This is a genomic window from Streptomyces sp. NPDC001599 (assembly GCF_042893535.1).
GTDB lineage: Bacteria > Actinomycetota > Actinomycetes > Streptomycetales > Streptomycetaceae > Streptomyces.
Genome location: NZ_JBIAVA010000017.1, coordinates 1 through 55,596 on the forward strand (window position 1 = coordinate 1; position 55,596 = coordinate 55,596).

49 protein-coding genes (1 of these 49 only partly in view) are annotated in these 55,596 nt (G+C 73.0%); 22 read left to right on the forward strand and 27 right to left on the reverse strand.

Annotated elements, in window-relative coordinates:
* Positions 1–380: 380 nt before the first annotated feature.
* Together ACFYZ3_RS31810 and ACFYZ3_RS31815 are read left to right on the forward strand one after the other, a co-directional pair.
* Entirely contained in the window at positions 381–1,364 is a 984-nt protein-coding gene (locus tag ACFYZ3_RS31810; RefSeq protein ID WP_388524939.1) for a fibronectin type III domain-containing protein, read from the forward strand.
* Positions 1,365–1,535: 171 nt separating this feature from the next.
* Complete coding sequence (locus ACFYZ3_RS31815) at positions 1,536–2,093, forward strand: hypothetical protein (RefSeq protein WP_388524941.1); 558 nt, start codon at positions 1,536–1,538, stop codon at positions 2,091–2,093.
* A gap of 21 nt (positions 2,094–2,114) precedes the next feature.
* Here ACFYZ3_RS31815 and ACFYZ3_RS31820 read toward each other — a convergent pair whose 3' ends face one another.
* The 4 genes from ACFYZ3_RS31820 to ACFYZ3_RS31835 form a co-directional block, all read right to left on the reverse strand.
* A complete protein-coding gene (locus ACFYZ3_RS31820; protein ID WP_361014442.1) occupies positions 2,115–2,666 on the reverse strand; it encodes a PadR family transcriptional regulator in 552 nt (183 codons plus the stop codon).
* A gap of 65 nt (positions 2,667–2,731) precedes the next feature.
* Positions 2,732–4,747 (reverse strand): FAD-dependent oxidoreductase, encoded by a 2,016-nt coding sequence (locus ACFYZ3_RS31825; RefSeq protein WP_388524944.1) that lies wholly within the window; start codon positions 4,745–4,747, stop codon positions 2,732–2,734.
* A 110-nt stretch (positions 4,748–4,857) separates the two neighbouring features.
* Complete coding sequence (locus tag ACFYZ3_RS31830; protein ID WP_358740038.1) at positions 4,858–5,229, reverse strand: hypothetical protein; 372 nt, start codon at positions 5,227–5,229, stop codon at positions 4,858–4,860.
* Positions 5,230–5,333: 104 nt separating this feature from the next.
* On the reverse strand, positions 5,334–6,236 hold the full coding sequence (locus ACFYZ3_RS31835) for a hypothetical protein (RefSeq protein ID WP_388524947.1): 903 nt from the start codon (positions 6,234–6,236) through the stop codon (positions 5,334–5,336).
* Between the two features lie 256 nt (positions 6,237–6,492).
* Here ACFYZ3_RS31835 and ACFYZ3_RS31840 point away from each other — a divergent pair, with 256 nt between their 5' ends.
* Positions 6,493–8,601 carry a SpoIIE family protein phosphatase gene (locus ACFYZ3_RS31840; protein ID WP_388524949.1) on the forward strand — a complete coding sequence of 703 codons (2,109 nt, stop codon included), beginning with the start codon at positions 6,493–6,495 and terminating at the stop codon, positions 8,599–8,601.
* Here the strand turns inward: ACFYZ3_RS31840 and ACFYZ3_RS31845 are convergent.
* Complete coding sequence (locus ACFYZ3_RS31845) at positions 8,591–9,433, reverse strand: putative protein N(5)-glutamine methyltransferase (protein WP_388524952.1); 843 nt, start codon at positions 9,431–9,433, stop codon at positions 8,591–8,593. The genes ACFYZ3_RS31840 and ACFYZ3_RS31845 overlap by 11 nt on opposite strands.
* Before the next feature lie 262 nt (positions 9,434–9,695).
* On the opposite strand from ACFYZ3_RS31845, the gene ACFYZ3_RS31850 reads away from it, so the two are divergent.
* From ACFYZ3_RS31850 to ACFYZ3_RS31875, 6 genes are all read left to right on the forward strand, one after another.
* Positions 9,696–10,232, forward strand: coding sequence for a MarR family winged helix-turn-helix transcriptional regulator (locus ACFYZ3_RS31850; protein WP_388524955.1), 537 nt, complete (start codon positions 9,696–9,698; stop codon positions 10,230–10,232).
* A 49-nt stretch (positions 10,233–10,281) separates the two neighbouring features.
* Positions 10,282–10,887: a sulfite oxidase-like oxidoreductase gene (locus ACFYZ3_RS31855; protein WP_388524957.1), complete on the forward strand. Its 606-nt coding sequence runs from the start codon at positions 10,282–10,284 to the stop codon at positions 10,885–10,887.
* Entirely contained in the window at positions 10,880–11,662 is a 783-nt protein-coding gene (locus tag ACFYZ3_RS31860) for a ferredoxin reductase (protein ID WP_388524960.1), read from the forward strand. Before ACFYZ3_RS31855 ends, ACFYZ3_RS31860 begins: the two co-directional genes overlap by 8 nt.
* Positions 11,663–11,813: 151 nt before the next feature.
* Positions 11,814–12,398 (forward strand): hypothetical protein, encoded by a 585-nt coding sequence (locus tag ACFYZ3_RS31865; RefSeq protein ID WP_388524962.1) that lies wholly within the window; start codon positions 11,814–11,816, stop codon positions 12,396–12,398.
* A gap of 118 nt (positions 12,399–12,516) precedes the next feature.
* The gene (locus tag ACFYZ3_RS31870) at positions 12,517–13,485 is read left to right on the forward strand and encodes an acetylxylan esterase (RefSeq protein ID WP_388524965.1); all 969 of its coding nucleotides are present in this window, start codon (positions 12,517–12,519) and stop codon (positions 13,483–13,485) included.
* A gap of 124 nt (positions 13,486–13,609) precedes the next feature.
* A complete protein-coding gene (locus tag ACFYZ3_RS31875) occupies positions 13,610–14,383 on the forward strand; it encodes a winged helix-turn-helix domain-containing protein (protein WP_361014417.1) in 774 nt (257 codons plus the stop codon).
* Positions 14,384–14,392: 9 nt separating this feature from the next.
* Here ACFYZ3_RS31875 and ACFYZ3_RS31880 read toward each other — a convergent pair whose 3' ends face one another.
* The gene (locus ACFYZ3_RS31880) at positions 14,393–15,118 is read right to left on the reverse strand and encodes a methyltransferase domain-containing protein (protein ID WP_388524968.1); all 726 of its coding nucleotides are present in this window, start codon (positions 15,116–15,118) and stop codon (positions 14,393–14,395) included.
* A gap of 4 nt (positions 15,119–15,122) precedes the next feature.
* Positions 15,123–15,710, reverse strand: coding sequence for a PadR family transcriptional regulator (locus tag ACFYZ3_RS31885; RefSeq protein ID WP_388524970.1), 588 nt, complete (start codon positions 15,708–15,710; stop codon positions 15,123–15,125).
* Between the two features lie 80 nt (positions 15,711–15,790).
* On the opposite strand from ACFYZ3_RS31885, the gene ACFYZ3_RS31890 reads away from it, so the two are divergent.
* The 3 genes from ACFYZ3_RS31890 to ACFYZ3_RS31900 all read left to right on the forward strand — a co-directional run bounded on the left by ACFYZ3_RS31890 (position 15,791) and on the right by ACFYZ3_RS31900 (position 19,008).
* The gene (locus ACFYZ3_RS31890; RefSeq protein ID WP_388524973.1) at positions 15,791–16,201 is read left to right on the forward strand and encodes a nuclear transport factor 2 family protein; all 411 of its coding nucleotides are present in this window, start codon (positions 15,791–15,793) and stop codon (positions 16,199–16,201) included.
* Positions 16,202–16,567: 366 nt separating this feature from the next.
* A complete protein-coding gene (gene rho, locus ACFYZ3_RS31895; protein ID WP_388524975.1) occupies positions 16,568–17,707 on the forward strand; it encodes a transcription termination factor Rho in 1,140 nt (379 codons plus the stop codon).
* Positions 17,708–17,832: 125 nt separating this feature from the next.
* Positions 17,833–19,008 (forward strand): D-alanyl-D-alanine carboxypeptidase family protein, encoded by a 1,176-nt coding sequence (locus tag ACFYZ3_RS31900; protein WP_388524977.1) that lies wholly within the window; start codon positions 17,833–17,835, stop codon positions 19,006–19,008.
* Positions 19,009–19,026: 18 nt separating this feature from the next.
* Here the strand turns inward: ACFYZ3_RS31900 and ACFYZ3_RS31905 are convergent, their stop codons facing one another.
* The gene (locus tag ACFYZ3_RS31905) at positions 19,027–19,959 is read right to left on the reverse strand and encodes a glutaminase (protein WP_388524980.1); all 933 of its coding nucleotides are present in this window, start codon (positions 19,957–19,959) and stop codon (positions 19,027–19,029) included.
* A gap of 134 nt (positions 19,960–20,093) precedes the next feature.
* On the opposite strand from ACFYZ3_RS31905, the gene ACFYZ3_RS31910 reads away from it, so the two are divergent.
* Entirely contained in the window at positions 20,094–21,152 is a 1,059-nt protein-coding gene (locus ACFYZ3_RS31910; RefSeq protein WP_388524983.1) for a fatty acid desaturase family protein, read from the forward strand.
* A gap of 22 nt (positions 21,153–21,174) precedes the next feature.
* On the opposite strand, the gene ACFYZ3_RS31915 is transcribed toward ACFYZ3_RS31910, so the two are convergent.
* The 5 genes from ACFYZ3_RS31915 to ACFYZ3_RS31935 form a co-directional block, all read right to left on the reverse strand.
* Entirely contained in the window at positions 21,175–22,011 is an 837-nt protein-coding gene (locus tag ACFYZ3_RS31915; protein WP_388524985.1) for an undecaprenyl-diphosphate phosphatase, read from the reverse strand.
* A gap of 39 nt (positions 22,012–22,050) precedes the next feature.
* A complete protein-coding gene (gene crcB, locus ACFYZ3_RS31920) occupies positions 22,051–22,425 on the reverse strand; it encodes a fluoride efflux transporter CrcB (protein WP_388524988.1) in 375 nt (124 codons plus the stop codon).
* A complete protein-coding gene (locus ACFYZ3_RS31925; protein WP_087811000.1) occupies positions 22,422–22,766 on the reverse strand; it encodes a DUF190 domain-containing protein in 345 nt (114 codons plus the stop codon). Before ACFYZ3_RS31925 ends, crcB (ACFYZ3_RS31920) begins: the two co-directional genes overlap by 4 nt.
* On the reverse strand, positions 22,763–23,227 hold the full coding sequence (gene crcB / locus ACFYZ3_RS31930) for a fluoride efflux transporter CrcB (protein ID WP_388524991.1): 465 nt from the start codon (positions 23,225–23,227) through the stop codon (positions 22,763–22,765). Before crcB (ACFYZ3_RS31930) ends, ACFYZ3_RS31925 begins: the two co-directional genes overlap by 4 nt.
* 204 nt (positions 23,228–23,431) lie before the next feature.
* Entirely contained in the window at positions 23,432–23,719 is a 288-nt protein-coding gene (locus ACFYZ3_RS31935) for an ArsR family transcriptional regulator (protein WP_388524993.1), read from the reverse strand.
* A gap of 129 nt (positions 23,720–23,848) precedes the next feature.
* Here ACFYZ3_RS31935 and ACFYZ3_RS31940 point away from each other — a divergent pair, with 129 nt between their 5' ends.
* On the forward strand, positions 23,849–24,256 hold the full coding sequence (locus ACFYZ3_RS31940; protein WP_388524996.1) for a MarR family winged helix-turn-helix transcriptional regulator: 408 nt from the start codon (positions 23,849–23,851) through the stop codon (positions 24,254–24,256).
* 33 nt (positions 24,257–24,289) lie between these two features.
* On the opposite strand, the gene ACFYZ3_RS31945 is transcribed toward ACFYZ3_RS31940, so the two are convergent.
* Positions 24,290–24,709 carry an SseB family protein gene (locus ACFYZ3_RS31945; protein ID WP_388524999.1) on the reverse strand — a complete coding sequence of 140 codons (420 nt, stop codon included), beginning with the start codon at positions 24,707–24,709 and terminating at the stop codon, positions 24,290–24,292.
* 211 nt (positions 24,710–24,920) lie between these two features.
* On the opposite strand from ACFYZ3_RS31945, the gene ACFYZ3_RS31950 reads away from it, so the two are divergent.
* Positions 24,921–26,375, forward strand: a complete 1,455-nt coding sequence (locus tag ACFYZ3_RS31950; protein ID WP_388525002.1) for a glyceraldehyde-3-phosphate dehydrogenase — start codon at positions 24,921–24,923, stop codon at positions 26,373–26,375.
* On the opposite strand, the gene ACFYZ3_RS31955 is transcribed toward ACFYZ3_RS31950, so the two are convergent.
* The 6 genes from ACFYZ3_RS31955 to ACFYZ3_RS31980 all read right to left on the reverse strand — a co-directional run bounded on the left by ACFYZ3_RS31955 (position 26,376) and on the right by ACFYZ3_RS31980 (position 32,634).
* Positions 26,376–27,104 (reverse strand): N-acetylmannosamine-6-phosphate 2-epimerase, encoded by a 729-nt coding sequence (locus ACFYZ3_RS31955; RefSeq protein ID WP_388525004.1) that lies wholly within the window; start codon positions 27,102–27,104, stop codon positions 26,376–26,378.
* Complete coding sequence (locus ACFYZ3_RS31960) at positions 27,101–28,048, reverse strand: ROK family protein (RefSeq protein WP_388525007.1); 948 nt, start codon at positions 28,046–28,048, stop codon at positions 27,101–27,103. The genes ACFYZ3_RS31955 and ACFYZ3_RS31960 overlap by 4 nt, the downstream gene beginning before the upstream one ends.
* Positions 28,045–29,004 (reverse strand): dihydrodipicolinate synthase family protein, encoded by a 960-nt coding sequence (locus tag ACFYZ3_RS31965; RefSeq protein WP_388525009.1) that lies wholly within the window; start codon positions 29,002–29,004, stop codon positions 28,045–28,047. The genes ACFYZ3_RS31960 and ACFYZ3_RS31965 overlap by 4 nt, the downstream gene beginning before the upstream one ends.
* Before the next feature lie 88 nt (positions 29,005–29,092).
* On the reverse strand, positions 29,093–30,580 hold the full coding sequence (locus tag ACFYZ3_RS31970) for an exo-alpha-sialidase (protein ID WP_388525012.1): 1,488 nt from the start codon (positions 30,578–30,580) through the stop codon (positions 29,093–29,095).
* Positions 30,581–30,605: 25 nt separating this feature from the next.
* Positions 30,606–31,628 (reverse strand): acetylxylan esterase, encoded by a 1,023-nt coding sequence (locus ACFYZ3_RS31975; protein ID WP_388525015.1) that lies wholly within the window; start codon positions 31,626–31,628, stop codon positions 30,606–30,608.
* 253 nt (positions 31,629–31,881) lie between these two features.
* On the reverse strand, positions 31,882–32,634 hold the full coding sequence (locus ACFYZ3_RS31980; protein WP_388525018.1) for a FadR/GntR family transcriptional regulator: 753 nt from the start codon (positions 32,632–32,634) through the stop codon (positions 31,882–31,884).
* A 185-nt stretch (positions 32,635–32,819) separates the two neighbouring features.
* Between ACFYZ3_RS31980 and ACFYZ3_RS31985 the strand changes: the two genes are divergently transcribed.
* From ACFYZ3_RS31985 to ACFYZ3_RS32005, 5 genes are all read left to right on the forward strand, one after another.
* Positions 32,820–34,373 carry an ABC transporter substrate-binding protein gene (locus ACFYZ3_RS31985; RefSeq protein WP_388525021.1) on the forward strand — a complete coding sequence of 518 codons (1,554 nt, stop codon included), beginning with the start codon at positions 32,820–32,822 and terminating at the stop codon, positions 34,371–34,373.
* Positions 34,374–34,449: 76 nt separating this feature from the next.
* A complete protein-coding gene (locus ACFYZ3_RS31990; RefSeq protein WP_388525024.1) occupies positions 34,450–35,400 on the forward strand; it encodes an ABC transporter permease in 951 nt (316 codons plus the stop codon).
* Positions 35,400–37,394: a dipeptide/oligopeptide/nickel ABC transporter permease/ATP-binding protein gene (locus tag ACFYZ3_RS31995; protein ID WP_388525027.1), complete on the forward strand. Its 1,995-nt coding sequence runs from the start codon at positions 35,400–35,402 to the stop codon at positions 37,392–37,394. The genes ACFYZ3_RS31990 and ACFYZ3_RS31995 overlap by 1 nt, the downstream gene beginning before the upstream one ends.
* Positions 37,391–38,410 (forward strand): oligopeptide/dipeptide ABC transporter ATP-binding protein, encoded by a 1,020-nt coding sequence (locus ACFYZ3_RS32000; protein WP_388525030.1) that lies wholly within the window; start codon positions 37,391–37,393, stop codon positions 38,408–38,410. Before ACFYZ3_RS31995 ends, ACFYZ3_RS32000 begins: the two co-directional genes overlap by 4 nt.
* Before the next feature lie 96 nt (positions 38,411–38,506).
* Positions 38,507–40,789 carry a hypothetical protein gene (locus ACFYZ3_RS32005; protein WP_388525033.1) on the forward strand — a complete coding sequence of 761 codons (2,283 nt, stop codon included), beginning with the start codon at positions 38,507–38,509 and terminating at the stop codon, positions 40,787–40,789.
* 36 nt (positions 40,790–40,825) lie between these two features.
* Here ACFYZ3_RS32005 and ACFYZ3_RS32010 read toward each other — a convergent pair whose 3' ends face one another.
* The 4 genes from ACFYZ3_RS32010 to ACFYZ3_RS32025 all read right to left on the reverse strand — a co-directional run bounded on the left by ACFYZ3_RS32010 (position 40,826) and on the right by ACFYZ3_RS32025 (position 48,948).
* A complete protein-coding gene (locus ACFYZ3_RS32010; RefSeq protein WP_388525036.1) occupies positions 40,826–44,221 on the reverse strand; it encodes a CARDB domain-containing protein in 3,396 nt (1,131 codons plus the stop codon).
* A gap of 393 nt (positions 44,222–44,614) precedes the next feature.
* Positions 44,615–46,060: an argininosuccinate synthase gene (gene argG / locus ACFYZ3_RS32015; RefSeq protein WP_388525040.1), complete on the reverse strand. Its 1,446-nt coding sequence runs from the start codon at positions 46,058–46,060 to the stop codon at positions 44,615–44,617.
* A 58-nt stretch (positions 46,061–46,118) separates the two neighbouring features.
* Positions 46,119–47,558: an NAD-dependent succinate-semialdehyde dehydrogenase gene (locus tag ACFYZ3_RS32020; protein WP_388525043.1), complete on the reverse strand. Its 1,440-nt coding sequence runs from the start codon at positions 47,556–47,558 to the stop codon at positions 46,119–46,121.
* 127 nt (positions 47,559–47,685) lie between these two features.
* Positions 47,686–48,948, reverse strand: coding sequence for an aspartate aminotransferase family protein (locus ACFYZ3_RS32025; RefSeq protein WP_388525046.1), 1,263 nt, complete (start codon positions 48,946–48,948; stop codon positions 47,686–47,688).
* Positions 48,949–49,099: 151 nt separating this feature from the next.
* Between ACFYZ3_RS32025 and ACFYZ3_RS32030 the strand changes: the two genes are divergently transcribed.
* Complete coding sequence (locus ACFYZ3_RS32030) at positions 49,100–50,764, forward strand: PucR family transcriptional regulator (RefSeq protein ID WP_388525049.1); 1,665 nt, start codon at positions 49,100–49,102, stop codon at positions 50,762–50,764.
* A gap of 64 nt (positions 50,765–50,828) precedes the next feature.
* The gene (locus ACFYZ3_RS32035) at positions 50,829–51,401 is read left to right on the forward strand and encodes a dihydrofolate reductase family protein (RefSeq protein ID WP_388525052.1); all 573 of its coding nucleotides are present in this window, start codon (positions 50,829–50,831) and stop codon (positions 51,399–51,401) included.
* A 53-nt stretch (positions 51,402–51,454) separates the two neighbouring features.
* Here ACFYZ3_RS32035 and ACFYZ3_RS32040 read toward each other — a convergent pair whose 3' ends face one another.
* The 3 genes in view from ACFYZ3_RS32040 to ACFYZ3_RS32050 are tightly spaced (each overlapping or abutting the next) and all read right to left on the reverse strand, a layout consistent with a single transcriptional unit that may run on beyond the window.
* Positions 51,455–53,848 (reverse strand): beta-glucosidase, encoded by a 2,394-nt coding sequence (locus ACFYZ3_RS32040; RefSeq protein WP_388525055.1) that lies wholly within the window; start codon positions 53,846–53,848, stop codon positions 51,455–51,457.
* Complete coding sequence (locus ACFYZ3_RS32045; RefSeq protein ID WP_109028809.1) at positions 53,845–54,663, reverse strand: carbohydrate ABC transporter permease; 819 nt, start codon at positions 54,661–54,663, stop codon at positions 53,845–53,847. Before ACFYZ3_RS32045 ends, ACFYZ3_RS32040 begins: the two co-directional genes overlap by 4 nt.
* On the reverse strand, positions 54,660–55,596 hold the 3' portion of the coding sequence (locus ACFYZ3_RS32050; protein ID WP_388525059.1) for a carbohydrate ABC transporter permease. The gene runs 20 nt beyond the window's last position; only the last 937 of its 957 coding nucleotides appear in the window; its start codon lies beyond the right edge, outside the window; the stop codon is at positions 54,660–54,662. Before ACFYZ3_RS32050 ends, ACFYZ3_RS32045 begins: the two co-directional genes overlap by 4 nt.

Here is a 55,596-nt window from a genome sequence, read left to right on the forward strand (position 1 = left end):
GGCCGGCACCCGGGCCCTAACGGGCCCCCCAACCCCGGGCGCGACCCCTTTTTGCCGGCCCGGGGGGCCCCCGCCCGCGGGGCGCCGGGGGGGGGGGGGGGGGGGGGGGCCGGGGGGGGGGCGGGCCGGGCCTGTTCCGGCTCCGGCCCGCCCGGCCGCCCGCGCCGGCGCGGGATGGCGACGACAGCGGTCCGCGCGCCATCGGCCCGAACTTACCCGGAAACGCCGGGAGTTCGGCCGTGAGGTGACTCAGCATACGTAACCCTCCCGAGTGACCGTTGCCCGCGGCCCTCTTGATGTGACCGCGTCACGGGCGTCATATTGGTCCGGACCTTTACAGTCCATCGCCGTCCAACCGGCGCCGCAGCGGAGGCAGAGCCGTGCGCGAGGTTCCCGTTCCCCCTCTCCCGCGCCGGTGCGCCCTGCTCTGCGGGACGCTCCTCCTGCTCACCTCCTGCGGCTGGGGCCCGGGCGGGGACGGCGACGGCGGCGGGCTGCCCGCGATACCCACGGGCGTCACGGCCGAGGCCGGCAGCGCGACGACCGTGCACGTGATGTGGAACGCGGTCGACGGCGTGCGGACCTACGAGGTGTATCGGGGCGGCACGCTGGTGAAGGAGGTGCCGGCGGCCGAGCGGATGGTGGACGTCACCCGGCTGCGCCCCTCGACGGCGTACGTCTTCACCGTGCGGGCGCGGGACGCCGACGGGCGGCTCGGTCCACGCAGCCGGGAGGTGCGGGCGACCACTCCCGCCGCGGTGGCCGACGACTCCGCGCCGACGCGCCCGGGAGACGTCCACGGCCGGGCGGCGGGCAGCCGGGCGGTGCAGCTCACCTGGTCGGCGGCGAAGGACGACCGCGGTGTGGTGTCGTACGACGTCTACCAGGGCGACACGAAGGTGCACAGCGTCGGCGGCAACCAGACGGCGGCCGTGGTGACCGGACTGCGGGCGGGCACTCGCTACGCGTTCACCGTGCGGGCCCGGGACGCCGCCGACAACGTCTCCCCCGCGGGCGCCGCCGTCCGGATCACCACCCCGGGCACCGACGACGGACACGCCACCGCGCCCACCGACCTGCGCGTCGCCTCCCACCTGGCCGACGGGGCCTACTACCTGGACCTCTCCTGGGTCCCGCCGCGCACGGAGACACCGGTGACCGAGTACCAGATCCACCTGGACGGCCGTGCGGCGACCTCGCTGGTCTACGGCGCCGACGCACCGCGCGACCGCGCCGAGTACAGCTTCTACGCCGGACGCGAGGCCGGGGTCGTGCACCGGGTGCGGATCCGGGCCAGGCTGGCCGACGGAACCTGGGGCGGCTTCTCGGCGGAACGGAAGGTGGCGTTGGGGGCCGGCGGCTGACGTGCCGCCCGGCCGGCCGGGGCCCGGCTCGGGGAGGGCGTCACCTGGGCGGTCGCGCTCCGCATGCGGGCACGGCCGGCGGCCTGTTGGCTGCCAGCGGGGGCACGGGCGTTTCCGATCCCGGCGGCGCAAGGGATGTACCGCCGACCGTGCCGCCGGAGGGCAGTCCACATGCGCATCTCATCGCCGCTTCTCCGCTCCGGCGCCACCGTGGCGGCCGCCGCCGTGCTGCCCGTCGCCCTGGCCGCCGGGCCGGCCCCGGCGGGACCGGGGATCTCCGTGAGCACCACCGGGACCACGGTGTCGGTCACGACCACGGCCTGCGCCCAGCTCAACGGCAGCTGGGGCACCGCCTCGCTGCTCACCAGCAGCCAGCGGGACTTCGCCCAGGGGCGTCAGGTGGCGCTGTCCGGCAGCGGTTCGGGTCAGTCCGCGGCCTGGTCGGGAATCTCGCCGGGCACGTACACGGTGATCGTCATGTGCTCCAACAACAGCACCGCGGGCACCCAGACGGTCATCGTCTCCTCCGCCCCCTCTCCCTCCCCCTCGCCCAGCCGCTCGGCCGCTCCCAGCCCGTCCGCCTCGCCCGGCGGCGTCATGGGCGGTCTCGGCGGTGCCGTCCAGCAGTACGGCACGGCCACCCTGGTGGCGGGCGGCGCGCTGGTGGGGACCGGCGTCATCGCCGCGGCCTGGTTCCTGCGCCGCCGCTCGAAGCCGTACCGGTTCTGAGCGGGGCACCCGCAAAGGGTGTCAGGCCGGTTCGTCACCGGGCAGCTCGGCGAACTCGGCCAGCGCGTGTCCGAGCCACTGGGTCCAGAACGTCTCCAGGTCGATGCCGGCCCGCAGCACCAGGTGCCGCAGCCGGTCCTCGGTGCTGTCCCGGCCGGGCGGGAAGTCGCGCCGCTCGATCTCCTCGTACTCGGCCAACTGCCGCTCGTGCAGCTCCAGATGACGTCGCAGGTCCGCCTCGACACCGGCGGTGCCGACCACGGCGGCGGCGCGCAGCCGCAGCAGCATGGTGTCCCGCAGGGGCTTGGGATCCTGCGGGGCAGCGGTCCAGCGGGACAGTTCGGCCCGGCCGGCGGGCAGGACCTCGTAGGACTTCTTCTGGCCGCGGGCCGGCTGCTGGCCGGGCAGCGCACGGATCAGGCCCTGTGCCTCCAGTTTTCCCAGCTCGCGGTAGATCTGCTGGTGCGTCGCCGACCAGAAGTAGCCGATCGACCTGTCGAACCGGCGGGTCAGCTCCAGCCCGGACGACGGCTTTTCGACCAGGGCGGTGAGGATCGCGTGCGGGAGTGACATGGCCTCATCCTAGGGACGGCCCGTCCTCCGCCCGCGCCCCTCCCGTCCTCCGCACCCACCCTCTTCTAGAGCGCCGCCGCCAGCTCGGTGCCCTGTTTGACGGCGCGCTTGGCGTCCAGTTCGGCGGCCACGTCGGCGCCGCCGATGAGGTGCGCGCGGTGTCCGGCGGCGACCAGGTCGTCGTACAGGCCCCGGCTCGGCTCCTGCCCGGTGCACAGCACGACGGTGTCGACCTCCAGCACGGTGGACTCGTCGCCGACGGTGATGTGCAGTCCGGCGTCGTCGATCCGGTCGTAGCGCGCGCCCGGGACCATGGTGACGCCGCGGTGCTTCAGTTCGGTGCGGTGGATCCAGCCGGTGGTCTTGCCGAGCCCGGCGCCGACCTTGGTGGTCTTGCGCTGGAGCAGGTGGACGGTGCGCGGCGGCGCGGAGCGCTCGGGCGCGGCGAGGCCACCGGGGGCGCGGTAGCCGGTGTCGACGCCCCAGAGGCGGAAGTACGTCTCGGGGTCCTCGTGCGCCTTGTCGCCGCCGTCGGTGAGGTACTCGGCGACGTCGAAGCCGATGCCGCCCGCGCCGAGGATCGCGACGCGTTCGCCGACGGGGGCGCCGTCGCGCAGGACGTCGAGGTAGCCGACGACGGACGGGTGGTCGACGCCGGGGATGTCGGGCGTGCGGGGGGTGACGCCGGTGGCGACGACGACCTCGTCGTGACCGGTGAGGTCGTCGACGCCGACGCGGGTGTTCAGGCGCACGTCGACGCCGTGCGCCGCGAGCTGCGTGCGGAAGTAGCGCAGCGTCTCGTCGAACTCCTGCTTGCCGGGGACCTTGCGGGCGACGTTGAGCTGTCCGCCGATCTCGCTCGCGGCGTCGAACAGGGTGACCTCGTGGCCGCGTTCGGCGGCGCTCACCGCGCAGGCGAGGCCGGCCGGTCCGGCGCCGACGACCGCGACGCGCTTGCGGCGCCGGGTCGGGGACAGGACCAGCTCGGTCTCGTGGCAGGCGCGCGGGTTGACCAGACAGGAGGTGATCTTGCCGCTGAAGGTGTGGTCCAGGCAGGCCTGGTTGCAGCCGATGCAGGTGTTGATGGCCTCGGGGCGGCCGGCCGCGGCCTTGGCGACGAAGTCGGGGTCGGCGAGCATCGGGCGGGCCATCGAGACCATGTCGGCGGTGCCCTCGGCGAGCAGGGCCTCGGCGACCTCGGGGGTGTTGATGCGGTTGGTGGTGACGAGCGGGACGGACACCTCGCCCATGAGGCGCTTGGTCACCCAGGTGTAGGCGCCGCGGGGCACGGAGGTGGCGATGGTGGGGATGCGGGCCTCGTGCCAGCCGATGCCGGTGTTGATGAGGGTGGCCCCGGCGGCTTCCACGGCCTTGGCGAGGGTGATCACCTCGTCGAGGGTGGAGCCGCCGGGCACCAGGTCGAGCATCGACAGGCGGTAGACGACGATGAAGTCCTCGCCGACCGCCTCGCGCACCCGGCGGACGATCTCGACGGGGAAGCGCGTGCGGTTCTCGTACGAGCCGCCCCAGCGGTCGGTGCGGTGGTTGGTCCGCGCGGCGATGAACTCGTTGATCAGGTAGCCCTCGGAGCCCATGATCTCGACGCCGTCGTACCCGGCCTCGCGGGCGAGGCGGGCGGTGCGGACGTAGTCGTCGATCGTGCGCTCGACCTCGGCGTCGGTCAGCTCGCGCGGGACGTGCGGGCTGATCGGGGCCTGGAGGGCGCTCGGGGCGACCAGGTCCGCGTGGTAGGCGTAGCGGCCGAAGTGCAGGATCTGGAGGGCGATGCGGCCGCCCTCGCGGTGCACGGCGTCGGTGACGACACGGTGCTGCTCCGCCTCCGCCTCGCAGGTGAGCTTGGCGCCGCCCTCGTACGGGCGGCCCTCGTCGTTGGGGGCGATGCCGCCGGTGACGATCAGGCCCACTCCCCCGCGGGCCCGGGCGGCGTAGAAGGCGGCCATGCGCTCGAACCCGCGCTCGGCCTCTTCCAGGCCGACGTGCATGGAGCCCATCAGGACCCGGTTGGGGAGCGTGGTGAAGCCTAGGTCGAGCGGGCTCAGCAGGTGCGGGTAACGGCTCATCGGGCCCTCCGTGCGCGGTGTGGTGCCTCTGTTGTAGAGGACCGCCACGCCTTTGTGCAACTAGTTGCATAAGGACGCGGCGTACGCCACACCGACGCCGGCGGACTCCGTCAGCGGCTCTCGAGCCGTACGTGCAGTTCCCGCTCCTGGTCCCCGGAGGCCTGGCTCAGGTCGTGCACGGTGAACAGGGAGTCCAGGGTGGTGCGCAACCTCTCGATCGCCCAATAGCCGCCCTGCGCGTCGGCCTCCACGGACGCCCCGAGCCGAGCGGGGTCGCACTCGCCCGGCTGCTCGTCGGCCACGTCGAAGGTGCCGAGCCACACGGTCGGGCGCACCTCGTCGTACTCCCGGGTCACGTCGCCCGCGTGCCGGTCGGAGGAGAAGCACGCGCACAGGGTGTCGAACACGGTCCGGGCGTCCTCCTTGCTGCATCCGCTCAGCTCCACCGAGACGGACTCCGGATGCAGTCGCTCACCGTCCATCGTGATCGCTCCCTCTCGTGGTCGTGACCGAAACCGCTCTCGCCGATACCACCAGAAAAGCACCACCGGCGGCCCGGCGCGAAGGGGCCGGAGCCGGACCGCGGTCAGCCCCGGGTGAACCGGTACGTCTTGCTGTCCGTGAGCACACAGAAGCCCGGCGACACGACGATCACGCGCAGGGTGCCGCTACGCCGGTCGTAGTCGATGCCCTCCGCCTCGAAGCCGCCCGAGCAGGCGCTGCGCAGGGGCAGCTGCCGCAGCGCGGTGACGTGTCCGGTGACGTCGGCGGTGCCGTTCGGTGCCGCCGACAGGTCGATCCGCAGCAGCGGTTTGGTGATGCCGAAGAGCGTGCCCTCCGGGTCGTCGGAGGAGCACAGCAGCGTGGTGGCGTCCAGGAAGTCGCAGCCCTGGACGTCGCGCACGGCGTGGTCCAGGTGGACGGTGGCCGCCTGCGGGAGGTTCGCCGAGGGCGAGGTGGCGGGGTTGACTCCCGGGTTCGGGAAGACCAGCAGCCGGTTCATGGTGCCCCACTCGCCCGCCAGCATCCACTGGCCGTCGGGCGAGACGGCGGACCACGAGTTGTTCAGCGCCTCGCCGGGGCTCAGCGTGTGCACGTACTCCGACCAGCTCCCGTCCGGTGCCTGTACGCGGAACATCTTCGTGTTCCCGTCGTCGCGCTGGTACGGCTCGACGTAGTGGCCGTCGTAGGAGGCGTCGGGGTCGCCGACGTGGTTCCAGCCGCGGGTGCTGAGGCCGAGCGGGATGGTGCCTATGCCGGTGTAGCGGTTGGGGCTGCCGGCCGGGACCTCGACCGAGGCCAGGCCCTGGCTCTCGGTCAGCGGGTCGGCTCGGTCGGAGCCCACCTCGGTCCAGGTGTCCGCGGTCCGGGCACCTGCGGCGGGGGCCGGGGCGTCCGCCTGTGCCGGACCCGCGAGGCCGACGGCGAGAGCGAGGACGGCGAGTCCGGTCAGGGCGGTGTGACAACGTTGCCTGGCACGCAGGGGCATGGGGGCTCCTCGGTGGGGGTGGCCGGGCGGCACGGGCGGGCGGGCGGCACTCGGCGCACAGTCTGGACCGTCCGTAGAGTCATGTACAGACCAACTCCGGACGCGCTTCGTGCGGCGGTCCCCGGCCTGCGGGGAGATGCTGGAAGGAGACGGCGGAGCCCCGGCGGCACCGGCCCTTCACGCGGCGGAACGCGGTAGAACAGGGGGGTCGGCAGCGAAGGGCGTGCCGCGTCGGACGGTGAAGGCGGGGCGTGGGATGGGTGCAGCGGGGTCTGCGGGGTTCGAGGGCGAGCCGTCGCCGCGCGGACCCGTGCGGCCCAGTGGACTGCTCGACCTGCTGAACGTGGCCTCGATCGTGCTGGACGCCGAGGGCCGGATCGTCCTGTGGAGCCCGCAGGCCGAGGAGCTGTTCGGCTGGTCCGCACCGGAGGCGCTGGGGCGGTACGCCGCCCGCATCATGGTCGACGAACGCCATCTGGACCTGGTCGTCAAGCTGTTCGGGGACGTCATGAGGACGGGCCGGAGCTGGGCGGGCGCCTTCCCCGTCCGGCACAAGGACGGCAGCACCCGGCTGGTCGAGTTCCGCAACATGCGGCTGCTCGACGACCGCGGGGACGTCTACGCCCTGGGACTCGCGGCCGACCAGTCGATGGTCCGCCGGCTGGAGCGGGACGTGGCCCTGTCCACGAGGGTGATCATGCAGTCCCCGATCGGGCTGGCCGTCCTGGACACCGACCTGCGGTACGTCTCGGTCAACCCGGCGCTGGAACAGCTCAACGGCATCCCCGCCGAGGAGCACCTCGGCCGGACGGTCCGTGAGCTGCTGCCGCAGGTGGACGCCGACCCGCTGGAGGCGGCGGCGCGCGGGGTGCTGGAGACCGGGCGTCCGGTGGTCGACCTGCCCGCGACCGGGCGGACGCCCGCCGACCCGGACGAGGAGCACGCCTGGTCGGTGTCGCTGTACCGGCTGGAGGACGCCCTGGGCGCCGTGCTGGGGGTGGCGGTCTCGATCGTCGACGTGACCGAGCAGTACCGGACGGCCGCCGAGGCCGAGGGCGCGCGGCGCCGGCTCGCCGCCGTGGCGGACGCCTCCGCCCGGATCGGCACCACGCTGCGGCTGGACCGCACCGCGTACGAGCTGGCCGACGTGGCGGTGCCCGGCCTCGCGGACGTCGCCGCCGTGGACCTGCTGGACGCCGTCGTGGAGGGCCGGCGCAGCACCCTGGGCCCGGCCGAACCCGCGGTGATCAGGGCGCTGGCCGTGCGCGCGGACGACGGGGCCCGGGACGCCCTGCGGGCCGCCGACCCGCCCGGCGGCGTCGCCCGGTACGGACCGGACCGCCTGGTCACCGAGTGCGTGCGCACCGGCCGCCCGGTGCTGGTGGCCCGGGTGACGCGGGAGGACCTGGGACGCATCGCCCGCTCGCCGGAGGCGGCCGGGTTGCTGCGCGGGGCGGGCGTCCACTCGTACCTGGCCGTGCCGCTGATCGCGCGGGGCGAGGTGCTCGGCGCCCTGGACCTGAAGCGGATCTCCAACCCGCTGCCGTTCGACGAGGACGACCTGCTGCTGGCCCGGGAGCTGGCCGCGCGGGCGGCGCTGCAGATCGACAACGCCCGCTGGTACCAGAACGCCCGCGACACCGCCCTCACCCTCCAGCGCAGCCTGCTGCCCAGCCATCCGCCGGTGACGGGCGGTCTCGAGGTCGCCTCCCGGTACCAGCCGGCCGGGGGCACCAGCGAGGTCGGCGGCGACTGGTTCGACGTGATCGAGCTGGCGGGCGGCAGGACCGCGCTCGTGGTGGGCGACGTGATGGGCAGCGGTATCGCGGCGGCGGCCTCCATGGGGCGGCTGCGCACCGCGACGAACACCCTGGCCGCCCTCGAACTGGACCCCGCGCAACTGCTCGGGCACCTGGAGCGGACCACGGCGGGCCTGGACCAGGCCATCGCCACCTGCCTGTACGCCGTCCACGACCCGCACCTGCGGCGGTGCCTGATCGCCAACGCCGGGCATCTGCCCCCGGTCCGCCTGCGGGCCGGCCGGCCGCCCGAGCTGCTCGACCTGCCCACCGGGGTGCCGCTCGGAGTGGGCGGCGTCGCCTTCTCCACCACCGAGGTCGGACTGGAGCCGGGCGACCGGCTGGTGTTCTACACCGACGGCCTGGTCGAGACGCGCAGGCATCCGCTGGACGAGCGGCTGGACGCGCTCCTCGCCCTGCTGGACGGCCCGGACCGCCCGCTGGAGGAGGTCTGCGACCTGCTGCTGCGCACCCTGCACGAGCCGGAGAACTCCGACGACGTGGCCCTGCTGATCGCCCGGGCCACACCGCCGGCGCAGCGCGGCGGCGGGACGCTCAGTCCCTGACGCCGATCACCACATGGGCGTACAGCTCCTCGCAGAGCGCGAGGCGGGTCGTCAGACCGGCCCGGGTGAAGGCTTCGACGGCGTCGGGTGCCTGGCGTTCGCTCGTCTCGACCAGCAGGCAGCCGCCCGGGGCCAGCCAGCCGGGTGCCGCGGCCGCGACCCTGCGCAGCACGTCGAGGCCGTCGGTGCCGCCGTCGAGGGCGACCAGCGGTTCGTGGTCGCGGGCCTCGGCGGGCAGCAGGGCGACCTCGCCGGTGGGCACGTAGGGCACGTTGGCCGCGAGGATGTCCACCCGGCCGCGCAGGGCGTCGGGCAGCGCGTCGAACAGGTCACCGGTGTACACCCGGCCGCCCGCGTCCGCGAGGTTGCCGCGGGCGCAGCGCACGGCGGCCGGGTCGACGTCGGCGGCATGCACCTCGGGCCGGTCCAGGGCGGCCGCCAGTGCCGCTCCGACGGCCCCGGACCCGCAGCACAGGTCCACGACGACGTTCGCGTGCGGTGCGTGGGCCAGGGCCTCGGAGACCAGGAACTCGGTCCGGCGGCGGGGCACGAAGACACCGGGGGCGACCGCGATGCGCAGGCCGCGGAACTCGGCCCAGCCCAGGACGAGTTCCAGGGGCAGGCCGCCGACGCGGCGGTCGACCAGGGCGGTGAGTTCGGCGGCGGTGCGGGCGGCGGTCAGGATGAGCGCGGCCTCGTCCTCGGCGAAGACGCAGCCGGCGGCGCGCAGCGCGGCCACGACGGCCTCGGGCGACGGGAGGGACGCCGAGAAGGGGGCGCGGAGGGCGGAGGAGGACACCGGGGTGGGCGAAGCGGGGAAAGTGGGAGGCATGGAAGCCGAGAGCCTTTCGGGAACCGAAGGGCGCTCTCGCGGTCACTCGTCTCCGGTGACCGCACTGCCGTGAGGTGAGAGCACCCGGGCCGACACAGCGGTAATGGGTCTCACCTCCCAGTCGTCCGACGGCCGGGGCGGTCCGCGGCCGACGGACACACTACCCCAATGATCAGACCCCGGGGACCTCCCGCACGTGGTTGACTCCCGGGATCTCCTCGTCAAAGTTGTACTGTGCAACCTGCAACGCGGAGGAGGAGTGGTGACGGCTGCCGAGACACCGGACGAGACGACCGTCGTTCCCGGCGGATGCCCCGCGGACGCGGCCGTGGAGACCATCCAGCGCGAGATGACGGTCTTCGCCCGCCGGGCCCGCGCCTCGGCGGGCCGCATGCACCCGGAGCTGTCGCTGGTGTCGTACACGCTGCTCGGGCACCTGGAGGAGCGGGACGGCCGCCGGGCCACGGACCTGGCCGCCCACTACGCCCTGGACAAGTCCACCGTCAGCCGCCAGGTGTCCGCGCTGGAGCGCGCCGGACTGATCGAGCGGCGCGTCGACCCGGACGACCACCGCGTCCAGGTTCTGCATCTGACCGAGTCCGGACGGCAGGTCCTGGACCGGGTCACCGAGCGGCGGCGGGCCGCCTTCCGGGAGCGGCTCGCCGACTGGCCCGAGGAGGAGCTGCTCCGCTTCGCCGCGTACCTGGAGCGGTACAACGCGTGGCCGGACGGGGCCCCGGGCCGGGAGCGGGACCGGGCCGCGGCTCCGGACACGTACGGTTGGACGAGTACGCACTGATCACCCGGCCGCGGGCAGCCCGCCCCGACGGCCCGAAAGGCCCCACCGCATGAACACCACCCGAGGCTTCACCGGGCGTCCGCGCGCCGCCCGGCCGGGGCTGCCGCCCGGCCAGTACGACGCGGGCGACGACTGGCCCGTGCTGTCCGCCGAGGTCACGCCCGAGATCGCGCCCGCCGACTGGACCTTCCGCGTGGGCGGTCTGGTGGCCGAGCCCCGCAGCTGGGACCTGGCCGGGGCGCGCCGGCTGCCGGCCTCCGGGTACGCGGGCGACATCCACTGCGTCACCGGCTGGTCGAAGTTCGGGGTGCGGTTCGGGGGCGTGTCGCTGGACGCCTTCCTGGACGCGGCGGGTCCGCTGCCCTCGGCCACGCACGCCGTCGCCCACGCGCACACCGGCTACACCGCGAACCTGCCGCTCGCGGACCTGACCGGCGGACAGGCCTGGATCGTGTGGGAGTACGACGGGCAGCCGCTCGCCCCCGAGCACGGCGGTCCGGCGCGGCTGGTGGTCCCGCACCTGTACTTCTGGAAGAGCGTGAAGTGGATCGCGGGGCTCGAGCTGCTCGACCACGACGAGCCGGGCTTCTGGGAGCAGAACGGCTACCACGCCCGCGGCAATCCCTGGGAGGAGCAGCGGTACTCCGGTGACTGAGACGGCCACGCACACGACGGGCGCGGGGGCCTTCACTCCTCCGACGCGGTTCGCCGTGCCCGGGCGCATCGAGGTGAACGGCCGGGTGGCCGGGACGTGGCAGACGGCCACGCTCACCGAGATCCGCCGCGAGACGCCCCGCGCGTCGACCTTCCGCCTCGCCGTGCCCGGCTGGGCGGGCCACCTGCCCGGCCAGCACCTGATGCTGCGGCTCACCGCCGCGGACGGCTACCGGGCCCAGCGCCACTACTCGCTGGCGTCCGCCCCGGACGAGTCCGGCCACGTCGAGCTGACCCTCGACCGGGTGCCCGACGGGGAGGTGTCCGGCTGGTTCCACACGGTGGCGCGGCCCGGCGACGAGATCGAGGTGCGCGGTCCGCTCAGCGGCTTCTTCGCCTGGCCGGGCGACCGGCCCGCCCTGCTGCTCGGCGCCGGGTCCGGCGTAGTTCCGCTGATGTCGATGGTGCGGCACCACCGGGCGCGGGGGCTCACCGTGCCGCTGCGGCTCCTCGCGTCCGCGCGCGGCCCCGAGGAGCTGATCTACGCCCGTGAGTTCGGTGCGGAGACGACGCCCGTGTTCACCCGCACGGCACCGGCCGGGACGCCCGTGGGCCGGCTGACGTCCGCGCATGTGGCGCCGCTCCTCGCCGAGCCGCCCGCCGGCGGCTGGGAGGCCTACGTGTGCGGGTCGAACGCGTTCGCGGAGCACGCGTCGCGGCTGCTGGTGGCGGCCGGACAGCCGGTGGACCGGATCCGGATCGAACGCTTCGGCTGATCCCGCCCGGTTCGTGAGCGAGGCCCGCAGGACTGGGTACCAGTCCAGTGCGGGCACTCGCACACAGGGCGCGACACGAAGGCGCGGCGGCCCCCGCGCTCGACGGCCGTCCGTCCGCTCCTCCGGTCGCGGTGATCGCGGGGAGGTCGACATGCGAATCCGGGTACGCGGCCGGCGCCGGCGGCCCAATCCACTGCGGCGCAGGTCGGACGTCGTCGAGGCGTGGACCAAGGTGGTCGTCGCCCTGCTGCTGTTCGTGGCCGCGCCGGCGCTCGGTGCCGCCACCGCGTGGTGGGGCTACGGGCAGGCGCAGGCGATCGTCGCGGAACAGCGGGCCGAACGGCACCACGTCCGGGCCACGGTGGTGGACCGCACCCCGAGCGCCCTGTCGACGGGACAGCTCGGCGGACAGCACTCCTACCGTGCCACCGTCCACTGGAAGGCACCGGACGGCACGGAGAAGAGCACCACGGCGCGGGTGCCGGCCGACACCCGGCACGGTGACACCGTCGACGTGTGGCTGGATGCCCACGGCCAGAGCGTGCCCCCGCCGTCGGACGGTGCCGAGATCTGGCAGCACAGCGCCACCATCGGCTCGTTCACCACCATCGGGACGGTGCTCACGGTGCTCCTCGCGCACCGCGCCGTACGCGCGGTGGCCCTGCGGCACCGCATGGCGGAGTGGGACCGCGACTGGGCGCTCACGGAGCCGCAGTGGACCCACCGCCGGGCCTGACACCGCCCCCGCCCACGCGGTTGCCGAGGGCGGCCGGACCTGGCGTTTCCGCGAGCCGCTCACGTACCGTGTGATCACCCGTACGGTCTGCTGCGTCTCTCCGCAAAGGCGGTTCCCGATGGCCATGTTCGACCTTCCGCTCGACGAACTCCACGCCTACCGCAGCGCGTCGGCCGAGCCCGAGGACTTCGACGCGTTCTGGAGCAAGACGCTCGCCGAGGCCCGCGAGCACGAGCTGGACGCCCGCTTCGATCCGGTCGACACGGGACTGTCCACGGTGCGGGTGTACGACGTGACGTTCGCCGGGTTCGGCGGCCACCCGGTGAAGGGCTGGCTGATCCTTCCGGCCGCGGCGGCCGAGCCGTTGCCGCTGGTCGTGGAGTTCGTCGGGTACGGCGGTGGGCGCGGGCTGCCGCACGAGCACCTGCTGTGGGCGTCCAGCGGCCGGGCCCACTTCGTGATGGACACCCGGGGTCAGGGCAGCGCCTGGGGCGGCGGTGGCGGCACCGCGGACCCCGTCGGCGGCACGCCCGCGTACCCGGGGTTCATGACCCGGGGCCTGGACGCTCCGGAGAACTACTACTACCGCCGGGTCTTCACCGACGCCGTGCGCGCGGTCGAGGCGGCCCGTTCGCACCCGCTGACCGACCCGGCCCGCACCGTCGCGCTGGGCGCGAGCCAGGGCGGCGGCATCACGATCGCGGTGGGCGGCCTGGTGCCGGACCTGGTCGCCGTCGCGCCGGACGTGCCGTTCCTGTGCGACTTCCCGCGTGCGACCACGCTCACCGACCGGCACCCCTACCGCGAGGTCGGCCTGTACCTGAAGACCCACCGCGGCCGGACCGGGGACGCGCTGCGCACGCTGTCCTACTTCGACGGCGTGCACTTCGCGGCGCGGGGCCGGGCCCCGGCCCTGTTCTCGGCCGCCCTGGAGGACCAGACCTGCCCGCCGTCGACCGTTTTCGCCGCGTTCAACGCCTGGTCGCACGAGGACCGGACGATCGAGGTGTACGACTTCAACGATCACGAGGGCGGCGGGCCGTACCAGGAGGCCGCGAAGCTGCGCTGGCTGAGCCGCCACGCCTGAGGTTCGTGGGTGGGGTTTCGGCCGAACCGGCGGACCGGACTTCCCACCTGGTTTAGACCAATGGTAATCCTGGTGGCGCACCGAGCCCGCGCGGCTACCGTACGTCATCAACAGGAGGCGCGGCATGGCCCGCACCACCCCGCACGACCAGCCCCCCGCCGATCCGGCACCCGCTGCGGCACCCGCCGACGCCCCGCCGCCCCTGTACCGACGGGTGGCGGACCAACTGCTCGGCGAGTTGCGCGACGGGACCGTCCCCCCGGGTGAACGGCTGCCCGGCGAGCGGCGGCTGGCGGAGCACTTCGGAGTCAGCCGGGAGACCGTGCGGCAGGCCCTGGACGTGCTGCGCCGCGACGGTCTCCTCACCACCGACCGGCGGGGCAGTCATGTCGCCCTGCCGGGACCGCCGGCCGGAAGTGCGGCGCCCCTGGTCTTCCCGGTCGGCGCCCGGGCGGCGGAGCCGCGCACCGGCGACCGTGCCACCGTCGTCTGGGGGACGCCGCCACCGGAGCACGCCGCGGCGCTGGGGCTGGTGCCGGGCCGGCCGACCCTGATGCACCGCTACACCTCGGCGGCGGCCGGCGGCAACGGCAGGCGGACCGCGGTGACATCGTTTTCCGCCGTGGCGCTGGCCGAGGTCGAGGAACTGGCCCGCTACCGCGACCGGGCCGACGGGGTCGCCTGCGCGCAGTTGCGGCGGGCCTACGACTGGATGCGCCGCGCGGGCCTGACGCTGCATCACCGGGACACCATCACGCTCCAGCCCGACACCGCGTCGGTCCGGGTCGTTCGGCGGGTGCACGACCAGTACGCGCGCCCGCTGGAGATCACCGATCTCCTGGTGGACACCCGACAGGACGCCCTGGTCTACGAGTTCACGCTGCCGGCGGCCGGCTGACCTCTCGCCCTACGGGAGTCGCCGGGCCACGACCAGCCGGACCCGCGGGCTGCCGTCGGGGCGGTGTCCGAACTCCGGCAGGGCGCGCAGGACCGTCCGGAAGCCGGCCCGCGACAGCTCGCGGCCCACGTCCCCGAGCCGGAACGTCCGGTAGTACATGACGAACGGCGGCCGCCACAGCGCGTTGCGCACCCGCATCGCCGCGTCGAAGCCGAGCAGCGTCCAGTACCCCGGGGAGCCGGGCCGGGGCGGGGCGACGACGGGGAAGGCGAAGCAGCCGTCCGGCCGGAGCACGGAGCGCACCTGGCCGAACAGGCCCGGCAGTTCGCGGGGCAGGAAGTGCCCGAACGCCCCGAAGCTGACCACGAGGTCGAAGGCGGGGCCGAAGGGCAGGGCGCGGGCGTCCGCGCGCACCCAGGAGACCGCCGGGCCCGGTGGCAGGGTGCGCCCGCGCGCGACGTCCAGCATGCCCGCACTGAAGTCCACCCCGGTCACGCCCCGTTGGCACACCCGGGCCAGCGCGCCGACGCCCGCGCCGGTGCCGCAGCACAGGTCGAGTCCGGCGTCGAAGGGTCCCAGCGGCTCCAGCGCGCGGGCCACGGCGTCCAGCACCCGGTCCGGCGTCCGGTACGGGGTGTGGTCGAACTTCGGGGCGAGCAGGTCGTAGCCGTGCTCGACCGAGGACAGTGCCTGGACGGCGAGTTCGCGCAGGGTGGGGCCTTCGGGTCTGAACATCCGGTCAGCCTAGGGCCTGTCCGGCGGGCCCCGTGGGAGCGCGGCGCTCGTCGAGCACGGCGAGTACGCGCTCGCACCAGCGGGCGTTCTCCCGCTCGAACGTGATACCGGCGGCCAGGGTGAGGTAGGGCCCGACGCGGTCGGCGTCCCGGAGGTGTTCCTCCTCGGTGCGGCCGTCCAGGAGGCGTTCCCGCACCCGCTCGTAGCGGGCGAGTTTGCCCAGCGCCCAGGCCCTGCGCTCCTCGACCAGCGCGCGGACCGCCGCCGGGTCGACGCCGTCCATGGCCTGCATCTTGATCAGGAACTCGTCGCGGATGGCGGTGGGCCGCCGGGTCGGCGCGGCGGCGAAGACGCCGAGCTGCTCCCGGCCCGCCTCGGTGAGCGAGAACAGCCGCTTGGTGGGCCTGCGTTCCTGCGGCACGGTCCGGGCCTCGATGAGTCCGTCGCCCGCGAGGCGCTCCAGCTCCCGGTAGAGCTGCTGCGGCGTGGCGGGCCAGAAGTTGGCGAGCGACACGTCGAACACCTTGGACAGCTCGTAGCCCGAGGCCTCGCCCTCGAGCAGGGCGGCCAGGACGGCGTACTTGAGAGACATGTCGACACGCTAGCAAGCGAGGACCAGTCCGACTACTCTACTCCACACTTATTCAATTAGTTGAGTACGAAGGAGTTGCGATGCGGGCATTCCGCGCGGCGGTCGAGGCACACGACATCGACGCCGTCGAAGCACTGCTGGCCGACGACGTGGTCTTCTCCAGCCCCGTCGTCTTCAAGCCCTACCGGGGCAAGGCGATCACGGCGGCGATCCTGCGCGCGGTCGAGCGCGTCTTCGAGGACTTCCGCTACGAGCGGGTCATCGGCGAGGCGGACGGCCGCGACCACGCCCTGCTCTTCGCGGCGCGGGTGGGCGACCGCGAGATCAGCGGCTGCGACTTCCTGCACCTGGACGCGTCCGGCCGCATCGACGAACTGACGGTGATGGTGCGCCCGCTCTCGGCCGCCCAGGCCCTGCAAACGGCCATGGCCGCGCAGTTCGAGCGGATCGCGGAGGAGGCGCAGGAGGCCCGGACACCCTCGGCGGGCTGAGAGCCCGGCACGGGACATCGCGGAAGACGGAACAGACTCCGCACCGGCCGCGTTGTAGGGGGTGGGACGAGACTTGTCCCACCCGCACCGCCACGGCACACCGTCCGTGATAGGGTGCAGTCAGCACTTGTGTACGCCCCCCTTGATCGGGGCGCCGGTGCCAGTTTCCCTTCGGTTCGCGGACTCGTCCGTCCTGATGCGACCGGCGCGTCCGCTTCTCAGCGCAACCTCGTGAGCGGGGCCCCGTCCCCGCCGTGTCCGAGGTGCTGTTCCCCGCCGTCCGGAGGCGTGTCGTCCGACCCCTCGCGCGGCTTCCCCCCTTCCTTGCGCATGTCCCATGCCCGTGTCCTCGAAAGGACCGACCACATGACCACCACACTCGAACACCCCCCTGTGCAGCACTCCCCGGCCGAGATCGCGAGCGGTGTCCTCGACATCGAAGCGGGCGGCAAGGGGCGCCTGCGCGGCAAGAACCTTCAGCCCGAGCCGACCGATCCCGCCCTCTCCCCCGCGCTGATCCGCCGGCACGGGCTGCGCAGGGGCGACCTCGTCGAAGGAGTGTGCGGCGACCGGCGCACCCTGACCGACGTCGTCCGCGTCAACGGGCGTACGCCCGACCGGCGGGGCGAGCGGCGGCACTTCGCCGACCTGACCCCGCTGCACCCGCACGAGCGGCTGCGGCTCGAACACCCGGCGGCCGGCCTCGCCGGACGCGTCGTCGATCTGATCGCCCCGGTCGGCAAAGGCCAGCGCGGACTGATCGTCGCCCCGCCGAAGACCGGCAAGACCGTCCTCCTCCAGCAGATCGCCGCCGCGGTGGCCGGCAACCACCCCGAGGCCCGGCTGATGGTGGTGCTGCTCGACGAACGACCCGAGGAGGTCACCGACATGCGGCGCTCGGTGCGGGGCGAGGTGTACTCCTCCACCTTCGACCAGAGCGCCAAGCAGCACATCGCGCTCGCCGAGCTGGTGACCGAGCGGGCCAAGCGGCTCGTCGAGGCCGGGGAGGACGTCGTCATCCTCCTCGACTCCCTCACGCGGCTGTGCAGGGCCCACAACAACGCCGCCTCCTCCGGCGGCCGCACGCTCAGCGGCGGCGTCGACGCCGGGGCCCTGCTGGGTCCCAAGCGGTTCTTCGGGGCGGCCCGCAAGGCGGAGGAGGGCGGTTCCCTCACCATCCTCGCCACCGCCCTGGTCGAGACCGGCTCGCGTGCCGACGACTTCTACTTCGAGGAGCTGAAGAGCACCGGCAACATGGAGCTGCGGCTGAGCCGGGAGCCGGCCTCCCGCCGGGTCTTCCCGGCCGTCGAACCGGTCGGCTCGGGCACCCGGCGCGAGGAGCTCCTGCTGTCCGGTGCCGAGACGACCGCCGTGCGCGGCCTGCGGCGGGCCCTGGGGACCCGGGACGGACAGTCCGGCCTGGAGACCCTGCTGGAGCGGTTGCGCCGGACGCCGGACAACGCCACGTTCCTGCGGCAGGTCCAGCCGACGCTGCCCGCCGGCTGACACCTCCCGCCGACGGCACCGGCCGACACCGCCCCCACGGCCCGCGCTACGGCATCCGGGTGTTTGCGGGGCGGACCCGGCCCGGTCAGCGTGGCGGTGCGGGGCGCCGTTCCTACGTTTGCGGTATGACTATCGGATTCTCATCCCGGGCGGTTCGATCCACCTGCATGCTCTGCGCGGCAGGGCTGCTGACGCTCGTGCCCGCCACCGCGGCCGCCCGCGCGGGGCGGCCGGACCCCGGTCCGCCCGGTGGTGCGGCGGCGGCCCTGTCGTCGCCGCTGTACCGCTCCGGCACCCAGGTCCGGCCGCACCCCGCGGCGCCCCGGGTTCCCGAAGTCTCCGCCCTGTCCTGGGTCGTGGCCGACGCCGGTACGGGCGACGTGCTGGCGGCGAACGACGCGCACCGCGAGCTGCCCCCGGCCAGCACCCTCAAGACGCTGTTCGCCCTCACGGTGCTGCCCGCACTGCCGGGCGGCATCCGGCACGAGGTGGACCCCGAGGACCTGTCCGGCATCGGTCCGGGCAGCAGCCTGGTCGGTGTCGTCGAGGGCCAGACGTACCGCGTCTCCGACCTGTGGAACGGCGTCTTCCTCAACTCCGGGAACGACGCCGTGCACGTCCTCGCCTCGCTCACCGGCGGCTGGAGCGCCACGGCGGCCCGGATGCAGGCCGAGGCCCGCGCGCTCGGCGCCCGCGACACCCACGTCCGCTCGCCCGACGGGTACGACGCCCCGGGCCAGGTCTCCTCCGCGTACGACCTGGCCGTCTTCGGCCGGGAGGGGCTGCGGCGTCCCGACTTCGCGCGGTACTGCGCCAAGGTCGACGCGATGTTCCCCGGCCGCGACGGAAGCTCGTACGGGATCATGAACACCAACCGGCTGCTCACCGGGGCCGACGGCGTGGAGCCGTACCCCGGTCTGATCGGGGTGAAGAACGGCTACACCAGCAATGCGGGCAACACGCTCATCGCCGCCGCCCGCCGCGACGGGCGGACCCTGGTCGTCACGGTGATGAACCCGCAGGAGGGCGGCGGCCACGCCGTGTACGAGGAGGCCCGGGCACTGCTCGACTGGGGCTTCGAGGCGGCCGGCGAGGTCGACCCGGTGGGCTCGCTGGTCCCCGAGGACGACCGGCCACCGCACGGACCGCAGTCCGTACCCGCGGCGGTGACCGCGGCCAAGCCGGCCGAGGACTCTCCGGGCTGGCCGGAGACGGGCGCGATCCTCGGGGTCGCGGGTCTCGGCGCGGGCGTCATGGCGCTCGCCCTGCGCCTCAAGCTCGTCCGCGACGACGGCAGTTGACGGGAGCGCCGGGCCCGTTCAGAACACCGACAGCCCCGTGAGCGTCGTGAAGCGGTCCAGGGCCGCCACCCCGGCCACCGAGTTGCCCCGCTCGTCCAGGCCGGGGCTCCACACGCACAGCGTGCAGTGCCCCGGCACGACCGCGATGATGCCGCCGCCGACCCCGCTCTTGCCCGGCAGCCCCACCCGGTGCGCGAAGTCGCCGGCCGCGTCGTAGGTCCCGCAGGTCAGCATCACCGCGTTGATCTGCTTGGCCCGGCTTCGGCTCAGCAGCCGGGTGCCGTCGGCGCGGATGCCGTGCCGGGCCAGGAAGCCGGTGGCCAGGGCGAGGTCGGCGCAGGACGCGGCGACGGAGCACTGGCGGAAGTACTGGTCCAGGAGCACCGGTACGGGGTTGTCGATGTTGCCGTAGGACGCCATGAAGTGCGCCAGCGCGGCGTTCCGGTCGCCGTGTGCGGCCTCGGAGGCGGCGACCTCCTCGTCGTGGGCCAGGTCCGGGTTGCCGCTCTCCGCGCGCAGGAAGGCGAGCAGTTCGCCGGCCGCGTCGCCGGTACGGGTGTGCAGCCGGTCGGTGACGACGAGGGCGCCCGCGTTGATGAACGGGTTGCGCGGGATGCCGTTCTCGTACTCCAGCTGCACCAGGGAGTTGAACGGGTTGCCGGAGGGCTCGCGGCCCACGTGCTCCCACAGGGCGTCGCCCTCTCTGGCCAGGTCGAGGGCGAGGGTGAAGACCTTGGTGAGGGACTGCGCGGAGAACGGCTCCCGCCAGTCCCCCACGCCGTAGACCGTGCCGTCCGGCTCGGCGACCGCCATGCCGAAGCGGCGCGGGTCGCGGGCGGCGAGGGCGGGGATGTAGTCGGCGGGCCGGCCGCTGCCCGGGGTCCGCTCGATCTCCTCGGCGATGCGCTCCAGGACCGGCCGGAAGGTCGTCGGTGTGCTCATGATCGCCATTGTCCCTCCGGCGAGGTCCGGGCGGCGGGAGGCCGACGGCGGGTGGCCCCCGCACCGGGGTGGTGCTGACCACACCCCCACTTCGGGGGTAGCCGTCATCCCCCCGCCGAAAAACAGCCCACATACTGAGGCGCATGGCCAACCCAACGGTGCTCGTCGAGAGCCTGCCCACGCCCGCTCCGGAGAAGGATCGCGAAAGGGGAAGCGACTTTTCCGAACTCTCCCGGCGCATAGCCGACGCGGGGCTGCTCCGGCGCCGCCCGCTGTACTACACGGTCCGTTTCGGCGCCGTCGCCCTCGCACTCGCCGGCGGTGTCGCCGCGTTCGTCGCCCTGGGGGACAGCTGGAGCCAGCTGTTCGTCGCGGTCGCGCTCGCCGTCGTCTTCGGCCAGCTCGGACTGGCGGCCCACGACCTCGCCCACCGGCAGGTCTTCTCACGCCGGCGCCCCAGCGAAGCGGGCGGCCTGCTGGCCGCCAACCTGCTGCTCGGCATGAGCTACGGCCGGTGGATGAACAAGCACACCCGCCACCACGCGAACCCCAACCACGAGGAGAAGGACCCGGACGTCTCCCCCGACATCCTGGTGTGGTCACGGGGCCAGGCCAGCAGGGCGACCGGGCTCCCCCGGTTCGTCGGCAAGCACCAGGCGGCCCTGTTCTTCCCGCTGTTGACGCTGGAGGGCCTCAACCTGAGCTTCAACAGCTTCAAGGCGCTGGGCAGCCGGGCCGTGAAGCGGCCGGTCCTGGAGGGCACGCTGCTCGTCGTCCACTTCGCCGTGTACTTCGGCGGTCTGTTCACGGTCCTCTCCCCGGGCAAGGCGCTCGTCTTCCTCGCCGTCCACCAGGGTCTGTTCGGGATCTACCTGGGCTCGGTCTTCGCCCCCAACCACAAGGGGATGCCGATGATCGAGGAGGGCATGCGGCTGGACTTCCTGCGCCGTCAGGTCCTGACCTCCCGCAACGTGCGGGGCGGTGCGCTCGTCGACGCCTTCATGGGCGGCCTCAACTACCAGATCGAGCACCACCTCTTCCCCAGCATGCCGACCCCCGCCCTCGGCCGGGCCCAGGCCATCACCGAGGCGTACTGCGCCGAGTTGGGCGTGCCCTACCACCAGACGGGGCTGCTGGCGTCGCACCGCGAGGCCCTGCGGCACATGAGGAGCGTCGGGGAGCCGCTGCGCGCCGCACGCTGAGCGGCGGTCGGCCGAGCAGCGGTCAGCTGTGCAGCACTCCGGTGCCGAGCAGCCCGAACAGCAGGACGCCGACCGCGACCCGGTAGACGACGAACGCGTTGAAGGTGTGCTTGGCGACGAACTTCAGCAGCCAGGCGATGGAGGCGTAGGCCACCACGAAGGAGACGAGGGTGCCGACCGCCAGCGGCGCGGCACCCGCTCCCGTGCCCAGGGCGTCCTTCAGCTCGTACAGTCCGGCTCCGGTCAGGGCCGGGATGCCCAGGAAGAAGGACAGCCGGGTGGCGGCGACCCGGTCCAGGTCGAGCATCAGGGCGGTGGACATGGTGGCGCCGGAGCGGGAGAAGCCCGGGAAGAGCAGGGCGAGGATCTGGGAGCCGCCGACCAGCATCGCGTCCTTGAAGGACGTGTCGTCCTCGCCCCGCTTGTGCCGGCCGGTGCGGTCGGCCCACCACATCACGCCGCTGCCCACGATCAGCGAGCCGGCGACCACCCACAGCGAGGCGAGCGGGCCCTTGATCAGGGGCTTGGCGGCCAGGCCGACGAGGACGATGGGGATGGTCGCGCAGATGACCCACCAGGCGAACTTGTAGTCGTGGTGGTACCGCTCCTCGCGGTCGCGCAGCCCGCGGCCCCAGGCGGAGACGATCCGCGCGATGTCCTTGGAGAAGTAGACGAGCACGGCGGCGATCGCGCCGACCTGGATGACCGCGGAGAAGCCGATGACGGCGTCGTCGTCGACCGGGATGCCCATCAGCCCCTCGACGATCTTGAGGTGTCCGGTGGAGGAGACGGGCAGGAACTCGGTCACCCCCTCGACGGCTCCGAGGACGACGGCCTGACCGATGCTGATGGCGCTCATGGCATCCAGTTCCTACTACACAAGCCTGTGTGCCCGGCGTCAGGTCCAGAGCGCGTCGGCCAGAGTCACCCCCGCGAACGCCGCCGCGAGCCCGGCCGCCACGCTTCCCCCCACGTTCACGGCGGCCCGCAGGCGCGCACCGGTCTCGGTCAGCCGGAGGGTCTCGTAGGAGAAGGTCGAGTAGGTGGTGAGGGCGCCGCACAGGCCGGTGCCCAGCAGCAGCCGCAGGTCGGAGCCGACCGCTCCGGCCAGGGCGGCGCCGGTCAGCACGCCGAGGACGATGCTGCCGATCACGTTCACCGTGAAGGTGCCCCACGGGAAGACGGAGTCGTGCCGGGACTGCACGGCGCGGTCGGTGAGGTAGCGCAGCGGGGCGCCGACCATGCCGCCGACGACGACCAGCAGCCAGTTCACGACGGCCTCCGGCCCTCGTACCTGACGACCTCGCACGGGTCGAGGGTGACCAGGCCCTCGGTGACGAGTTCGTCGAGCTGCGGCAGGAAGTCCCGGACGCGCTCCTCGGTGTCGACGACGACGACGGCCACCGGCAGGTCCTCGCTCAGGGACAGCAGCCTGGTGGTGTGGACGATCGAGGAGGCGCCGAAGCCCTCGACGCCCCGGAAGACGCTGGCGCCCGCGAGGCCCGCCGCGTGGGCGCGGTGGACGATCTCCGAGTACAGGGGGCGGTGGTGCCAGGTGTCGTTCTCGCCGACGTAGACGGTCAGGCGCAGGGCGCCGCCGGTCAGCCTCGTCATGACTGCCTCCACTTCAGGACCCGGCGGGTGGCCCATGCGGCGAGCCACACCGCCGTGAGTGCCGCGAGCGGGGTCGCGGCGAGGTAGGCCAGGCCGGTGAAGGCCCGGCCGTCGGCGAACAGGGACCGGCTGTCGACGGCGTAGGTGGAGAAGGTGGTGAAGCCGCCGAGCACTCCGGTGCCGAAGAAGGGCCGGACCAGGCGGTGGGCGGGCCGGATCTCGGTGACGACCACCATGAACACGCCGATCACGGCACAGCCGACGGCGTTGACCCCGAAGGTCGTCCAGGGGAAGCCGCCGGCCGGTGTCGGCCACCAGAGGGAGGCCGCGTAGCGGGCGGCGGCTCCGGCGCCTCCGCCGAGGGCCACGACCGCGACGACCGGTGCCTGGGCGCGCCACCCGGACGGTCTCGGGGCGGTGGCCCGGATGCCGCCGGAACGCCCGGTCTTCGGGACTGTCATGGTCGTACGTCTCCTACTCGCCGGGCAGGGGGATGCCCCTGTGCTGGTCAAGTAGGGACCGTTGGCGGCGACCGAGCCGCGGTTCGGGTACGGCGGGCCCCACCGCCGCGCCGCGCCCGTGCGGGCCGCGGCTGATGCTCAGCGTAACGCCGGGGCGGCGCCCGGGTCATTCCGGGAGGGCACCCGCGCCTGCCGTCCCCGCGCCTACCATCCCTTCTCGAACATCCGGGCCACCTCGGCGACCCGCACCTCGTCGCGCCGGTAGTAGGTGCGGCGGCGGATCCGGGTGGCGCGCAGCAGGCCGAGACGGGTGAGGAGCCCGAGGTGGCTCTCGGCCACCCGGCGGGACACGCCCAGCCTGGCGGCGACGGGGCCCGCGGGGACACCGTGCTCCGCGGGGTCGACGTGGCGCTGCGGCGGGAAGTGCGCGGCCGGGTCCTTCAGCCACTCCAGGATGTCGAGACGCGTGCCGTGCACGGGGGTCCTCAGCATCTCGTCCTCCCTCCGTGCGGGCCCGCCCGTACCGTGTCCCTCCACTTTCCCGCAGCCGGGCCCCGGTTGTCCGGCAACCGGGCCATTTGCACATTCAACCAATATCGGTGCCGGTGCTACCGTTCAGTCATGGGAGCCAGGACGGCCGGTGCGCGGCTCGAGGAACGGTGGCGGGACATCCTGTCGGCGCACGCACGCACGATGTGCGAGATCGACCGGGCACTGCATCCGCACGGGCTGGGCGCGAGCGACTTCGAGGTGCTCGACCTCCTCGTGACCGGGGCGCCCGACGACGGCGACCGGTGCCGGGTGCAGAACCTGGTCGGCCGGGTCCACCTCAGTCAGAGCGCGCTGTCCCGGCTCATCGCCCGGCTGGAGAAGGACGGACTGGTGCGGCGCTCCATGTGCGCGGAGGACCGGCGCGGCGTGTACGTCACGCCGACCACCAGGGGCCGGGAACTGCACGCCGAGATACTGCCGCTGCAGCGGGCCGCGCTGGCCCGCACGCTCGGCGACGACGAAGGCCCCCGCCCCTGACCCGGGACGCGGGCCTTGGCCCCGGCCTCGGCTTCAGGGGCGGGCCAGCAGGGTGCGCACGCCGTCCGAGGTGAGGGTGAGGCGGTGCTCCGAGCCGGCGTCGATGGACAGCGACAGGTCGTCGGCCGGCCACTGCGCGGCGAGGGCGCCCAGCGGCACCATGCGGTAGCGGGAGACGTACGGCAGCAGGTCGGCCATCTCCAGTTCCGAGGTGAACACGGGCACCACCTGGCCGCCGCCCTGCTGCTCCAGGACCGGCAGCGCCAGCATGCCGGGGTCGGCGGCGTCCTGTTCGTTCGCGTCGTCGGGCACCGGCACGAGGACGTCGCTGCCGGCGAGCGTGTCGAGCGCCGCCGAGTTGTCGGCGGTCTCGGTGGTTCCGGTGGTCTCGGCGAGTGTGTCCAGTGCCCGCTGCGCGGGTGTCACGGGGTGGTCGTTCGCGGGTGTCTCCATGGCATTTTCCCTGGTAGCGGCTGCGTTACGGCCCGCACGGACGATCGGCGCGGACGCGGTCCAGCCTCGCGTACCCGGTCACCCACGGCGCAACCCTGTTCGAGCCGGGCACCCGGTCCCGTACTCATCTGATCGGCAGGGGGCCCACTTGATCGATCGGAAACGCGGTGGGGTTAGCATATGAGCGCCGCCTAGCTCGAAAGATAGAGACGTGACTGTCAACGACGACTCGTTCACCAACTGGAAGCACCGCGAAGAGACCGCGGAATCGATGATCCCGATGATCGGGAAGCTGCACCGGGAGCAGGACGTCACGATCCTGCTGCACAGCCGTTCCCTGGTGAACAAGTCGGTGGTCAGCATCCTCAAGACCCACCGCTTCGCCCGCCAGATCGCCGGGGCGGAGCTGTCGGTCACCGAGACGATGCCCTTCCTGCGCGCGCTCACCGCGCTGGACCTCGGTCCCTCGCAGATCGACATCGGCATGCTCGCCGCGACCTACCGGACCGACGACCGGGGTCTGTCGGTCGAGGAGTTCACGGCCGAGGCCGTCGCCGGGGCCACCGGTGCCAACAAGATCGACCGGCGCGAGGGGCGCGACGTCGTCCTGTACGGCTTCGGCCGCATCGGCCGGCTCGTCGCCCGCCTGCTCATCGAGAAGGCCGGGTCGGGCAACGGGCTGCGGCTGCGCGCCATCGTCGTCCGCGGGGGCGGGGAGCGGGCCGCCGAGGACATCGTCAAGCGCGCCTCGCTGCTGCGCCGCGACTCGGTGCACGGCCAGTTCCAGGGCACGATCACCGTCGACGAGGACAACAGCACGATCCTCGCCAACGGCAACGCGATCAAGGTGATCTACGCGGACGACCCGACGCAGGTCGACTACACGGCGTACGGCATCAAGGACGCCATCCTCATCGACAACACCGGCAAGTGGCGCGACCGCGAGGGTCTGTCGAGGCACCTGCGTCCGGGCATCGACAAGGTCGTACTGACCGCGCCGGGCAAGGGCGACGTCCCGAACATCGTCCACGGCGTCAACCACGACACCGTCAAGCCGGACGAGCGGATCCTGTCCTGCGCGTCCTGCACCACCAACGCGATCGTCCCGCCGCTGAAGGCGATGGAGGACGAGTACGGCGTGCTGCGCGGTCACGTGGAGACGGTGCACTCCTTCACCAACGACCAGAATCTGCTGGACAACTACCACAAGTCGGAGCGCCGCGGCCGCAGCGCTCCGCTGAACATGGTCATCACGGAGACCGGCGCCGCCTCCGCGGTCGCCAAGGCGCTGCCCGACCTGAAGGCGCGGATCACCGGCAGCTCGATCCGGGTGCCGGTGCCGGACGTGTCGATCGCGATCCTCAACCTCCAGCTGGCCCGCGAGGCGAGCCGCGAGGAGGTCGTGGACCACCTGCGCGAGGTGTCGCTGACCTCGCCGCTCAAGCGCCAGATCGACTTCATCGGCGCGCCCGACGCCGTCTCCAGCGACTTCATCGGCTCGCGCCACGCCTCGATCGTGGACGCGGGCGCGCTGAAGGTCGAGGGCGACAACGCGATCCTCTACCTCTGGTACGACAACGAGTTCGGCTACTCCTGCCAGGTCGTCCGCGTCGTGCAGCACGTCTCCGGGGTGGAGTACCCGACGTACCCGGCTCCGGCGGTCTGATCAGTCCGAGTCGGGTCCGGTCCCCGGTCGGATCCGGTCCGGTCCGGGGGCCAGGGCGTTCGCGAAGAGCCGGGTCAGCGCGGTCGGTGCCGTGATGGCGGTGCCGACGACGACGCTGTGCGCACCCGCGGCGAGCGCCCGGGCCGCCTGCTCGGGCGTCGCGATACGGCCCTCGGCGATCACCGGGGTGTCCAGCGCTCCGGCGAGGTCGGTCACGAGGGCCAGGTCGGGGGCGTCCTGCACCGGGGAGCCCGGCACATACCCGGACAGCGTGGTGCCGAGGAAGTCCGCCCCCTGGCCGGCTGCCGCGCGGCCCTCGCCGAGCGTCGACACGTCGGCCATGACCAGGGCGCCCGCCGCGTGGACGGCCTCGACCAGCTCGCCGAAGGTGCTGCCGTCGGGCCGCGGACGCGCGGTGGCGTCGGCGGCGACGACCGCGGCCCCCGCCTCCACCAGGGCCAGCGCGTGGCGCACGGTCGGGGTGATGAAGACGCCGCTGTCGCCGTCCTTCCACAGGCCGATCACCGGAAGGCCGACGGCCGCGACGGTGGCCGCGACGACCTCCGGGTCGTTGACGCGTACGGCCGCCGCGCCGCCGGTACGCGCCGCCAGGGTCATGCGGACCAGGGTGTCGGTGTGGCGCATCGGATCGCCGGGGGGCGCCTGGCAGGACACGATGAGGCGGCCCTCGAGCCGCTCGGCCAGGGACGGGGACGGGGACGGGGTCATGACGGTGCTCCGGTGGTGGCGGGCTGGTGCAGGGGCAGGGTGCGGGGCAGCGCGGCCGCCCCGAGGACCGCGGCGTCGGCGCCGCCCCGTGGCGGGCGCGGGCGCAGGCCGCGCAGCGGGGGCATGAGTTCGGCGGCGAAGGCCGCGCACAGGGCGTCCCAGTACAGGGGCCCGATGCGGGGCACGCCGCCGGCGACGACGACACGGTGCGGGCCGAGCGCGTTGGCGAGGCCGCCCAGGGCGCGGCCCGTCGCACGGGCGCCGAGCGTGATGGCGGTGCCGGCGTGCGGGTCGCCCAGGGCGGCGCGTTCGGCGACGGTCTGGAGGCGGTCGGCCGGCTGCCCGCCGAGCCGTACGCAGTGGGCGGTGATGGCGGGGCCCGCAGCGACGGCCTCCAGGTGCCCGGTGGCTCCGCAGGTGCAGCGCAGTCCGTCGGCCTCCGGGCTGGGCAGGTGTCCCAGGTGCCCGGCGATTCCGGCGGCTCCGTGCAGCATGCGTCCCGCGGCGGCGACGGCCCCGCCGACTCCGGTGCCGACGGCGGCGTAGAGGAGGGTGCCGTCGTCGTCCGGGCCGTCCAGTTCCGTCGCGGCGGCGGCGCGTACGTCGTTGTCGCAGGCGACGGGGAGCCCGGTACGGGTGGCGAGACCGGCCGCGAGGGCGGTGCCGGACCAGCCGCGGATCGTGTCGGTGGCGCTGGTGACGGTCCCGGTGGCGGGATCGATCACGCCGGCCGCGGCGACGCCGATCGCGGCGGTCCCGTGGACCCGTACCGCACGGGCGGCGACGGCCAGGGCGTCCAGCACCGCCTCGGCGCCCTCCGTCGCCGGGGTGGGCAGGGTGTGCCGGGCCAGGACGGTGCCGTCGGACCCGACCAGGGCGGCGGCGATCTTGGTGCCGCCCAGGTCGAGGCCGATCACCGGTGCGTCGAGGTGCGGTGCGGTCATCGGACCGGCAGCAGCCCGGCGCCGCGCAGGTGCCGCTCGACGTGGGCGACGGAGTCCTCGCCCAGCTGGATCTGCGGCGCGGCGGTGGTGCCGTGACGGAACACGCCGAGCAGTCGCAGGGCGTGCTTGAAGGCGCCGATGGCCGAGGAGTTGCGGCCCATCTCGCTCTCCGGGCCCGCGTCGACCAGCCCGAACAGCTCGACGAGCCGCTCCTGTTCCTTGGCGGCGCCGTCCAGGTCGCCGCCGCGCACGGCGTCGTAGAGGCGGACGTATCCGGCGGGGTCGACGTTGCCGAGGCCCGGGACCACGCCGTCGGCACCGGCCAGCAGGGCGGCGTCCACGGTCAGTTCGGAGCCGGTGAGGATGCTGAAGGCGGGGGCGGGGCCGTCGGCACGGCCGTGGCGCCCGCCGAGTTCGACCATGAGCCGGCGCAGGCCGCCCTCGTCGCCGCTGCTGTCCTTGAGCCCGGCGAGCGTGCCGTCCTCGGCGAGTTCGCGCACCAGGGCGGCGGAGAGCTTGCTGTGCACCGAGACGGGGAGGTCGTAGGCGTACAGGGGCAGGTCGACGGCGGAGCGGATCGCGCGGAAGTGGGCGGCGATCTCACGCGGATGGGTGCGGGCGTAGAAGGGGGCGGTGGCCACCAGGCCGTCGGCACCGGCCTCGCGGGCGGCCTCGGCGTGGACGAGGACCCGGGGGGTGGTCATGTCGATGACACCGGCGAGGACGGGGACGCGGCCCGCGACCGCCTCGACGACCGTGTCGAGGGCGACGGCCCGCTGCCGGTCGGTGAGGAAGGCGACCTCGCTGCTGGAGCCCAGGGCGAACAGCCCGTGCACTCCCCCGCCGACGAGGTGCTCGACGAGCCGGGCGAGCGAGGCGGTGTCGACTTCGCCCGACGCGTCCATGGGGGTGCAGACGGGCGGCACGACGCCGCTCAGGGGCTGGGACGAGGACATGGTGTTTCTCCTGGGCTGTGCGAGTGGTGGTACGGGGGGGACGGGCCGCCGGGCACCGGGGTGCCGGTGCCGGGCGGCCCGTGGCCGGCTACGGCTGGGTGACGGTGAACGTCTTGTCGCCGTAGGAGTGCTGGCGACCGCGGACCTCGTAGGTCGCGGTGGCCCGCACGTCGCCCGCGGTGGCGTTCGCGGGAACCGTGACGGGGATCCTCATGTTGGCGCCCTGACCGGGGTCGAGCGCGGGCACGGCGGCGACCTCCGGTGCGCTCCAGCCGTCGGGCAGGCCGAGCGAGACCTCGCCGGCGGGCAGCGGTACGTCGTTCTGGCTGACGACGCGGACGGTGACGGTGGTGGTCTCCCCCGCGGGCAGGGATGCGGGCGAGGTGACGGTGACCGGCGCGCAGACTCCGCCGAGCCACGTCAGGTCGAAGGAGGAGTAGGTGATGTGGTCGACGTTGCCCCGCTCCCACAGCAGGCCCATGCCCGGGTTGGGGCCCGTGCCGTCGCTGAGCGGGGTGAGCGTCGAGTAGGCGGCGGCGCCGGACTCGACGGTCCTGCGCACCGGCCAGGTCTGCCCGTTGTCGCAGGAGAGGCGGACGGTGAGGTTGCTGCGGCGGTCGGTCGTCGCGGTGTTGCTGAACATCAGCCACGAGGCCCGCGGGTGCGAGGCGTCCACGTTCGGCGCGAAACGGGTGATGGAGCCGTTGTTGGCCGGGTCCGGCAGCTCGGTGTCCCGCTGGAGGGGGCTGTAGGTGACGCCGCCGTCGGTGGAGTAGGCGACCGTCCGGTAGGGCCTGGAGCGGTTGTTGAGCATGACGCGGCCGTCGGACAGCTCGACGGTCTTGTTCTCGTCGCCGCCGGGGCCGACGGGGGTGCCCATCCTCCAGGTGGCGCCGTGGTCGTCGCTGTAGGCGCTCACCGCGTAGTTGGCGCCGTCCTTGCGGATGGCGTACTGCTGGATCAGGCGGCCCTTGTGGGGGCCGTGGCGCAGCTGGATGCCCTCTCCGGAGGCGGCGAACATGCCGGCCCAGGCCGGGTCCTTGATGTCGGCGGTGATCCGCTCGTGCTTCCAGGTGAGGCCGTCGTCGTCGGAGTAGCTGTAGTCGGCCTGGAGGACGTCCGGGTCGCTCTCGTCGTTGCCGGTGGCGGAGCCGAAGAAGCCCTGGTTCACGGAGGCCGCGTAGAAGAGGAAGACGCGGCCGGTCTCGCGGTCGACGAGGAGGCTGGGGTCGCCGTAGCCCTTGGGCGCGGCGTCCTTGCGCACGACCTGCTGGGCCTGCCAGGTGGTGCCGCCGTCGGTGCTGCGCCTGAGGACGACGCCGATGTTGCCGGGCAGGTCGCCGAGGGTGGGGCGGGCGTCGTAGGCGGCGAGCAGGGTGCCCTCGGTGGTCCGGGTCAGGGCGGGGATGCGGTAGTAGGGGGAGCCGGTGCCCGCGGTGGCGAGGTCCTGCGAGGTGAGGGTCCCGGCGGCCGCGGAGGCCTCGCGGGCGGAGTCGGCGCCGTGGGCGGCGGGGACGGTGGTGCCCAGGACGACCAGGGCGGCGGTGCCGATGGCCAGGGTGACTCTTCGCTGCATGAACAGGCCTCTCTCGGGTGCGGGATCAGGCGAGTCGGGGGGCGTGCAGTGCGGTCGGGGCGGCAGGGGCCTCACAGCGGGGTGCGGAGAGCAGCTCGCGCACCCAGGCGAGTTGTTCGCGGCGGTGGTGGCCGCCGCCGCCCTCGTGGCCGTTGAACTGGTAGACACGCAGGTCCTTGGGGCCGCCGTAGCGGTGGTAGGCCGCGAAGCTCGTCGAGGGCGGGCAGATGTCGTCCATCATCGCGATGGAGAAGAGCGACGGGGCCGTGGCGCGGGCGGCCAGCAGGGCGGCGTCGACGTAGGACAGGGTGGTGAAGACGGCCTCGGTGCGGTCGTGGTGCAGGCGCAGGTACTCGGCGACCTCGGTGTAGGGCGGCCGGGCCGCGATCGTCGCGCCGCGCCGGATGTCGCAGAGGAAGGGGACGTCGGGCATCACGCCGGCCAGGCCCGGCACGAGGCCGGCCACCGCGAGGGCGATGCCGCCGCCCTGGCTGACGCCGGTGACGACGACCTTGTCCGGGTCCACGGCCGGGTGCGTGCGGGCGGCCTCCACGAAGCGCACCGCGTCGGTGAACACCCGCCGGTAGTAGTGGTCGTGGGGGCTCTCGACGCCACGGGTGAGGAAGCCGGGGACGGTGCCGTTCAGGGCGGCGGTGTCGGGGGTGTCGCCGCCCGCGGTGGACCAGCCCTGGCCGCGCGTGTCCATGATGAGGTGGGCGTGACCGGCGTTGGCCCAGAACACCTGCTCGTGCGGCAGGCCGCGACCGCGCCCGTAGCCGAGGAACTCCACCACGCAGCCGAGCGGTCCGCTCCCTCGGGCGGGCAGGTGCAGCCAGCCCCGGACGGGTTCGCCGGCGAACCCCGGCACCGTGACGTCGTGTGTCGTCACCTCGGTCAGGCCGGTGTCCACCGGCCTGAAGCGGGACGCGCCGCCGGCGTCCCGGGCCTCGCGGAGGGTCTGCTCCCAGAAGGCGTCGAGGTCGGCGGGCTCGTCGAGGTCGGGCCGCAGTGCCAGGCACTGGGCGAGGGTGAGGTCCGTCAGTGGCATGGAGGGGCCCCGGTGGGTGAGGCGTGCGCGCGGCGCAGCGCGGAGGAACGGGAGGGACCGGCCGGACCGGTCCCGACGGGGAGAGCGGTTCGCCCTCGGTGAGATCAGCAGACGTCTGATGTCTGCTGATCGAGGACACTAGAGATCCCGGAGACGACCGTCAAGTGCCCCGGGCCGCGCGCCGGGCCGCCCGGGCGCGGGCACGGGAAAGGCGCCCCGCGGCGGGGGCGCCTTCGCCGTCCGTGCGGCCCGGTCAGCGCCGGGCGCGGGCCTCCTCGATCCGCAGGCGGACCGGCGCGTAGTGCTCGGCGAGGGCCGCCGCGAACTCGACCGGGTCACGGTCGCGCACGGCGTCCACGATGCGCTGGTGGTTGGCGATGGTGGCCGCCTCGTGCTCGCGGGTGAACACGTCGAGATGCGGTGCGACGATGACGTAGACGTCCCAGAAGGCCGCGGAGAGCTGGCCGATGAGGTCGTTGCCGAGCGGGGCCAGGAGCAGCGTGTGGAAGGCCCGGTCCGCCTCGACGAACCCGTGCCCCTCCCCCGCGCCGGCCCTGCGCATCTCGTCGACGTGCGCCTCGAGCCGGCCGATCTGCTCCTCGTCCAGCGAGGAGACGAGCCGCTCGGCCATGCCCCGTTCGAACAGCTCCCGGACCTCGATGAGGTCGCTCATCACCTGGAAGTCGTCGTCGGGGCTGAGCAGGCCGCGGAAGGTCAGGCTCTCCACCAGGGCGGACAGGCTCAGCCTGCCGACGTAGGTGCCGTGCCCGTGCCGCACCTCGACGATGTCGAGCGCGGTGAGGATCCTGATCGCCTCCCGCACACTGGACCGGCTCGCGCCGAGCGCCTCGCACAGGGCGGGCTCGGTCGGCAGCGGATCCCCCGGACGCAGGTCGTTGCGCAGGATGTAGGCCTTGATGCCGTCGACGACCTCCTGCCGCAACGGTTGTCGTGCCGTCTTGGGCTCCGGCTCTCTGCGCCGAATCGCCCTTTGCCCCACCGCCACCTCTTGACCCCTCTCACTTGCCCGGCTACGTTCCCACGTTATCAAGCATCAGACATCAGACGTCTGACGCGCTGTCGGTGAGGCGCCGACCACACTCGCCTCCCCCACCTTGCTCGACTCTCATCTCCCGCCTGGAGGACTCCTTGTCCGCGCGCAGTGCAGCCGGCGTCGATCGCCGCACGTTCATGAGATACACCAGTGCCATCGGTGTGGCGACCGCGATCACCACGGGTCTGACGGCCTGCGGCGGCCCGGCCTCCAGCGGAGACGGCTCCGGCGGCTCGGGCAGTGGCGGCGACACCATCGAGGCGGGGCTCTCCTACCCGCTCTCCACCGGCTTCGACCCGATGATCACCTCGGGCGCCACCCCGTACGCCGCGAACATGCACATCTTCGAGGGCCTGGTCGACCTCGACCCCGCCACGCTCGTGGCGCGGCCCGCGCTGGCGAAGGGGATGCCCGAGAAGATCAACGCGACGACCTACCGGGCCACCCTGCGCGAGGGCGCGACCTTCCACGACGGCTCGGCGGTCACCGCGGACGACGTGGTGTTCAGCTTCGAGCGGGTCCTGGACGAGGCGAACGCCTCGCTGATGGCGCAGTTCGTCCCGTTCGTCGACCGGGTCACGGCCGTCGACAGGTCGACGGTGGAGTTCAAACTGAAGTACGCCTTCGCGCTCTTCCCGTCCCGCATATCCGTGGTGCGGATCGTGCCGAAGAAGATCGCGGGTGCCGACGCCAAGTCCTTCGACGCCAGGCCCGTCGGTTCGGGTCCGTACAGGTTCGTCTCGGCGGTCCGCGAGGACAAGATCGTCATGGAGGCGTACGACAAGTACAACGGCCCTCACCCGGCCAAGGCCAAGAAGATGATCTGGCGGCTGATGTCCGACCCGTCCGCCCGGGTCAGCGCGCTCAAGTCGGGCCGCGTGCAGGCCATCGAGGACGTCCCCTACATCGACGTCAAGGGCTTCACCGGCCAGGACAAGGTGGAATCGGTCCAGTCCTTCGGGCTGCTCTTCCTGATGTTCAACTGCGCCGACCAGCGGTTCAAGGACAAGCGGGTGCGCCAGGCACTGCACTACGCCCTGGACACCGAGAAGATCATCTCCACCGCGCTGCTGGGCAACGCCGAGGCCGCCACCGGGTACGTCCCGGCCACCCACCCGGACTACCACAAGGCCGCCACCGTCTACGCGCACGACCCGGACAGGGCCAGGAGGCTGCTCGCCGAGGCGGGCGCCGGCAAGCTGTCCTTCACGCTGATGCTCACCGACAACGGCTGGGTCAAGGACATCGCGCCGCTGATCAAGGAGAGCTGGGCCGCGGTCGGCGTCGACGCCAAGCTCGACATCCAGCAGTCCGCCGCCCAGTACGCCGAGATCGACCAGGGCAACTTCGAGGCGCTGGCCGCGCCGGGCGACCCGTCCGTCTTCGGCAACGACGCGGACCTGCTGCTGCGCTGGTTCTACTACGGCTTCTGGCCGGAGAACCGCTACGGCTGGAAGGGCAGCGACGCCTACAAGCAGACCAAGTCGCTGCTCGACAAGGCGGCGGCCGAGGCCGACGAGGCCAGGCGCAAACAGCTGTGGGGCCAGGTGACCGACCTGGTCGCCGACGAGGCCGCCCTGTACCCGATCCTGCACCGCAAGCTGCCCACCGCCTGGCGGGAGGGAGCGCTGAGCGGGTTCAAGCCGCTGCCCACCACCGGGCTGTCCTTCCTCGACGTCGGCCGGGGCTGACCCCGCCCGCCCGGCCCGCCGGGCCGCCGCGCCACCCCGGGCGGCGGCCCCCGCCCCAATCGCTAGGAACCTCACGATGGTTGCATTCCTCCGGCTCGCGCTGCGCCGCGTCGCGATGATGCCGGTGATGGTCCTCGGCATCGCGCTGCTGGTCTTCGTGGTCCTCCAGTTCTCGCCGACCGACCCCGCGTACAACGCGCTGGGCGAGTCGGCGAGTCCCGAGGCGCGAGCGGCGTTCGCCGAGGCGAACGGACTCGACGACCCGCTGCCCGTGCGCTACTTCGCCTTCCTGGGCGACCTGCTGCGCGGGGACCTCGGCGTCACCATGTCGCCCAGCCAGCCCGTCACCGACCGGATCGCCACCGCGTTCCCGCTCACCCTGCAACTGACCCTGCTCGGCCTCGCGCTGGCCGTCGTGCTGGCGCTGGTCTTCGGCGTCCTCAGCGCCGTCTACCGCGACCGCTGGCCGGACCAGGTCTTCCGGGTGCTGTCGATGGCCGGCATCGCGCTGCCCTCGTTCTGGATCGGTGTGCTGCTCATCCAGCAGTTCTCGCTGAACATGCCGCTCTTCCCGACCGGCGGCTACGTCAACCCGGCCGACTCCTTCTCCGGCTGGATCGAGAGCATGACACTGCCCGCGCTCTCCCTCGCCCTGCCGGTCGCCTCGTCGCTGGCCCGCCTCATCCGCACCTCCATGGTCACCGAACTCGACCGCGACTACGTGCGCACCGCCAGGGGCAGCGGCCTGCCGCCGTTCCTGATCATCCGCTCGGTGCTGCGCAACGCCCTGGTCACCCCGCTGACCGTGCTGGGCGTCAAGGTCGGCTACATGCTCAGCGGCGCCGTCGTCATCGAGGCGGTCTTCGACCTGCCCGGCATGGGCAAGCTGATCCTCGAGGGTGTCAACGGGGGCGACGTCGGGCTGGTCCAGGGCACCGTGCTCACCATCGCGATCGCCTTCCTCGTGGTCAACGTCGTCGTCGACCTGCTCTACCTGCTCGTCAACCCGCGCATCAGGACGGTGTGATGTTCGCTCCACGCTCCCTCGCCGGGCACCTCGCCCGGTCCGGCACCCGCCTGCGCCGGCTGCCCGTGTCCTCCCGGATCGCCCTCGGGATCCTCCTCGTGGTGGTGCTGGGCGCGGTCTTCGCGCCGCTGCTCACCCAGGACCCGCTCGCCACCGGCGTCCCGGCCCGGGCCCCCGGTGCGGACCACTGGTTCGGCACCGACCGGGCCGGCCGCGACGTGTTCGCGCGGGTCGTGCACGGCGCCCGCTACTCCCTGGTCATCGGACTCGGCGCGACCCTGCTCGCCCTGGTCCTCGGCTCGGTCCTGGGCGCGCTGGCGGCCACCTCGCGCAAGCTCGCCGACGAGTCGGTGATGCGCACGCTGGACGTCGTCATGTCCTTCCCGCCGATCGCGCTGGCCGCCGTGCTCGTCGCGGTCTTCGGGCCCAGTGTGCCGGTCATCATCTTCACCATCGCCTTCGTCTACTCGCCCTCCCTCGCCCGCGTGGTGCGGGCCAACGTGCTGGAGCAGTACGGCGAGGACTACGTCGCCGCCGAGCGGGTCGTCGGCGCCCGTCGCGGCCACATCGTGGCCCGGCACGTCGCGATCAACTGCGCTGCGCCGGTGCTGGTGTTCGCGACGGTCATGGTGGCCGACTCCATCATCTTCGAGGCGAGCCTGTCCTTCATCGGCGCCGGTGTGCAGGACCCCGACCCGAGCTGGGGCAGCGTGCTGGCCTACGGCCGGCAGATCCTGCTGTCCGGCGGCTGGTGGGCGACCCTTTTCCCCGGTCTGTGCGTGCTGGTCACGGTGCTCGCGCTGAACGTGCTCTCCGAGGGCATGACCGATGCCGCCGCCTCCCCGGACCACTCCCGCACCGGCGGTACCGACACCGACGACAACGCCGCCGAACTCGCGCCGGCGGCCGACCAGACCGAGGTGGACGCCGCGCTCGCCGAGCTGGCGGCCCGGCTGGCGGCCGTGGAGCCCGCCGTGCCGCCGCTCGCCGGGGACGCGGCCGACCTGCTCGTCGTACGGGACCTGTCCATCCGCTTCCCCGACCGCTACGGCGACACCCGCGTCGTCGACGGCATCTCCTTCACCGTCCGCGAGGGCGAGACCCTCGGTCTGGTCGGCGAGTCGGGCTGCGGCAAGTCCATCACCAGCCTCGCGATCATGGGCCTGCTGGCCCGCAACGCCGAGGCCGACGGCGAGATCCGCTACCGGGGCCGCGACCTGCTGGAGCTGACGCCGAAGGAGCGCCGGGCGCTGATGGGCCCGGAGATCGCGATGGTCTACCAGGACGCCATGTCGTCCCTGAACCCGTCGGTGCTGATCGGCACCCAGCTCAAGTGGCTGACCTCCCGCGGCGGCACCCGCACGCCCGCCGAGCTGCTCGAACTGGTCGGCCTCTCCCCCGGGCGCACCCTGCGCAGCTACCCGCACGAGCTGTCCGGCGGGCAGCGCCAGCGGGTGCTGATCGCGATGGCCCTGTCCCGCGGCCCGCGCCTGCTGATCGCCGACGAGCCGACCACCGCCCTCGACGTCACCGTGCAGGCCCAGGTCGTCGAGCTGCTGGTCCGGCTCCGCGACGAACTGGGCTTCGCGATGGTCCTCGTCTCCCACGACCTGGCCCTGGTCGGCGACCTCGCCCACCGGGTCGCGGTGATGTACGCCGGTCAGGTCGCCGAGGCCGGTGACACCCGCGCGCTGCTGACCGACCCGGCGCACCACTACAGCCGGGGGCTGCTCGGCTCGGTGGTCTCGCTGGAGTCGGGTTCCAAGCGGCTGCACCAGGTCCGCGGTGTCGTACCGGCCCCGAAGGCGTTCGGCTCCGGCTGCCGGTTCGCCTCGCGCTGCGCCGCCGCCACCGACCTGTGCGCCACCACGCCGCCGCCCGCCACCGACCGGGGCACCGGCCTCGACCATCTCTTCGCCTGCCACCACCCGGCCTCCGCGAACCGTGCGGCATCGGCGAACGGGTCGGCGAAGTCGCTGGAGGGCGCCCGATGACCGCCACCGAGGACAGCACCATGGACCCACTCGTGCGGCTCGACCGCATTCACGTACGGCACAAGGCCCGCAGCGGCGGCATCCTGCGCCGGGACGCCGTGCACGCCCTGACCGACACCTCGCTGGAAGTCCGGCCCGGCGAGATCCTCGGCCTGGTCGGCGAGTCGGGCTGCGGCAAGTCCACGCTGGCCCGCGTGGTCACCGGACTGCAGCGCCCCACCGAGGGACACGTGTACTTCCGGGGCCGGGACCTGTGGACGATGGGCGCCGCCGAGCGCCGCACCGGATTCGGGGCCTCGGTCGGCGTGGTCTTCCAGGACGCCTCCACCGCGCTGAACCCGAGGCTGCCCGTGCGCCGGATCCTGCGTGACCCGCTGGACGTGCACCGGCGCGGCACACGGGCCGAGCGCGAGGAACGGGTGGAGGAGCTGCTCGACCTGGTCGGCCTGCCCGGGCACACCCTGGACGCGCTGCCGGGTCAGCTCTCCGGCGGCCAGCGCCAGCGGGTGGCCATCGCCCGCGCCCTCGCCCTGGAGCCGGAGCTGATCGTCGCCGACGAGCCCACCAGCGCCCTGGACGTGTCGGTGCGCGCCCAGATCCTCAACCTGCTGGTGGACCTGCGCGCCCGGCTCGGCCTCGGCATGGTGTTCATCTCGCACGACGTCCAGACGGTCCGGTACCTCGCGGACCGCATCGCGGTGCTGTACCTGGGCCGCGTGGTCGAGGAGGGCGGGGCCGCCGAGGTCTCCGGCGCCTCCCGGCACCCGTACACCGAGGCGCTGCTCTCCGCGACGCCGAGCCTGCTGGAACGCCCCGAGCGGATCGTGCTGCACGGCCCGGTGCCCTCGGCCACCCACCCGCCCTCCGGCTGCCCGTTCCGCACCCGCTGCTGGAAGGCGGACGACGCCTGCGCCACCGTCTTCCCGGCGGCGACGGAGGGACCCGGGGCACATCGGTGGCACTGCGTGAATCCGCAGGGGGGCGACGCACCGGACGGGGCGCCGCGCGGAGGCTGACGGGTATCGGCCGGGCCGGGCGGGGGCATGCGTGTGAGGGCACGCCCCGTCCGGGCGCCGTGCGGCACTACGGCCGGCTGATACGAGAATGGGTCCATGAACGCACTGGTTCGGCGCTCGCCCTGGGTCGAGGTGCTGGTCTGGTGCGTGGCCGTGCTGAGCCTGACCGTCCTGGCCGCGGCGGCCGTCGTCCGCAGTACGGTGCTGGACCCCGGGTTCTACGGCCAGGTGCTGGAGGACGAGCACGCCTACCAGCGCTTCTACGACGAGGTGCTGGTGGACCCGCGCAGCACGCCGTTCACCAGCGACCTGCTGGAGCGGCTGCCCGTTCCGCAGTCGACCATCACCTCGAACCTCAAGGTGGTGGTCCCGCCCGAGACGCTGCGGACCATGGGCCAGGGCCAGATCGCGGAAATGGTCCACTATCTGGAGGGCGACCGCGAGCGGCTGCGGATCACGGTCGACCTGGAGCCCGTCGTCGCGAACGTCGAACGGCTCAGCCAGGCGTACTTCGGTGATGCCGTCGCGGCGCTGCAGAAGCGGTCCGAACCCGACTTCCAGGCTTTCGTGCAGCACCTGAGTGAGCTGGTGGCGCGGGTGGTGGCGGGTGAGGCGCCGCTGGACGAGCTGCCGACGCTGCCGCTCTCCCACGGCCAGGCGGACGCGGCCACGGACGCGCTGATGCGGCTGGTGCCGGACGGCGCGACGCGCGACGGCGTCAGATCGACCGTGATGACGGCCCTGGACCGGGGCGACGTGGCCTCCGCCCTGGCCGCGATCGCCCCGGTGGCCCTGACCGACCAGGTCCGGGACGCCGCCGAGGAGCTGTTGCGGGAGGCGAAGCGGGGCACGTGGGTGGTGACCGTCGACGTCGAGCCCGGGACCGAGGCGCTGGCTCCGCTGGACCGTGCCCGCAAGGTCACCCGGCTCTTCCAGGAAGTGGTGGAACCGGCGGCGGCCGTGCTGTGCGCCGCCGCGCTCACCCTGCTGTGGTTCCTGAGACCGTCGCCCGCCAAGCGCCGGCTGATTCCGCTGGGCTGGGTGCCGGCCGCCGCCGCCTCGCTCATGGCGCTCACCGTGCTCGTGCTGCGGCTCACGCTGGGCGACACGCTGTTCGGCACCCCGCCGTCCTGGCCGCCCGCGGCCACGGGGCTGCTCGCCGACGTGCAGGCCGCCGCGCTCGACCGGCTGCTGACCACCGCGATCGTCGTCGCGGTGATCCTGCTGGCCGCGGGCGCGCTGCTGATCACCGTCGGCTGGGTCTGGCAGACCCGGCCCAGCGTGCCGGTCCTCACCGATCCGCGGCACGTTCCGGCGCTGACCTTCACGGTCACCGCCGTCGCCCTCGTCGGGACGATGCTGGCGCCGGTGGCGATCAGCGGTTCCTCCCCGCGCATCTGCCAGGGCAGCGCCGAGCTGTGCGACGCCCGCTACGACGAGATCGCCCAGCTCGCGTCGCACAACGCGATGGCGACGACGGCGGACCGGTTCATCGGTCCCCTCCAGGACCCGGACATCGTCGGTCAGCTGGGCGCCGGGTCGCGGGTCCTGCTGCTCGACACCCACCGCTGGGAGCGGCCCGAGGAGGTCGCGGAGCGGCTGAACACGTCCGACTTCTCCCCCGCCGAGCGCCGGCGGCTGACCGCGATCCTGCAACGGGTGAACCCGCCCCATCCGGGCCTGTGGCTGTGCCACTCGGTGTGCGGCGCCGGGGCCCTCGAACTGGAGCCGACGTTGCGGCAGATCGGCGAGTGGCTGCGCGACAACCCCACGGAGATCGTCACACTGATCCTCCAGGACGGGGTGGACGGGGTGACGACGCGGGACGCCTTCGTCCGGGCCGGTCTCTCGGACCTGCTGTACGAGCCGGACCGGGACCCGGACCGTCCGTGGCCGAAGCTCGGGGACATGATCGACAGCGGCCGGCGGCTGGTCGTCTTCGGGGAGAAGGCGGACGGGCCCGCGCCCTGGTACCGGAACCTCTACCGGTACGGCATGGAGACGCCGTTCGCCTTCCGCAGCCCGGACGAGATGTCCTGCCTGCCCAACCGGGGCGGCTCGGACAAGCGGCTGTTCCTGCTGAACCACTTCGTCACGGCGGGCGGCGGGCTGCGGCTGGACGCCGGGGTCGTCAACTCGCGGCAGCGGGTGCTGGAGCGGGCGCACACCTGTGAACGGCAGCGCGGCAGACCGGTCAACTTCATCGCGGTGGACTACGCGACGATCGGCGACGCGCTCGGCGCGGTGAACGAGCTCAACGCCGAACGCGTCGAGGACGACCCCCGCGTGCCGGTCGAGCGCACACCCGGCCGGATCCCGGACGCGGCGGAAGCCCGGCGACGCGGTGGTGCTCCGCGCCGCCGGGCGGTCTCCTGGTGACCGGCCGCTCCTATCGGCCGGTTCCGTCCGGCCCGCCTACTGGTTGATCTTGAACTGGGAGCCGGGTTCGATCCGTACGTCCTCCTTGGCCGAGTTGGTGATCGTGACGTCGGTCAGGGTCGCGCTGCCCCGTGCGCCGCCCATCGCGAGGATGCCGGAGCCGTTGTTCGACTTGTCGATGCGGACGTTCTCGATCTTCACGTCCGGCATCGCGCCGCCTCCCGTCTTGAACTGGATGCCGTCGTAGGTCGAGTCGAGGATCTCGGTGTCCCGGATCGTCACGCCCGGGATGTCCTGGCCCTGCGCGAAGAGGGTGATGGCGCCGAACTCCTGCGCCTCGCCCCAGAACGCGCCGCCCGTGCGGTGCAGGGCGTTGCCCGCGATGAGCGTCTGCCCGGAGAAGGGCAGCGGGTCGTGGTCGGTGGCGAGCATGATGCCGGGGTAGTTCATGGTGTCGGAGACGACGTTGTTCTCGATGGTGTTGCCGTAACCGCCGTACACCGCTATGCCGTTGGCCCGCCACGGCAGCTGGATCGTGTTGTTGCGGAAGTGGTTGTCGTGGCCGATGTCCACGGACGGGTCCTTGACGTACTTGTTGGCCCAGACCGCGAGCGAGTCGTCGCCGGTGGTGCGGAAGGAGGAGTTGTAGACGCTGGAGTTGCGGGTGCCGTTGGAGAAGTTGATGCCGTCCGCGTAGGTGTCGCGGATGCGCATGCCGGTGAACTCCAGGCCGTCGGCGGGGCCCCACAGCTCGGGGATGTTCGAGTAGTCGCGGCCGACCCAGACGCCGACGTTGGCGTGCTCGATCCACACGTTGCTGATCTTGGTGTTCTTGCCGAAGCGGCCGTTGAGCCCGACGCCGCCCTCCGCGTTGCCGTCGCCGCCGCGGATGGTGCCCGAACCGAAGATGGCGAGGTCGGAGATCTGGGTGTTGTCGTCGATGTCGAAGCCGAAGTTGCCCTCGTGCGGGTGGTTGATGCCGCCGGCCTCCTGCGGCGGGGTCAGGGTGTAGAGCTGGGAGTGCCACATGCCGGCGCCGCGGACGGTGACGTCGCTGATGCCGACCTGGTTGTACTGCCCGCGGTTGAGCGGGTCGTCGGTGAGGATCTTCTGCTCCTGGCGCCACTGCCCGGCCGGGATCCACACGCAGTCGATCCTGCCGTTCTGGTCGTCGGTGACGGCGCGCTGGATGGCGTCGGTGTCGTCGAGTCCGTCGCCGGGGACGGCCCCGTAGTCGGTGATGGAGGTGCACTCGGCGGGCTTGGTCTTCGCGGGGGCGACCTGCTCCAGGTCGATCAGGTCGATGACGTAGAAGGCGGCCGAGTCGCCGGAGTCGCGCTGGAGGCGGAACTCGGTGCCCTGCGGGAAGGTCCGGTCGAGGAGTGCGTGGGACTCGTCGAAGAGGCGCCGGGCGTCGCCGCCGGGCCGGTTGGTGAGTCCCTCGGGGTCGTCGGTGCTGCCGTAGAGCCAGCTGTGCTTGGAGGACAGGTTGAGCTTCTGCACGAACCGGCCGTCGGCGTAGAGGCTGATGGTGGCCTCGGCTCCGCCGCCGCCGGGGGCGTCGGGGATGGAGTTGCGCACCACGATGGAGTTGGTGGGTGTGGTGGAGGTGAACTCGACGTACTGGCCGGTCGAGTCGAGCCGGACGGACTTGCGGCCCGAGGACTCGGTGCCGAAGTTGGTGTGCCCGAAGGTGCGCTTGGTGTCGGTGGTGAGCAGGGTGCCGTCGTAGCGGCCGTCCTCCGCCTCGTACTCGGTGTACGGGACGGCGGCGCCGCGTCCGACGACGAGGGACTTGGCGAGCACGTTGTTGTTCTCGTTGGTCTCGGCGACCCGGGCGGTGGCGTCGGCGGTGGCGGTGAGGGTGACCCCGCCGCTCGTCGCTTTCCAGGTGCCGCTGACCGGCACGTTCACCGTGGCGCCTGCCTCGACCCGTCCGGTGGTGCCGTCCAGGGTGGTGGAGCCGGCCTGGACCCGGGTCACCGAGCCCGCCTCGGCGGCGCTGGTGCCGCGGTTGTGCACGGCGACGGTGAAGGAGACCTCGGCGCCCACCGCCGGGTTGGCCGGGTTGGTGGTGAGGGAGCGCACCTCGAGGTCGGGGCCGGGTGCCCGGTCGACGACGAGGCGGTCGGTGGCGGAACGGCTGTTGTTGGTGTCGTCCAGCTCGGCGACGGTGTCGCGCGGGTCGGCCACGGCGGCCACCGCGTAGCTGCCGGCCGCGTGGGTGCCGGTGGAGACGGCGACGTCGGCGGACTCGCCGGGGTCGAGCGCGGGGACCGCGGCACTGCCGGCCGCCCGGCCCTCGACGGTGACCTCGGTGGTGGTCGCGGCCGAGGCCGCGGTGCCGGAGTTGCGGACCGTGGCGTTCACGGTGACCTCGTCGCGCTCGTTCGGCGCGGCGGGCGACCAGTCGAGGCCGGTGACGGTGAGGTCGGGCGCGGGTGCGGCGCTGCCGAGGACCTGGAACTCGGCGACCTGGCCGCCGCCGGCGCCGGTGTTGGAGAAGAACCGGAGCCGTACGTCGGACACCCGGCCGCTGACCGGGATGGTCACCGCGTTGTCCTGCCCCGGGCTGAAGGCGTAGTCGGCGCGGTCGCGCAGCGAGGTGAAGTCGCTCTCGCCCTGGGCCCGTCCGAACACCTGGATGCTCTGGGTGCGGGCGGACCACACCGGGTCCGGATTGAGCTTGACGACGACACCGCTGACGTCCGCGTCGGCGCCGAGCTTCACGGTGAGGTCGGCCGGGTTGCCGGCGGCCTCCCAGTACGTGGAGGTGGAGTCGTCGGTGGCGTTGGCGGCGACGTAGTTCTGGGTCGTGGAGGTGGCCTCGGCGGGTTTGTTGCGGGCGAGGTTGGTACCGGTGGGCGGCGGGCCGGTGTCGACGTCGTCGCCGTAGACCTCCAGTTCGGCCAGTTGCGCCGCGTTCCAGCCGGTGTTGCCGGTGATGTCGACGCGGACGTAGCGGGCCTCGGAGGGTGAGTCGAGGTCGATGGCGACGGTCCCCGCCTGCGCCGGGCCGAACGCCCGTCCGTCCGAGGCGTCGAGGCTGTGGAACGTGGAACCGTCGATGCTGCCCCGCAGGGAGAGCGTCTGGGTGCGGTTCTCCCAGCCGGCGGGCAGTTTGAGGACCACCCGGTCGACGTCGCGGACGGTGCCGAGATCGACCTGGAGCCACTCGGGGAAGGTGCCGGCCGGCCCCTCCCAGTAGGTGGCCTGCTGTCCGTCGGTGGCGTTGCCCGCCGGGTAGGCGCCGTGCGAGCCGCCCGCCTTTGCGGGGCGGCCGAGGGCCAGGTTGACGTCGGCGGCGGCCGTCACCGGCGCCGTCGCCGCCTGCGCGGTGGCGGCGAGGGGCATTGGCAGCAGCCCGAGGGTCATCAGCCCGGCGACGGCGGCGCCCGTGAGCGTCCGCCGGCCGAGAGATCTCCGTCTCATGGGGGTCCTCTGTTCCGTGGGGAGTCGGGGAGGGCGCGACGGCCCGGCAGTTGGGGGAAGCACCGAATCTGCGCGCCAATTGAGCAGGACAGTCGATTCTTTGCGGAAAGTGCGTCATCAGGTTTCTAGCGCGTCACCGGTTTGTCAACGGTCGCGGTTGAGGCGGGAATCGACACGTAAACGACTTGCGCTGTTTGCGACACGCTTGCGCAGTACTTGAACTGGCAACAAGGAAACTGCGAGCGGTGTACGGACTGTTCGAAGCCGGCAAGTCGTGCAAGTCGTGCACGAGGTGGAGCAACAGACGGGACAAGCAGAAGGGCCGGCTCGGCACCCTCAGGTGTCGAGCCGGCCCTTGCCGGTGCGGGGTCCCCTCTGGTGGGGACGGAGCGATCAGTCCGTGCCGGACTCCATCGCGGCGCGGTCCAGCAGTTCGTCGTCGGCGGAGACCTCGCCGCGGGAGGCGATGGCCTGCGCGCCGCCCTCCGGCATGGCGCCGATCAGCCCGGTCGCGGCGGCCTGGGCGGCACCGATGGCCGGGTTGGCGGTGCCGATGAGGCCGAGACCGGCGTACTGCTCCAGCTTGGCGCGGGAGTCGGCGATGTCCAGGTTGCGCATGGTCAGCTGGCCGATCCGGTCCACCGGGCCGAACGCGGAGTCCTCGGTGCGCTCCATGGAGAGCTTGTCCGGGTGGTAGCTGAACGCCGGACCCGTGGTGTCGAGGATCGAGTAGTCCTCGCCGCGCCGCAGCCTGAGGGTGACCTCGCCGGTGACCGCCGAGCCGACCCAGCGCTGCAGCGACTCGCGGATCATCAGGGACTGCGGGTCGAGCCAGCGGCCCTCGTACATCAGCCGGCCCAGGCGCCGCCCCTCGGTGTGGTACTGGGCGAGGGTGTCCTCGTTGTGGATGGCGTTGACCAGGCGCTCGTAGGCGGCGTGCAGCAGGGCCATGCCGGGCGCCTCGTAGATGCCGCGGCTCTTGGCCTCGATGATCCGGTTCTCGATCTGGTCGGACATTCCCATGCCGTGCCGGCCGCCGACGGCGTTGGCCTCCATGACCAGGTCGACGGCGGAGGCGAACTCCTTGCCGTTGATCGTCACCGGGCGGCCCTGGTCGAAGCCGATGGTCACGTCCTCGGGCGCGATCTCGACCGACGGGTCCCAGAACCGCAGGCCCATGATGGGCTCCACGGTCTCCACGCCGGTGTCGAGGTGCTCGAGGGTCTTGGCCTCGTGGGTGGCGCCCCAGATGTTGGCGTCGGTGGAGTAGGCCTTCTCCGTGGAGTCCCGGTAGGGCAGGTCGTGGGCGACCAGCCACTCCGACATCTCCTTGCGCCCGCCCAGCTCCGTCACGAAGTCCGCGTCCAGCCACGGCTTGTAGATCCTGAGCTGCGGGTTGGCGAGCAGGCCGTACCGGTAGAACCGCTCGATGTCGTTGCCCTTGAACGTGGAGCCGTCGCCCCAGATCTGGACGTCGTCCTCGAGCATCGCCCGGACGAGGAGGGTGCCCGTGACGGCGCGGCCCAGCGGCGTGGTGTTGAAGTACGCCCGCCCGCCCGAGCGGATGTGGAACGCCCCGCAGGTCAGCGCGGCGAGCCCCTCCTCGACCAGCGCCGCGCGGCAGTCGACCAGGCGCGCGACCTCGGCGCCGTAGGTCTTCGCGCGGTCGGGCACCGAGGCGATGTCGGGCTCGTCGTACTGGCCGATGTCGGCGGTGTACGTGCAGGGGACGGCGCCCTTGTCACGCATCCACGCGACCGCGACCGAGGTGTCGAGGCCGCCCGAGAAGGCGATACCGACGCGCTCGCCGGTGGGGAGGGAGGTGAGGACCTTGGACATAGGAAGAGTATGCATGATTACGCATGACCATGCAAAGCCCCGTCCCGCGTCGTCTGCGTCACCCCGTCGGCAGCGCCACGTACTGGTACTCGAGGAACTCCTCGATCCCGACGCGGCCGCCCTCCCGCCCGAGACCCGACTGCTTGACGCCGCCGAAGGGCGCGGCGGGGTTGGAGACGAGGCCGGTGTTGAGCCCGACCATGCCGACCTCCAGGCGTTCGCTGACCCGCAGGGCGCGGTCCAGGCCCTCGGTGAAGACGTAGCCGACGAGCCCCCAGGGGGTGTCGTTGGCGCGGCGGACCACCTCGTCCTCGTCGTCGAAGGTGAGGATCGCCGCGACGGGGCCGAAGATCTCCGTCGTCATCAGGCGGCTGTCCGGTGAGACGTCGGTGAGCACCGTGGGCGGGTAGAAGCGGCCGGGGCCCTCCGGCGTGGTGCCACCGACCAGCACCCGGGCACCGCGCTCCACCGCGTCGGCGACCAGTTCCTCGACCTTGGCGCGCCCTGCGGCGTCGATGAGCGGGCCGACGTCGACGCCGTCCCGCGTACCGGGGCCCACGACGAGTGCTCCCATCCGCCGGGCCAGCCGGTCGGCGAACTCCCCCGCCACCGAGCGGTGCACGAAGAAGCGGTTCGCGGCGGTGCACGCCTCGCCCATGTTGCGCATCTTGGCGACCATCGCGCCGTCCACGGCCGCGTCGAGGTCCGCGTCGTCGAAGACCACGAACGGCGCGTTGCCGCCCAGCTCCATCGAGGTCCGCACGACGGTGTCCGCGCACTGCGCGAGGAGCAGCCGCCCGACGGCCGTCGAGCCGGTGAAGGAGAGTTTGCGGATGCGCCCGCCGCGCAGGAGCGGTTCGCAGACCTCCCCCGCCCTGGAGGTGGTGACGACGTTGAGCACCCCGTCCGGCAGGCCCGCCTCCTTGAGGATCGCGGCCAGGGCCAGGCTGGAGAGCGGGGTCTGGGGTGCCGGTTTGAGCACCATCGTGCAGCCGGCCGCGATCGCCGGGCCGATCTTGCGGGTGCCCATGGCCAGCGGGAAGTTCCACGGCGTGATCAGCAGGCACGGTCCGACCGGGCGCCGGGAGAGCAGCATGCGGGCGCGGCCGTCGGGCAGGACGCCGTGGCCGCCGTCGATGCGGACGGCCTCCTCGGAGAACCAGCGGAGGAACTCCGCGGCGTAGGCGACCTCCCCCCGGGCCTCCGCCAGCGGCTTGCCCATCTCGGAGGTCATCAGACGGGCCAGTGCGTCCGTGCGCTCCAGGACGATCTCGTACGCGCGCCGCAGGATCTCGCTGCGCGCCCTCGGCGCCGTCCGGGCCCACTCCGCCTGCGCCTGGACCGCCGCCTCCTCGGCGAGCCGGGCGTCCTTGGGCCCCGCGTCGGCGACCTGGGCCAGGATCTCGCCGGTCGCGGGGTCGTCGACGGGCATGACGGCGCCGTCCGCGGCGTCCGCCCAGGCACCGCCGAGGAACAGCTGTGTGGGGGTGTCGGTCATGGGGTCCCTCCTGATCGCCGGTGCGTGGTGCGTACGGGGCCGGTCGTGCGGACGAGGCGGGCGGTGCGTACGGGGCGGGTCGTGCATACGGGGCGGCCGGTGCGGCGGTGCGCGGCGGCCGTCGTCGTCACGCCGCCCCCGACGTCCCGGCCTCGACGGCGGCGGCCCAGGCCCGGAGCCCCTCGTCCACCGCCGTCTCGTCGATCACCAGGGCCGGGATCATCCGCACCACCTGGTTCCAGGCCCCGCAGAGCAGCAGGAGCAGTCCCTCGTCGACGGCGGCCCGCTGCACCCGGGCGGCGGTCTCCGGGTCCGGCTCGCCGTCCTCGGTGACGAACTCGCTGGCCAGCATCAGCCCCATCCCCCGCACGTCGCCGATGGCCGGGTTACGGGATGCCACCACCTCCAGACCGTGGCGGAGCCGGGCACCCATCGACTCGGCGTTCTCGACGAGCTTCTCGTCGCGTACGACGTCCAGCGTGGCGCAGGCCGCCGCGCACGCGACCGCGTTGGCGCCGTACGTGCCGCCCTGCGAGCCCGCCCAGGCCTTGCGCATCAGTTCCTCGGGGGCGGCGATGCCGGAGAGCGGGAAGCCGCTGGCGAGGCCCTTGGCGGTGACGAGGATGTCGGGGGCGGCACCGAAGTGCTCGTGGCCCCAGAACCGGCCGGTGCGGCCCACACCGGTCTGCACCTCGTCGAGGATCAGCAGGAAGCCGTGCCGGTCGGCCCGCTCCCGCAGGCCCTGGAGGAAGGCGCGGTTCGCGGGGACGTACCCGCCCTCGCCGAGCACCGGTTCGACGATCACGGCGGCGGTGTCGGCGGGTGAGGAGATCGTCTGGAGGGTGTAGTCGAGTTCCTTCAGGGCGAAGCGGGTGGCGGTCTCCTCGTCCCAGCCGTAGCGGAAGGCCGTCGGGAAGGGGGTGACGACCACGCCGCTCATCAGCGGCGAGAACCCGGACCGGAAGCGGGTGCCGGAGGTGGTCATGGAGGCGGCGGCGACCGTGCGGCCGTGGAAGCCGCCGTGGCAGACCAGCACGTTGGGCCGTCCAGTGGCCTGGCGGGCCAGGCGCAGCGCGGCCTCGACCGCCTCGCTGCCGGAGTTGGTGAAGAACAGACTGTCCAGTCCCGGCGGCAGCACCTCGCCGAGCCTGTCGACCAGGCGGCGCAGCGGCGGGTGCATGACGGTCGTGTACTGGCCGTGGACCAGGGTGGCGACCTGCTCCTGGGCGGCGGCCACGACCCTGGGGTGGCAGTGGCCGGTGCTGGTGACGCCGATGCCGGCGGTGAAGTCCAGATAGCGGCGGCCGTCCTCGCCGTCGAGGTGGACGCCCTCGCCCCGGACCGCCACCACGGGGGTGGCCTGGCGAAGGTGCGGCGACAGTGCGGTCATGCTCGTCTCCCGGCCTGTTCGTCGGTGTCCTGCGGTCCCCCGAGCCTTCCCGCCCCGGCGGGCGCGGCAACGCGTGATCTGTCCGGCCGGGGCAGCGTGTCCGGACGATGTGTCAGGCGTTCGGCGTAGCCTGGATGCCCAGGGAGGCACCGTGAGCGAGAACCGGCAGCCCGGCCCGGCGGGCCGGGCGCCCACCGTGGCCGACGTGCTGGCCCTGCCGGTCCTGGCGGGTGGCGATCCGCGGGTGGTGGCGGGCGAGGAGCACCTGGACCGCCCGGTCCGCTGGGTCCACATCACCGAACTGACGGACCCCGCCTCCTTCCTCAAGGGCGGCGAACTCGTCCTCACCACCGGCATGCCCCTGCCCGACGACCGGGCCGGGGTCCGCCGCTACGTCGACGAACTCGCGGCCGTCGGGGCCGCCGCCCTGGTCATGGAGCTGGTACGCCGCTATCACCGGCCGCCCGACGCCCTGGTCCGGGCCTGCCGTGCGCGCGGGCTGCCCCTCGTCACGCTCGCCAGGGACGTCAACTTCCTGGAGGTCACCCAGGTCGTCCACACCCTGATCCTCGGCCACCAGGCGGACGCGATGCGCCGGACCCAGCGCGTCCACGAGGCGTTCACCGCCCTCACCCTGCGCGGTGCGGGCCCCGAGGAAGTGCTGCGCGCCGCGGCGGAGATGAGCGGCCGCACGCTCGTGCTGGAGAACCTGGTGCACCGGGCGCTGGCCTGCGAGCCCTCCGGGACCACGGCCCAGGCCGCGCTCACGGACTGGGAGCGGCGTTCCCGCACCACGCCCGCCACCGACCGCGCGGGGGTCTCCGGTCCCGAGGGCTGGCTCGCGGCCCCGGTGGAGTACCGGGGCGAAAGGTGGGGGCGTGTCGTCATGCTCCCCGGCGCGCTCCCCGCCGGGCTGCCCGACCGGGACTTCGGACCCGAGGACGTCACGGTGCTGGAGCGGACCGCGATGGCGCTCACCATCGCGCGGCTCACCCGTCCCACGCCGTGGGAGCGCACCGCCCACCGGAACGCCCTGCGCGACCTGGTCGAGCAGCGTCACCGCTCCCCCGCGGACGCACGGGCCCGCGTCGCGGCCCTGGGGCTGCCCACGGAACACGTCCGGCTCGTCGCGGTCCTCGCGGACCTGCCGCCCGAGCAGGACGGGGAGGCCACCGAGTTCCGGCTCTCCGAGGAACTGACCGCCACGGGGGTACCGGCTCTCGTGGGGCTCCTGTCCCCCGGCCGGCTCGGCGTGCTGCCGGCGCTGCGCCCGGCCCGGCCGTGGCGCGAGGCCGTCGAGCGGGTGGCCCGCGCCGCGCTGGACGCGGCCCCGGGCGCGACGGTGAGCGTGGGTGCCCCGGCCGGGGACCTGGCCGACGTGGCCCGCTCGTTCCGGGAGGCCGCCCGGGTGGCCGAGGCCACCGAGCCCGGCCGGCCCCTCCCCTGCGGCCGTTCGTTCCACGAGCGGGCCGACATCGGCCTGCGCCGCCTGCTGTACGCCCTGCGCGACGACCCGCGCGTCCAGGACTACGCGGAACGGCGGCTGGGCCCGCTGCTGGACCACGACGCCCGGCACGGCACCGACCTGGTGGCGACCCTGCGCGGCTATCTGGACGCCGCGGGCAACAAGACGGTCGCCGCCCGCTCGGCGGGTCTGTCCCGGGAGACCGTCTACCAACGCCTGCGCACCATCGAGCGGTTGCTCGGCGGCGACCTGGAGTCCGGCGAGCAGCGCACCGAACTCCACGCCGCCCTGCACGCCGTCGACGCGCTGCGGGCACCCCCGGTCGTCCCGCCCCCGGCCGGGGACCGATGAGTTTTCCCCCGGCCCGCGGTCGTAGTGGTACACAGACCGGAAACAAAATGTTGAGGAACTCCGCATGCGTACTCTGATCAGCACCGCCTTCGTGTCGCTCGACGGTGTCGTGGAGGCCCCGGGCGGCGAGCCCGGCTACCGGAACTCCGGGTGGACCTTCAAGCTCGTGGACTTCCTCCCCGAGGCCTACGAGATCAAGGGCCGGGAGCAGAGCGAGGCCACGGCGCTGCTCCTCGGCCGGCTCAGCTACGAGGCGTTCAGCCCGGTGTGGCCGGACATGGCGGAGTTCCCCGAGTACCGGACGATGCCGAAGTACGTCGTCTCCACCACCCTCACCGAGGACGAGCTGGTCACGAACTGGGGCGAGACGACGATCCTGCGCTCGCTCGACGAGGTCGCCGCGCTGAAGGAGGGCGAGGGCGGCCCGATCATCGTCCACGGCAGCGCCGCCCTGAACCGGAGCCTGTCGGACGCCGGGCTGATCGACCGCTACCACCTGCTGGTCTTCCCGCTCCTCCTCGGCGCGGGCAAGCGGCTGTTCAGCGACACGGACAAGGACGCGCAGCGGCTGAGGCTCGTCGAGCACGAGGTCTACGCCAACGGCCTGCAGAAGAACGTCTTCGACGTCGTCCGCTGAACCGCCCGGCGAGCGGTGGTCCCGGGGGCCACCGCTCGCCGTGCACGGGCTGCTCAGGCGCCCTCGGCGGCGCCTTCCACGGTCTCCTGCGCGAAGACGGCGTGCAGTCGCCGGGTGTGGTCGACCCGCCGTTCCGGTCCGGTGAGCGTGACCGTCGCCGTCAGCCGCGGCTCGGTGCTGGACGCGGCGAACCGCAGCTCCAGCTCACCCGGTTCGACGATCCGGCGACCGTCGCGGCCGGTGAAGGAGGCGAGGTCGGCGGGCACCTCGACGCGCACCCTGCGAGCCTCGCCGGGGGCCAGCGGCACCCGGGTGTAGCCGACGAGGCGCTGCACCGGCTGGACGACGGAGGCGACCGGGTCGTGCAGGTAGAGCTGCACCACCTCGGTGCCGTGCCGTGCGCCGGTGTTGCGGACGGTCAGTTCCAGCGAGAACTCACCGTCGGTCGGCGCCTCCTTGGTGTGCGCTTCGAGGTCGCTCCAGGCGAACGTGGTGTAGGTGAGCCCGTGGCCGAAACCGAAGGCCGGTGACGGGTCGATGTTGGACACCTCGCTGGCCTGGGCGAGCCGCGCCCCCAGGTAGGTGGTCGGCTGGGCGCCCGCTCCGCCGGGCACGCTGACGGGCAGTCTCCCGGAGGGGCTGGTGCGCCCGCCGAGCACGCCGGCGATCGCGGCGGTGCCCTCCTCCCCGGGGAAGAACGACTGCACGATCGCGGCGGACTCCGCGACGGCGCGACCGAGCGCGTAGGGGCGTCCGGCGAGCAGGACCGTGACCACCGGTGTGCCGGAGTCGAGCAGCGCGTCGAGGAGCTGCTGCTGGGCGCCGGGCAGCGTGAGGGACTCCGCGTCGCAGCCCTCGCCGCTGGTACCCCGGCCGAACAGGCCCGCGCGGTCGCCCAGTACGGCGACGACGACGTCCGCGTCCCGGGCCGCGGCCACCGCCTCGCCGATGCCGGACACCTCGCCGTCGTCGACGCCGGTGCCGCGGGCGGCGGTGATGTCGGCGTCGGGGAACTCGGCGGTCAGGGTGTCGTGCAGGGTGGGCAGGTCGATGCCGACCGGGACCTGGGGGTGCTGCACACCGACGTGGCGCGGGAAGGAGTAGCAGCCGAGTACGGCGGTGGCCTCGGCGGCGTTGGGGCCGATCAGGGCGATGCGGCGGGGTCGGACGAGCGGCAGCGTGCCGTCGTTGGTGAGCAGGACGACCGCCTTCTCGGCGATCTCGCGGGCCAGTTCCCGGTTCTCGGGCCGGTCCAGGTCGATCCGGCCTCGCAGCGCCTCCGGGTCCGTGAGGTCCACCCCGTCGAGCGCGGGCGGGACCGGGCTCCAGTCCGGGTCGAGCAGTCCGAGCAGCGCCTTCTGGCCCAGTACGCGGCGCAGCGCCCGGTCGACGAGGGCCTCGGGGACCCGGCCCTCGGTGACCGCCTCGACGAGCGGCGCGCCGAACGTCTTGACGGTGGGCAGCTCGACGTCCACGCCCGCGCCCAGCGCGGCGCCCGCGGCGTCGGCCCAGTCGGCGGCGATGCCGTGCAGGGTCTTGAGGAAGGCGATGCCGAAGTAGTCGGCGACGACCGTTCCCTCGAAGCCCCAGGTGTCGCGGAGCAGCCCGGTCAGCAGCGTCTCGTCGGCCGCGGCGGGTACACCGTCGATGTCGGTGTAGGCGTGCATGACGGAGCGGGTGCCGCCCTCGCGGACCGCCATCTCGAACGGCGGCAGCAGGACGTCGGCCCGCTCGCGGGTGCCCACGGACGAGGGGGCGAGGTTGCGGCCGGCGCGGGAGGCGGAGTAGCCGACGAAGTGTTTGAGGGTGGCGACGATCCCGGCGGACTCCAGGCCCTGTACGTAGGCGGTGCCGATGGTGCCGACGAGGTAGGGGTCCTCGCCGATGGTCTCCTCGACCCGGCCCCAACGGGCGTCGCGGACCACGTCGAGGACGGGCGCGAGGCCCTGGTGGATGCCGACGGACCGCATGTCGCGGCCGATGGCGGCGGCCATCCGGCGCACCGAGTCCGGGTCGAAGGTGGCGCCCCAGGACAGCGGGACGGGGTAGGCCGTGGCGCCCCAGGCGGCGAAGCCGGCCAGGCACTCCTCGTGCGCGACGGCGGGGATGCCGAAGCGGTTCGCCGCGGTGATGCGGCGCTGGGTGCGCATGAGGGAGAGCGCGCCGAGGGCGGGGTCGACGGGGACCGTGCCGAACGGCCGGGTCAGCTGGCCCAGTCCGGTGGGGAGAAGCGCCTCGAGGTCGACGGCCTCCTCCATGTCGTGCTGATGCGGGGCGACTTCGCCGCCCTTGTCGGAGGCGCCCACCCACACTCCGTACAGCTGGGCGATCTTCTCCTCGAGGGTCATCGCGGCGACGAGCGCGTCGACTCTGGCGGCGACGGGGTGGTTGGGGTCGTTCCAGAGGGGGATTTCGGGGGTGGTCTCTACGGCCACGTCGGCAGTCACTTTCCTCCGACACCCATCAGCCCCTGGACCAGGGCGCGACGGGCGAACAGGTAGACGAGCAGGATGGGCACCATGGACAGCACCACGGCTCCCAGCAGACCGGGGATGTCGATGCCGTGCGCGGTCTGGAAGTTGTACAGACCCAGGGTGACCACCTTGGTGGAGTCGGACTGGGTCAGGACCAGCGGGAACAGGAAGCCGTTCCACGCCTGGAGCGCGGAGAACACCACGATGGTGGACAGTCCCCCGCGGGACAGCGGCATGACGAGCTGGAAGAACATGCGCCGGGGGCTCGCGCCGTCCATCGCCATGGCCTCGTACAGCTCCGGGGAGATGTCGCGCATGGAGCCGCTGAGGATGAGCGCGGACATCGGCAGGCAGAACGCGGCCGTGGGCAGGATGACGCCGAGCAGGTTGTCGTACAGCCCGGCCTCGCTGATCAGGTAGAACATCGGCACGATCACGGCCTGGGCCGGGATGGCGAGGCCGAGCAGGAACAGCCGGAAGATCGCCGACGTGGCCCTGCCGCGGCTGCGGACGATGGCGTAGGCCAGCGGCGGCACCAGCAGCAGCACGATGCCGATCACGCAGGCGGTGACGACGAGCGTGTTGAAGAAGTACTGGCCGAAGCCGGAGTCGAAGGCGCCGGTGAAGTTGTCCAGCGTGAAGCTGTCCGGGAGGGAGACCGGGCCGTTCTCGGCGTAGTCCTGGCGGGTGCGCAGGGTCGCGGCGAGCATCACGTACAGCGGCAGGCCGACCAGGACGAGCCAGACGAGCGAGCCGACGCCGGCCACGTAGTTGGGTCGGCGCCTCATGACACACCCTCCATGGAGCTGCGCATCTTGTCGTAGCCGGAGACCCGGACGACGACCAGCGAGATGATCGTGGCCGCGACGACCAGGGCCAGGGCGATCGCGGAACCGATGCCGTAGTCGAAGCTCTTGAAGGCCTTGTCGTACATGTAGTAGGCGCTGATGGTGGTGTCGGTGCCGGGGCCGCCCTGGGTCAGGATGAGGACGGTCTCGAACGTGGTCAGACCGCCGACGATCATCAGGATCATCGAGGTGATCATGGAGGTGCGCAGCTGCGGCAGGGTGATGTGGAAGAACTGCCGGTAGCGGCCCGCCCCGTCGATCTCCGCCGCCTGGTACAGCACCTGCGGGACCGCGCGGGCGGCGCCCTGGTAGATCAGTGTGTGGAACGGCGTGAACTGCCAGGTGCTGACGAACGCCAGCACCCCGATGGCGGTGGTCTGTTCACCGAACAGGTTGCCGTCGCCGAAGAGCCACGTCGCCTCCGCCGGGATGCCGAAGTTCGGGTCGAGCAGCGCCCGCCACAGCACGGACACGGCCGTCGCGGACAGCAGCAGGGGGATGAAGTAGATGACCGACAGGACGGCGCGGTTGCGCTGGTGACCGGCGGCCCAGACGCCGAGCATGATGCTCAGCGGGGTCTGGAGGACCACGCCGAGGACGGTGAGCAGCAGGGTCAGCCAGATGCTCTTGAGCATCACCGGGTCGTCGATGAGGCGCGACCAGTTGTCCGTGCCGACGAACTCGGGCGAGCTGATGCCGTCCCAGCTCATGAAGGACAGCACCGCCACCATGATCAGCGGGACGATCGCGAAGAGGGCGAAGAACAGTGCGGCGGGCACCGCCCAGGCGAAGCTGGGGCGGCCCACCGTCGTCGCGGACGGGGCGGGCGGCCGCCGCCGGGACTCCTTGCGGGGTCCGGCGGCGGGCCGAGCG

Excerpts from the sequence above, each read along its gene's own strand:
- crcB (WP_388524991.1), bottom strand. The coding sequence starts at position 23,227 with ATGACAGTCCCGAAGACCGGGCGTTCCGGCGGCATCCGGGCCACCGCC.
- ACFYZ3_RS31985 (WP_388525021.1), top strand. The coding sequence starts at position 32,820 with ATGAGATACACCAGTGCCATCGGTGTGGCGACCGCGATCACCACGGGT.
- ACFYZ3_RS31870 (WP_388524965.1), top strand. The coding sequence starts at position 12,517 with ATGGCCATGTTCGACCTTCCGCTCGACGAACTCCACGCCTACCGCAGC.
- ACFYZ3_RS31865 (WP_388524962.1), top strand. The coding sequence starts at position 11,814 with ATGCGAATCCGGGTACGCGGCCGGCGCCGGCGGCCCAATCCACTGCGG.
- ACFYZ3_RS31910 (WP_388524983.1), top strand. The coding sequence starts at position 20,094 with ATGGCCAACCCAACGGTGCTCGTCGAGAGCCTGCCCACGCCCGCTCCG.
- ACFYZ3_RS31815 (WP_388524941.1), top strand. The coding sequence starts at position 1,536 with ATGCGCATCTCATCGCCGCTTCTCCGCTCCGGCGCCACCGTGGCGGCC.
- ACFYZ3_RS31825 (WP_388524944.1), bottom strand. The coding sequence starts at position 4,747 with ATGAGCCGTTACCCGCACCTGCTGAGCCCGCTCGACCTAGGCTTCACC.
- ACFYZ3_RS31880 (WP_388524968.1), bottom strand. The coding sequence starts at position 15,118 with ATGTTCAGACCCGAAGGCCCCACCCTGCGCGAACTCGCCGTCCAGGCA.
- ACFYZ3_RS31935 (WP_388524993.1), bottom strand. The coding sequence starts at position 23,719 with ATGCTGAGGACCCCCGTGCACGGCACGCGTCTCGACATCCTGGAGTGG.
- ACFYZ3_RS31915 (WP_388524985.1), bottom strand. The coding sequence starts at position 22,011 with ATGAGCGCCATCAGCATCGGTCAGGCCGTCGTCCTCGGAGCCGTCGAG.
- ACFYZ3_RS31940 (WP_388524996.1), top strand. The coding sequence starts at position 23,849 with ATGGGAGCCAGGACGGCCGGTGCGCGGCTCGAGGAACGGTGGCGGGAC.
- ACFYZ3_RS31975 (WP_388525015.1), bottom strand. The coding sequence starts at position 31,628 with ATGCCACTGACGGACCTCACCCTCGCCCAGTGCCTGGCACTGCGGCCC.
- ACFYZ3_RS32025 (WP_388525046.1), bottom strand. The coding sequence starts at position 48,948 with ATGACCGCACTGTCGCCGCACCTTCGCCAGGCCACCCCCGTGGTGGCG.
- ACFYZ3_RS31835 (WP_388524947.1), bottom strand. The coding sequence starts at position 6,236 with ATGCCCCTGCGTGCCAGGCAACGTTGTCACACCGCCCTGACCGGACTC.
- argG (WP_388525040.1), bottom strand. The coding sequence starts at position 46,060 with ATGTCCAAGGTCCTCACCTCCCTCCCCACCGGCGAGCGCGTCGGTATC.
- ACFYZ3_RS32045 (WP_109028809.1), bottom strand. The coding sequence starts at position 54,663 with ATGAGGCGCCGACCCAACTACGTGGCCGGCGTCGGCTCGCTCGTCTGG.
- ACFYZ3_RS32020 (WP_388525043.1), bottom strand. The coding sequence starts at position 47,558 with ATGACCGACACCCCCACACAGCTGTTCCTCGGCGGTGCCTGGGCGGAC.
- ACFYZ3_RS31840 (WP_388524949.1), top strand. The coding sequence starts at position 6,493 with ATGGGTGCAGCGGGGTCTGCGGGGTTCGAGGGCGAGCCGTCGCCGCGC.
- ACFYZ3_RS31885 (WP_388524970.1), bottom strand. The coding sequence starts at position 15,710 with ATGTCTCTCAAGTACGCCGTCCTGGCCGCCCTGCTCGAGGGCGAGGCC.
- ACFYZ3_RS31845 (WP_388524952.1), bottom strand. The coding sequence starts at position 9,433 with ATGCCTCCCACTTTCCCCGCTTCGCCCACCCCGGTGTCCTCCTCCGCC.
- rho (WP_388524975.1), top strand. The coding sequence starts at position 16,568 with ATGACCACCACACTCGAACACCCCCCTGTGCAGCACTCCCCGGCCGAG.
- ACFYZ3_RS32035 (WP_388525052.1), top strand. The coding sequence starts at position 50,829 with ATGCGTACTCTGATCAGCACCGCCTTCGTGTCGCTCGACGGTGTCGTG.
- ACFYZ3_RS31855 (WP_388524957.1), top strand. The coding sequence starts at position 10,282 with ATGAACACCACCCGAGGCTTCACCGGGCGTCCGCGCGCCGCCCGGCCG.
- ACFYZ3_RS31875 (WP_361014417.1), top strand. The coding sequence starts at position 13,610 with ATGGCCCGCACCACCCCGCACGACCAGCCCCCCGCCGATCCGGCACCC.
- ACFYZ3_RS31820 (WP_361014442.1), bottom strand. The coding sequence starts at position 2,666 with ATGTCACTCCCGCACGCGATCCTCACCGCCCTGGTCGAAAAGCCGTCG.
- ACFYZ3_RS31990 (WP_388525024.1), top strand. The coding sequence starts at position 34,450 with ATGGTTGCATTCCTCCGGCTCGCGCTGCGCCGCGTCGCGATGATGCCG.
- ACFYZ3_RS32005 (WP_388525033.1), top strand. The coding sequence starts at position 38,507 with ATGAACGCACTGGTTCGGCGCTCGCCCTGGGTCGAGGTGCTGGTCTGG.
- ACFYZ3_RS31995 (WP_388525027.1), top strand. The coding sequence starts at position 35,400 with ATGTTCGCTCCACGCTCCCTCGCCGGGCACCTCGCCCGGTCCGGCACC.
- ACFYZ3_RS31970 (WP_388525012.1), bottom strand. The coding sequence starts at position 30,580 with ATGCAGCGAAGAGTCACCCTGGCCATCGGCACCGCCGCCCTGGTCGTC.
- ACFYZ3_RS31890 (WP_388524973.1), top strand. The coding sequence starts at position 15,791 with ATGCGGGCATTCCGCGCGGCGGTCGAGGCACACGACATCGACGCCGTC.
- ACFYZ3_RS31960 (WP_388525007.1), bottom strand. The coding sequence starts at position 28,048 with ATGACCGCACCGCACCTCGACGCACCGGTGATCGGCCTCGACCTGGGC.
- ACFYZ3_RS31900 (WP_388524977.1), top strand. The coding sequence starts at position 17,833 with ATGACTATCGGATTCTCATCCCGGGCGGTTCGATCCACCTGCATGCTC.
- ACFYZ3_RS31830 (WP_358740038.1), bottom strand. The coding sequence starts at position 5,229 with ATGGACGGTGAGCGACTGCATCCGGAGTCCGTCTCGGTGGAGCTGAGC.
- ACFYZ3_RS31905 (WP_388524980.1), bottom strand. The coding sequence starts at position 19,959 with ATGGCGATCATGAGCACACCGACGACCTTCCGGCCGGTCCTGGAGCGC.
- ACFYZ3_RS31965 (WP_388525009.1), bottom strand. The coding sequence starts at position 29,004 with ATGTCCTCGTCCCAGCCCCTGAGCGGCGTCGTGCCGCCCGTCTGCACC.
- ACFYZ3_RS32000 (WP_388525030.1), top strand. The coding sequence starts at position 37,391 with ATGACCGCCACCGAGGACAGCACCATGGACCCACTCGTGCGGCTCGAC.
- ACFYZ3_RS31955 (WP_388525004.1), bottom strand. The coding sequence starts at position 27,104 with ATGACCCCGTCCCCGTCCCCGTCCCTGGCCGAGCGGCTCGAGGGCCGC.
- ACFYZ3_RS32010 (WP_388525036.1), bottom strand. The coding sequence starts at position 44,221 with ATGAGACGGAGATCTCTCGGCCGGCGGACGCTCACGGGCGCCGCCGTC.
- ACFYZ3_RS31945 (WP_388524999.1), bottom strand. The coding sequence starts at position 24,709 with ATGGAGACACCCGCGAACGACCACCCCGTGACACCCGCGCAGCGGGCA.
- ACFYZ3_RS31925 (WP_087811000.1), bottom strand. The coding sequence starts at position 22,766 with ATGACGAGGCTGACCGGCGGCGCCCTGCGCCTGACCGTCTACGTCGGC.